This window comes from Thalassorhabdus alkalitolerans, assembly GCF_042656525.1.
Lineage (GTDB): Bacteria > Bacillota > Bacilli > Bacillales > Marinococcaceae > Thalassorhabdus > Thalassorhabdus alkalitolerans.
Genome location: NZ_JBHSOZ010000003.1, coordinates 1,325,273 through 1,382,421, shown reverse-complemented (window position 1 = coordinate 1,382,421; position 57,149 = coordinate 1,325,273). Strand labels below are relative to the sequence as shown.

The 57,149-nt window shown below is 41.9% G+C and carries 56 protein-coding genes, 1 tRNA gene and 1 pseudogene (1 of these 58 cut by a window edge); 48 read left to right on the top strand and 10 right to left on the bottom strand.

The window, feature by feature from the left end; genetic code table 11:
- From ACFPU1_RS09530 to ACFPU1_RS09515, 4 genes and pseudogenes are all read left to right on the top strand, one after another.
- Positions 1 to 129, top strand: a pseudogene (locus tag ACFPU1_RS09530) (group II intron maturase-specific domain-containing protein); the annotation flags it as partial.
- Between the two features lie 266 nt (positions 130 to 395).
- Entirely contained in the window at positions 396 to 539 is a 144-nt protein-coding gene (locus ACFPU1_RS09525; protein ID WP_198153471.1) for a YuiA family protein, read from the top strand.
- 147 nt (positions 540 to 686) lie between these two features.
- A complete protein-coding gene (locus tag ACFPU1_RS09520) occupies positions 687 to 1,010 on the top strand; it encodes a YuiB family protein (RefSeq protein ID WP_269758109.1) in 324 nt (107 codons plus the stop codon).
- 309 nt (positions 1,011 to 1,319) lie between these two features.
- A complete protein-coding gene (locus ACFPU1_RS09515; protein ID WP_417851949.1) occupies positions 1,320 to 1,970 on the top strand; it encodes a 3D domain-containing protein in 651 nt (216 codons plus the stop codon).
- A gap of 23 nt (positions 1,971 to 1,993) precedes the next feature.
- On the opposite strand, the gene ACFPU1_RS09510 is transcribed toward ACFPU1_RS09515, so the two are convergent.
- Both ACFPU1_RS09510 and ACFPU1_RS09505 read right to left on the bottom strand, forming a co-directional pair.
- The gene (locus tag ACFPU1_RS09510) at positions 1,994 to 2,815 is read right to left on the bottom strand and encodes a cobalamin-binding protein (protein WP_385940425.1); all 822 of its coding nucleotides are present in this window, start codon (positions 2,813 to 2,815) and stop codon (positions 1,994 to 1,996) included.
- 24 nt (positions 2,816 to 2,839) lie between these two features.
- On the bottom strand, positions 2,840 to 3,322 hold the full coding sequence (locus tag ACFPU1_RS09505) for a divergent PAP2 family protein (RefSeq protein WP_054636184.1): 483 nt from the start codon (positions 3,320 to 3,322) through the stop codon (positions 2,840 to 2,842).
- 829 nt (positions 3,323 to 4,151) lie between these two features.
- On the opposite strand from ACFPU1_RS09505, the gene ACFPU1_RS09500 reads away from it, so the two are divergent.
- The 3 genes from ACFPU1_RS09500 to ACFPU1_RS09490 are packed head-to-tail and all read left to right on the top strand — an operon-like array spanning position 4,152 to position 7,132.
- Positions 4,152 to 4,697 (top strand): TRAP transporter small permease, encoded by a 546-nt coding sequence (locus tag ACFPU1_RS09500; protein ID WP_054636185.1) that lies wholly within the window; start codon positions 4,152 to 4,154, stop codon positions 4,695 to 4,697.
- Positions 4,698 to 4,721: 24 nt separating this feature from the next.
- Positions 4,722 to 5,993: a TRAP transporter large permease gene (locus tag ACFPU1_RS09495; protein WP_054636186.1), complete on the top strand. Its 1,272-nt coding sequence runs from the start codon at positions 4,722 to 4,724 to the stop codon at positions 5,991 to 5,993.
- Positions 5,994 to 6,043: 50 nt separating this feature from the next.
- Positions 6,044 to 7,132, top strand: a complete 1,089-nt coding sequence (locus ACFPU1_RS09490) for a DctP family TRAP transporter solute-binding subunit (protein WP_054636187.1) — start codon at positions 6,044 to 6,046, stop codon at positions 7,130 to 7,132.
- A gap of 254 nt (positions 7,133 to 7,386) precedes the next feature.
- Here the strand turns inward: ACFPU1_RS09490 and ACFPU1_RS09485 are convergent, their stop codons facing one another.
- Complete coding sequence (locus ACFPU1_RS09485) at positions 7,387 to 7,947, bottom strand: biotin transporter BioY (protein ID WP_054636228.1); 561 nt, start codon at positions 7,945 to 7,947, stop codon at positions 7,387 to 7,389.
- 273 nt (positions 7,948 to 8,220) lie between these two features.
- On the opposite strand from ACFPU1_RS09485, the gene ACFPU1_RS09480 reads away from it, so the two are divergent.
- A complete protein-coding gene (locus ACFPU1_RS09480; protein WP_198153477.1) occupies positions 8,221 to 8,613 on the top strand; it encodes a hypothetical protein in 393 nt (130 codons plus the stop codon).
- 52 nt (positions 8,614 to 8,665) lie between these two features.
- Here ACFPU1_RS09480 and ACFPU1_RS09475 read toward each other — a convergent pair whose 3' ends face one another.
- Entirely contained in the window at positions 8,666 to 9,868 is a 1,203-nt protein-coding gene (locus tag ACFPU1_RS09475) for an MFS transporter (RefSeq protein ID WP_385940421.1), read from the bottom strand.
- A 183-nt stretch (positions 9,869 to 10,051) separates the two neighbouring features.
- On the opposite strand from ACFPU1_RS09475, the gene ACFPU1_RS09470 reads away from it, so the two are divergent.
- The 4 genes from ACFPU1_RS09470 (at position 10,052) to ACFPU1_RS09455 (ending at position 12,189) form a co-directional block, all read left to right on the top strand.
- Positions 10,052 to 10,474, top strand: a complete 423-nt coding sequence (locus ACFPU1_RS09470) for a hypothetical protein (protein WP_269758110.1) — start codon at positions 10,052 to 10,054, stop codon at positions 10,472 to 10,474.
- A gap of 49 nt (positions 10,475 to 10,523) precedes the next feature.
- Entirely contained in the window at positions 10,524 to 10,784 is a 261-nt protein-coding gene (locus ACFPU1_RS09465; protein WP_385940419.1) for a late competence development ComFB family protein, read from the top strand.
- Positions 10,785 to 10,863: 79 nt separating this feature from the next.
- Positions 10,864 to 11,625, top strand: coding sequence for a glycerophosphodiester phosphodiesterase (locus tag ACFPU1_RS09460; protein ID WP_385940417.1), 762 nt, complete (start codon positions 10,864 to 10,866; stop codon positions 11,623 to 11,625).
- A gap of 93 nt (positions 11,626 to 11,718) precedes the next feature.
- Positions 11,719 to 12,189 carry an S-ribosylhomocysteine lyase gene (locus ACFPU1_RS09455; RefSeq protein WP_054636192.1) on the top strand — a complete coding sequence of 157 codons (471 nt, stop codon included), beginning with the start codon at positions 11,719 to 11,721 and terminating at the stop codon, positions 12,187 to 12,189.
- A gap of 92 nt (positions 12,190 to 12,281) precedes the next feature.
- On the opposite strand, the gene ACFPU1_RS09450 is transcribed toward ACFPU1_RS09455, so the two are convergent.
- Positions 12,282 to 12,938, bottom strand: a complete 657-nt coding sequence (locus tag ACFPU1_RS09450; protein ID WP_385940415.1) for a cysteine hydrolase family protein — start codon at positions 12,936 to 12,938, stop codon at positions 12,282 to 12,284.
- 281 nt (positions 12,939 to 13,219) lie between these two features.
- Between ACFPU1_RS09450 and ACFPU1_RS09445 the strand changes: the two genes are divergently transcribed.
- Positions 13,220 to 13,714 (top strand): Lrp/AsnC family transcriptional regulator, encoded by a 495-nt coding sequence (locus tag ACFPU1_RS09445; RefSeq protein WP_054636193.1) that lies wholly within the window; start codon positions 13,220 to 13,222, stop codon positions 13,712 to 13,714.
- Positions 13,711 to 14,898 (top strand): aminotransferase, encoded by a 1,188-nt coding sequence (locus ACFPU1_RS09440; RefSeq protein ID WP_385940412.1) that lies wholly within the window; start codon positions 13,711 to 13,713, stop codon positions 14,896 to 14,898. The genes ACFPU1_RS09445 and ACFPU1_RS09440 overlap by 4 nt, the downstream gene beginning before the upstream one ends.
- 417 nt (positions 14,899 to 15,315) lie before the next feature.
- Here the strand turns inward: ACFPU1_RS09440 and ACFPU1_RS09435 are convergent, their stop codons facing one another.
- On the bottom strand, positions 15,316 to 16,662 hold the full coding sequence (locus tag ACFPU1_RS09435; RefSeq protein ID WP_385940411.1) for a sodium-dependent transporter: 1,347 nt from the start codon (positions 16,660 to 16,662) through the stop codon (positions 15,316 to 15,318).
- A gap of 217 nt (positions 16,663 to 16,879) precedes the next feature.
- On the opposite strand from ACFPU1_RS09435, the gene yugI reads away from it, so the two are divergent.
- Positions 16,880 to 17,308 carry a S1 domain-containing post-transcriptional regulator GSP13 gene (gene yugI, locus ACFPU1_RS09430; protein ID WP_054636195.1) on the top strand — a complete coding sequence of 143 codons (429 nt, stop codon included), beginning with the start codon at positions 16,880 to 16,882 and terminating at the stop codon, positions 17,306 to 17,308.
- A gap of 222 nt (positions 17,309 to 17,530) precedes the next feature.
- Here yugI and ACFPU1_RS09425 read toward each other — a convergent pair whose 3' ends face one another.
- On the bottom strand, positions 17,531 to 17,758 hold the full coding sequence (locus ACFPU1_RS09425; protein WP_054636196.1) for a DUF378 domain-containing protein: 228 nt from the start codon (positions 17,756 to 17,758) through the stop codon (positions 17,531 to 17,533).
- A gap of 256 nt (positions 17,759 to 18,014) precedes the next feature.
- Between ACFPU1_RS09425 and ACFPU1_RS09420 the strand changes: the two genes are divergently transcribed.
- From ACFPU1_RS09420 to ACFPU1_RS09410, 3 genes are all read left to right on the top strand, one after another.
- Entirely contained in the window at positions 18,015 to 19,184 is a 1,170-nt protein-coding gene (locus tag ACFPU1_RS09420; protein ID WP_385940408.1) for an iron-containing alcohol dehydrogenase, read from the top strand.
- 114 nt (positions 19,185 to 19,298) lie between these two features.
- On the top strand, positions 19,299 to 20,654 hold the full coding sequence (locus tag ACFPU1_RS09415; RefSeq protein ID WP_385940407.1) for a glucose-6-phosphate isomerase: 1,356 nt from the start codon (positions 19,299 to 19,301) through the stop codon (positions 20,652 to 20,654).
- Positions 20,655 to 20,775: 121 nt separating this feature from the next.
- A complete protein-coding gene (locus tag ACFPU1_RS09410; RefSeq protein WP_054636197.1) occupies positions 20,776 to 21,174 on the top strand; it encodes a YugN-like family protein in 399 nt (132 codons plus the stop codon).
- On the opposite strand, the gene ACFPU1_RS09405 is transcribed toward ACFPU1_RS09410, so the two are convergent.
- Complete coding sequence (locus ACFPU1_RS09405; RefSeq protein ID WP_385940405.1) at positions 21,171 to 22,178, bottom strand: potassium channel family protein; 1,008 nt, start codon at positions 22,176 to 22,178, stop codon at positions 21,171 to 21,173. The two genes, ACFPU1_RS09410 and ACFPU1_RS09405, sit on opposite strands and share 4 nt — an antisense overlap.
- 110 nt (positions 22,179 to 22,288) lie before the next feature.
- Here ACFPU1_RS09405 and ACFPU1_RS09400 point away from each other — a divergent pair, with 110 nt between their 5' ends.
- The 3 genes from ACFPU1_RS09400 to ACFPU1_RS09390 all read left to right on the top strand — a co-directional run bounded on the left by ACFPU1_RS09400 (position 22,289) and on the right by ACFPU1_RS09390 (position 23,956).
- The gene (locus tag ACFPU1_RS09400) at positions 22,289 to 22,447 is read left to right on the top strand and encodes a hypothetical protein (RefSeq protein WP_198153474.1); all 159 of its coding nucleotides are present in this window, start codon (positions 22,289 to 22,291) and stop codon (positions 22,445 to 22,447) included.
- Between the two features lie 55 nt (positions 22,448 to 22,502).
- Positions 22,503 to 22,578 (top strand) — tRNA-Ala (locus tag ACFPU1_RS09395).
- A 280-nt stretch (positions 22,579 to 22,858) separates the two neighbouring features.
- Positions 22,859 to 23,956: an AI-2E family transporter gene (locus ACFPU1_RS09390; protein WP_054636200.1), complete on the top strand. Its 1,098-nt coding sequence runs from the start codon at positions 22,859 to 22,861 to the stop codon at positions 23,954 to 23,956.
- A gap of 369 nt (positions 23,957 to 24,325) precedes the next feature.
- Here the strand turns inward: ACFPU1_RS09390 and ACFPU1_RS09385 are convergent, their stop codons facing one another.
- Positions 24,326 to 24,616 (bottom strand): YrhK family protein, encoded by a 291-nt coding sequence (locus ACFPU1_RS09385; protein WP_385940402.1) that lies wholly within the window; start codon positions 24,614 to 24,616, stop codon positions 24,326 to 24,328.
- A gap of 163 nt (positions 24,617 to 24,779) precedes the next feature.
- Positions 24,780 to 25,649 carry a DMT family transporter gene (locus ACFPU1_RS09380; RefSeq protein ID WP_385940400.1) on the bottom strand — a complete coding sequence of 290 codons (870 nt, stop codon included), beginning with the start codon at positions 25,647 to 25,649 and terminating at the stop codon, positions 24,780 to 24,782.
- 611 nt (positions 25,650 to 26,260) lie between these two features.
- On the opposite strand from ACFPU1_RS09380, the gene ACFPU1_RS09375 reads away from it, so the two are divergent.
- The 27 genes from ACFPU1_RS09375 to hcp form a co-directional block, all read left to right on the top strand.
- Positions 26,261 to 26,764 (top strand): GNAT family N-acetyltransferase, encoded by a 504-nt coding sequence (locus ACFPU1_RS09375; RefSeq protein WP_385940398.1) that lies wholly within the window; start codon positions 26,261 to 26,263, stop codon positions 26,762 to 26,764.
- Positions 26,765 to 26,934: 170 nt separating this feature from the next.
- The gene (locus ACFPU1_RS09370; protein ID WP_054636203.1) at positions 26,935 to 27,438 is read left to right on the top strand and encodes an Lrp/AsnC family transcriptional regulator; all 504 of its coding nucleotides are present in this window, start codon (positions 26,935 to 26,937) and stop codon (positions 27,436 to 27,438) included.
- Positions 27,439 to 27,549: 111 nt separating this feature from the next.
- A complete protein-coding gene (locus tag ACFPU1_RS09365) occupies positions 27,550 to 27,876 on the top strand; it encodes a DUF3870 domain-containing protein (protein ID WP_054636204.1) in 327 nt (108 codons plus the stop codon).
- Between the two features lie 249 nt (positions 27,877 to 28,125).
- Positions 28,126 to 29,340, top strand: coding sequence for an L-2-hydroxyglutarate oxidase (gene lhgO / locus ACFPU1_RS09360; RefSeq protein WP_385940395.1), 1,215 nt, complete (start codon positions 28,126 to 28,128; stop codon positions 29,338 to 29,340).
- Positions 29,341 to 29,604: 264 nt separating this feature from the next.
- Positions 29,605 to 30,540, top strand: coding sequence for a glutarate dioxygenase GlaH (gene glaH / locus ACFPU1_RS09355; protein ID WP_385940393.1), 936 nt, complete (start codon positions 29,605 to 29,607; stop codon positions 30,538 to 30,540).
- Between the two features lie 81 nt (positions 30,541 to 30,621).
- A complete protein-coding gene (locus ACFPU1_RS09350; protein ID WP_269758112.1) occupies positions 30,622 to 30,756 on the top strand; it encodes a hypothetical protein in 135 nt (44 codons plus the stop codon).
- Between the two features lie 68 nt (positions 30,757 to 30,824).
- Positions 30,825 to 31,736, top strand: coding sequence for a ketopantoate reductase family protein (locus ACFPU1_RS09345; protein ID WP_385940391.1), 912 nt, complete (start codon positions 30,825 to 30,827; stop codon positions 31,734 to 31,736).
- A gap of 8 nt (positions 31,737 to 31,744) precedes the next feature.
- Complete coding sequence (locus tag ACFPU1_RS09340; protein WP_385940389.1) at positions 31,745 to 33,430, top strand: sigma-54 interaction domain-containing protein; 1,686 nt, start codon at positions 31,745 to 31,747, stop codon at positions 33,428 to 33,430.
- Positions 33,431 to 33,615: 185 nt separating this feature from the next.
- Positions 33,616 to 34,767 (top strand): acyl-CoA dehydrogenase family protein, encoded by a 1,152-nt coding sequence (locus tag ACFPU1_RS09335; protein ID WP_385940387.1) that lies wholly within the window; start codon positions 33,616 to 33,618, stop codon positions 34,765 to 34,767.
- Positions 34,768 to 34,779: 12 nt separating this feature from the next.
- Positions 34,780 to 36,411: a long-chain-fatty-acid--CoA ligase gene (locus ACFPU1_RS09330; RefSeq protein WP_385940385.1), complete on the top strand. Its 1,632-nt coding sequence runs from the start codon at positions 34,780 to 34,782 to the stop codon at positions 36,409 to 36,411.
- A gap of 31 nt (positions 36,412 to 36,442) precedes the next feature.
- Positions 36,443 to 37,309, top strand: coding sequence for a 3-hydroxyacyl-CoA dehydrogenase family protein (locus ACFPU1_RS09325; RefSeq protein ID WP_385940383.1), 867 nt, complete (start codon positions 36,443 to 36,445; stop codon positions 37,307 to 37,309).
- A 38-nt stretch (positions 37,310 to 37,347) separates the two neighbouring features.
- Positions 37,348 to 38,127 carry an enoyl-CoA hydratase/isomerase family protein gene (locus ACFPU1_RS09320; RefSeq protein WP_385940381.1) on the top strand — a complete coding sequence of 260 codons (780 nt, stop codon included), beginning with the start codon at positions 37,348 to 37,350 and terminating at the stop codon, positions 38,125 to 38,127.
- A gap of 12 nt (positions 38,128 to 38,139) precedes the next feature.
- Positions 38,140 to 38,544 (top strand): PaaI family thioesterase, encoded by a 405-nt coding sequence (locus ACFPU1_RS09315; protein WP_385940379.1) that lies wholly within the window; start codon positions 38,140 to 38,142, stop codon positions 38,542 to 38,544.
- 13 nt (positions 38,545 to 38,557) lie between these two features.
- A complete protein-coding gene (locus ACFPU1_RS09310; RefSeq protein WP_385940377.1) occupies positions 38,558 to 39,331 on the top strand; it encodes an electron transfer flavoprotein subunit beta/FixA family protein in 774 nt (257 codons plus the stop codon).
- A gap of 14 nt (positions 39,332 to 39,345) precedes the next feature.
- Entirely contained in the window at positions 39,346 to 40,323 is a 978-nt protein-coding gene (locus tag ACFPU1_RS09305; RefSeq protein WP_385940375.1) for an electron transfer flavoprotein subunit alpha/FixB family protein, read from the top strand.
- 14 nt (positions 40,324 to 40,337) lie between these two features.
- Positions 40,338 to 41,183: a 3-hydroxyacyl-CoA dehydrogenase family protein gene (locus tag ACFPU1_RS09300; RefSeq protein ID WP_054636211.1), complete on the top strand. Its 846-nt coding sequence runs from the start codon at positions 40,338 to 40,340 to the stop codon at positions 41,181 to 41,183.
- Positions 41,184 to 41,196: 13 nt separating this feature from the next.
- The gene (locus tag ACFPU1_RS09295) at positions 41,197 to 42,348 is read left to right on the top strand and encodes an acyl-CoA dehydrogenase family protein (RefSeq protein WP_385940373.1); all 1,152 of its coding nucleotides are present in this window, start codon (positions 41,197 to 41,199) and stop codon (positions 42,346 to 42,348) included.
- Positions 42,349 to 42,394: 46 nt separating this feature from the next.
- Entirely contained in the window at positions 42,395 to 43,579 is a 1,185-nt protein-coding gene (locus tag ACFPU1_RS09290) for a thiolase family protein (protein ID WP_385940371.1), read from the top strand.
- 121 nt (positions 43,580 to 43,700) lie between these two features.
- Entirely contained in the window at positions 43,701 to 45,704 is a 2,004-nt protein-coding gene (locus ACFPU1_RS09285) for a TRAP transporter permease (RefSeq protein WP_385940369.1), read from the top strand.
- Positions 45,670 to 46,425, top strand: a complete 756-nt coding sequence (locus ACFPU1_RS09280; protein ID WP_385940367.1) for an SDR family oxidoreductase — start codon at positions 45,670 to 45,672, stop codon at positions 46,423 to 46,425. The genes ACFPU1_RS09285 and ACFPU1_RS09280 overlap by 35 nt, the downstream gene beginning before the upstream one ends.
- Positions 46,426 to 46,455: 30 nt before the next feature.
- Positions 46,456 to 47,910, top strand: a complete 1,455-nt coding sequence (locus ACFPU1_RS09275; protein ID WP_385940365.1) for an MFS transporter — start codon at positions 46,456 to 46,458, stop codon at positions 47,908 to 47,910.
- Between the two features lie 28 nt (positions 47,911 to 47,938).
- Positions 47,939 to 49,552 carry a long-chain-fatty-acid--CoA ligase gene (locus tag ACFPU1_RS09270; RefSeq protein WP_385940363.1) on the top strand — a complete coding sequence of 538 codons (1,614 nt, stop codon included), beginning with the start codon at positions 47,939 to 47,941 and terminating at the stop codon, positions 49,550 to 49,552.
- Positions 49,553 to 49,620: 68 nt separating this feature from the next.
- Positions 49,621 to 50,628 (top strand): TAXI family TRAP transporter solute-binding subunit, encoded by a 1,008-nt coding sequence (locus tag ACFPU1_RS09265; RefSeq protein WP_385940361.1) that lies wholly within the window; start codon positions 49,621 to 49,623, stop codon positions 50,626 to 50,628.
- Between the two features lie 208 nt (positions 50,629 to 50,836).
- A complete protein-coding gene (locus tag ACFPU1_RS09260) occupies positions 50,837 to 52,936 on the top strand; it encodes a heterodisulfide reductase-related iron-sulfur binding cluster (RefSeq protein WP_385940359.1) in 2,100 nt (699 codons plus the stop codon).
- 911 nt (positions 52,937 to 53,847) lie between these two features.
- Positions 53,848 to 54,243, top strand: coding sequence for an acyl-CoA thioesterase (locus ACFPU1_RS09255; RefSeq protein ID WP_385940511.1), 396 nt, complete (start codon positions 53,848 to 53,850; stop codon positions 54,241 to 54,243).
- 220 nt (positions 54,244 to 54,463) lie between these two features.
- Positions 54,464 to 56,047: a BCCT family transporter gene (locus ACFPU1_RS09250; protein ID WP_385940357.1), complete on the top strand. Its 1,584-nt coding sequence runs from the start codon at positions 54,464 to 54,466 to the stop codon at positions 56,045 to 56,047.
- Between the two features lie 439 nt (positions 56,048 to 56,486).
- Positions 56,487 to 57,149 carry the 5' portion of a hydroxylamine reductase gene (hcp, locus tag ACFPU1_RS09245; RefSeq protein WP_385940355.1) on the top strand. Its footprint extends 630 nt past the window's final position, so 663 of the gene's 1,293 nt are visible here — the first part of the coding sequence; it begins with the start codon at positions 56,487 to 56,489; its stop codon lies beyond the right edge, outside the window.

Here is a 57,149-nt window from a genome sequence, read left to right as displayed (position 1 = left end):
ACAAAGGCGAAAGCCTTGGAATGGGGAAACACAAGAAAAGGCTACTGGCGTATAGCCAGCAGCCCTATTCCCCATCGCACACTCAATGACCATTATTGGCAGCGTATGGGTTTGAAATCATTGAATTAACGTTAGAATTTTATGAAACCGCCGTATACGGAACCGTACGTACGGTGGTGTGAGAGGACGGAGGTTAGTCACCTCCTCCTACTCGATTAATGTTGTGAAGTTTCTCGTAAAAGACCAGGAACCTTTTTGCAGCTATATCTGGAGAGGATCTGCCAAAGAGAGCCTCAAAAGTATGACAGAACTTTTACAATTTCTCTAATGCTCTTTTTAAGAATATAAGATTATGATATATTATCAGAAAATTCTAATTAAGAGGAGAGAAGAGTATGAGCGTAAGCCAGAAAGCAGAAAAGTATAGTGAAAAGTGTGTATATTGTGAAGGAAGAGGGTACTTTCAGTTAATTCTCGGTGGTTCTGAAACGTGTGATAATTGTGGTGGAAATGGCCTAACATCAAATGTAAAAAGGTAGTTGGAGTCCGAGAAAGAAAAGGGAGAGGAAAGTCTTTGATAAAAGGTTGAATTTCTGTAACAAAATTGGAGAAAAGTCTAGCCTGATAGATATTGACGCTTCTCGCGTCCTTCTGTAAACTAACAGTGACGCGGAGGTGAAAGAGTAGTGATTAGCAGTTTACCCCAGTTGATCATTTCTATGATTTTATTTTTGATTTTGTTTTTTGGGATAGGTTTTTTGCTCAATATGATTTTACGTTCCACCTGGATTATGGCAATTATATATCCGATCATCGTGATTATGATCGTCGATAATATAAGTTTCTATGATTATATTCTTGCTCCTGTTTCTTCATTTGCTGCATTGGGACAGGACCTGGCTGCACTTCACATGGCAGATGTACTTATTTTATCATGTGGGATGGCTGGTGCTATTATTGCAGGAATTATTATTAGAATGCTTAGAGTCAGAGGGTACCAAATGTTTTAAATGAAAGCTTCTCTATGGGATAGAGAGGCTTTTTTTGTTGTCTCTAAAACAAGGAAGTCTGCATTCTTTTTAACTAAGCTGAAACAGCTTCAGATTAGTCGAAGCGAATACAGTGAACTGAATCGTTCTCTGCAGCTTGGAAGACAACATGAAAGGTGTAAGAGGGTGATTTTGTACCTTTAGATTACTTCATCTGCTTTTGGGAAAGTCTCTTTTTTCCTGGGTAAAAAACGAGCTCCTCTTTAAAGAATAAATGTCCGTCAATCTGGGCAGGATGTTTTGATAAGAGGAGTGATTACAATGGAACCCATGAAAACCGTGGGAAGACGAGTAACGATGAGTGTACTGGTACTTGCAGCCTTTATGTTTACTGTCGATCAGATATCAGGTGTACAGCCCGCTGATATATCAAACTGGCTCGAGGAACAACCTTTGCCTTGGAAGGCTCCTCAGGTTGATCATATAAAAGAAGCAGGCTATAAAAGCAGCAGGCTTAACTATAAAGGAAGTTTTCAAGACCAAACGGGTCTTTCATCTGAAAAAGAGACAATGACCTTAAGTCAACAGCCGCTGAAAAATTATCCTGCCAAACATGTAGTGGCTACCGGCTATACAGCAGGCCCTGAATCTACAGGGAAAAGTCCCGGTCATCCTGCCTATGGCATTACATACTCAGGAGTGGAGGCACGCAGGGATGTTGTATCGACAATCGCAGCTGACCCGGAACATTTCCCCATTGGGACTGTGCTGTATATTCCTGAATATGGTTACGGAGTAGTGGCTGATACAGGTTCTGCTATAAAGGGTATGAAAATTGACTTGTTCTACGAAACAACTGATGAGGTATTCGAAGAATGGGGAAAGCGTGAGCTTGAAGTCTATGTAATAAGAGAAGGAAAGGGACGCCTTGATGAGCAGGATTATATACAGATTAACAGTCAAATAAAAGCATCACTCTAAAAAACTCGCCCAACGGGCGAGTTTTATCTTTTATAAAAGGAAGTATATAAAGGATCTTTGTGATCTGATGGGGGGAAATGCTCAGGATGCAAAAGAGAAGCAAGTTTTTTAAGGCCGAGTAACAGGCGGGGAGATGGTCTGCAGTACAAGGGTTCTTCAAGAATATGAATTCGTCCGTTTTGCACAGCGGTCATGTCTTGCCAGTTTGGACGTTTACGTACTATTTTTGGATTAATTTTGGAAGTCTGAACTCCTACCCAGGCCAGGCATATATGGTCAGGGTTCTGCTCTCTTATCTCTTCCCAGGTTATTTGGAGGCTTGGTTCCTTTTTGTGTTCAAATATATTAACCCCTCCGGCAAGCCTGCTGATCGTGGAAAGCCAGTTGCCTCCTCCTGGAGTGAAGACTGGTTTGGGCCACCACTCCCAGTATAGCCTGACCGGCTCAAGCTTTGCGGAACGACTTTTGTAAAAATGAATAACTTCGTCGAAACGTTCATTTATTCTTTTTGCTTCCTGTTCTTTTGATACTGCCTCCCCAAGCAGAAGCATGTCTGTTTTAATGTCATTTAAAGAATTAGGTTCAAGTACTATATAGGGAATATCCATTTGTTTAAGAGCTTCAACATTTTTTTCCATCCCTGGAACACTGAGGGAGGCAAGAACTAGATCGGGCTTGAGCTTACTGACTTTTTCCATATTAATAGAAAGGTCTGGACCAAGTCGTGGAAGGGATTGGATAGATTCCGGCCAGTCGGAAAAGTCATCTACTCCCACCAAGTAATCAGTCAGGCCAAGGTATGCTGCTAATTCTGTATTACTGGGACAAAGAGAAACAAGGCGCATAATAGCCGCTTCCTTTCTAACGTATTAATAAGGGATTAGTATGGCATTAGCTACTAAAGCAATAATGATTCCAAGAAGGGCTCCAAAGAAAACTTCAATTGGCTGATGTCCCAAAAGCTCTTTTAGCTCTTCTCGCTTCTCTGTTTCCTCTTTTTTCTGCCACGTTTTTGCTTCATTAACAAACTTGTGGAAATCATCAACTAGCTGGTTTAATACGGTTGCATGATAGCCGGCATGTCTTCGGACCCCAGTAGCATCAAACATTACAATTACCCCGAAAATGGTAGTAATTGCAAATAATGAAGAACCAAAACCATGATCTAATCCGACAGCAGTGGCTAACGCTGTAACGGCAGCTGAATGGGAACTGGGCATTCCGCCAGTACTGGTCACAAGGGTCATATCCCATCTTCTTGTGGCAGCAAAAGCAAGGGGAACCTTGACTGCTTGAGCAAAGATTATAGAAAATAATGCGACCCATAGAGGAAAATTTGAAAGTATTTCCATGAAAGAAGAACGTCCTTTCTTGAAGAAAAATTTAGTGTGAGTGTACATCCCGCTCAAAACGAGAGAAAAAACAGAAAGTGAGGCGGCGTTTCTAGATGTACTTAATGTTTTTTGTTCTCCTCTATAGATACCAAATTATAATAAAGTTAAAACTTTATCATTAAAGGGAGTGCTGGTATACTACTAGAAAGAAAAAATATTCCTATTTGTTAGAATATTTATTTATTCTGAGGAAGGCTTTATTTTTACACCTTTTTATAAATGGCTCTGTTAAAGGCGAATTTAATTTTGATAAGTCATTTGATGGTAGAAAGTCATAAAAAATAAACAAAGCCTTTATAAAAATAGGGTTTCTACTCAGTATAACATATGCTCGGCGGGCTCATCCATGAGGTGATTAAGTAAAGATATGAGGAGTACAAAGCTTTTAAGAGCATATGCGATAAAAATAGAAAAAATGTGATAAATTTACAAGGGATTTGGCGATTAATGAAGAAGATATCTAGTACTTAAAACATGAATCAATAATTCGGTGTTTTGAAAAAAGGAATTAAGGAAATGCCTTATTTCATGTTTTAAACGGAAAAGGGGAGTCAGGGTATTTAGTAGTAGATCTGTTTCACTCATTCGTTAAAACAGCATGACAGAGTTCTTGTGTGCATAGACGCGTATCACAAGAGCTATCTTACACACAGAGATGGTGATAACACTTATACAAAGGATAAAGAGGATATACCGCATTGAGAAAATTCAGGGCATTTAGTATGATTTTTAGATAGTGCAGGCTACTCCCTGTGCTTTCATGAAGTTAGGAGGCAGAAGACTCTGGATGAATACGTTTAATAGGGTAATCAGCATTCTCGATCGGTCTTTGATGAAAATAGAGGAGCTTATCTTAAGCTTTGCAATTATTGTCATTTCTGTAATGGTTATTGGTAACGTACTTAGCAGAACATTTACGGGAGCAAGCTGGGCGTTCAATGAAGAAATCAGTCGCTTTGCTCTTTTTTTAGCTACTTTTATTGGTATTAGTTACGTAGCAAGAAAAGGGAGACATATTAGTATGTCAGCTTTTTTTGACCTTGCTCCGCATAAGATCAGGAAAGCTTTGGCAATCATTATCCCTTTAGTCACAGCAATTGTATTGTTTGTTCTTGCTTATTATGCTTACGGCTATATGGCTTCTGTCAGGGACTCAGGACGAGTTACCGCCGCTCTGCGTTTCCCTTATTATTGGATGCTGATTGCAGTTCCCCTTGGGTTTGTTCTCGGAGGTATTCAATTTTTACGAAACGCATGGATCAATATCAAAGAGAAAGATGTTTACTTAGCTACTGATAAGAAAGATTATGATCGAACAGATGGAGCAATTTAAAATTTAAAGAGAGAGGAAAGTCTTATGGTTACTACACTCTTAGCCATCATGGTAATCTTTTTATTTCTGGGATTTCCAATGATGATTCCACTGATTCTTGCTCCTCTTGTTGTTGTACTATTCTTTTTTCCAAATGTAGACCCCATATTTATGGTGCAGCAAATGATGGAGGGGATATCATCATACGTGCTGCTCGCTGTTCCACTTTTTATTTTTGCTGCTGACATTATGTCCACAGGGAAAACCTCGAAAAGGCTCCTTGATTTTGTTGGCGCATTTGTGGGGCATTTGCGGGGCGGGTATGCGATAACTACGGCTGCTGCCTGTACCCTGTTTGGCTCTATTTCCGGATCGACGCAGGCTACGGTTGTTGCGATTGGTAAGCCAATGAGGGAGAGGCTGCTTAAGGTAGGATATAAGGATTCCAGTGCGATTGCTTTAATTATTAATGCAAGTGATATTGCACTTCTTATCCCGCCAAGTATTGGAATGATCATTTACGCCCTCATTTCGGGCACATCGGTTGGGGAATTGTTTATCGCCGGTATTGGCCCCGGGTTACTGATCTTTTTATTCTTTGCGATATATGCATACATACATGCGAAGATTTTTAATATTCCATTGGCCGAAAAAACAACATGGAATGCACGATTCAAGCTTACAGGCAAGGCCCTGTTTCCACTAGGCTTCCCAGTTATTATTGTTGGGGGGATCTATACAGGGATTTTCACGCCTACAGAGGCAGCAGGGATATCAGTACTGTATGCAATAATATTAGAAGTTTTAATCTTCCGATCCATCAAAATTACACAAATTCCAAGTATAGCGTTATCAACTGGTCTTGTTACATCCGCTGTGTTTGTTTTAGTTGCCGGAGGACAAGCTTTTGCCTGGGTAATCCAGTTTGCACGAATTCCTCAGTTAATTACTGATGCTTTTCTCGGTGGTGACCCTTCGGCTGTATACGTTCTAGTCATTGTGGCCATTTTCTTCTTTATAGGATGTATGTTTGTTGATCCGATAGTAGTAATCTTAATACTTACACCAATATTTTATCCTGCAGCAATGCAGGCAGGAGTTGATCCTGTTCATTTAGGGGTGGTTATTACGTTCCAGGCTGCGCTAGGCTCAGCAACACCACCGTTTGGGGTGGACATATTTACCGCAAGTGCGGTGTTTAATAAGTCTTATCTAGACGTTATCCGAGGAACACCGCCTTACATTGTAATGCTGCTGATTGTGTCAATTTTAGTTATTATGTTTGAAGAGATTTCTCTTTTCTATCGCTTCTTATAAGCGGCAGATGTTGAGTTATAGATTAAAGAAAAACATAGGGGGTAATTTAGATGGATTTTAGAAAGAAACCTTGGTTAATGGCAGGCTCAGCTTTTCTCCTTACTGCTGCAATTGCTGGATGCGGAAACGGCGGGGATGACGCTGCCGAAGATAATGGAGATGCCGGCGGCGACGGAGAAACATATGAATGGCGCTTTGTAACTGAAGAGAACCAAGGACAGGTTCAATATGAGTATGCTGAGGAATTTGCTGAAAGACTAAATGAAAAATCCGATGGCCAAATTAACATTGATGTCTATGAGTTTGGCGGCCTTGGAAGTGAAGTTGACCAAGTGGAGCAACTTCAAAGCGGCGTTGTTGAATTTGCAATTGTGTCACCAGGCTTTACTGGAACAATGGTAGAAGAGGGTCAATTGTTTGCCCTGCAGTTCTTGTTCCCGGATGACGTAGCTGAGACTCAAGAAGTGCTTGAAACAAGTGAGGCGCTCAATACACACCTTGCTGAAAAATACGAAGAACATAATATTAAGCCATTATCCTTCTGGACAGAGGGTGCTATGCAATGGACTGGAAGCACACAGCTGCGCACACCAGATGATTTCCAGGGGTTTGCAATGAGAACACAAGAATCTCCGTTAATTATGGAGTCTTATCGTCAATACGGTGCTGATCCTACAGCGATGAGTTGGAGTGAGCTATATACAGGTCTTCAGCAAGGAACTGTTGACGGCCAGGAAAACCCAATTTTCTTTATTGAGGATGCAGGCTTCCATGAAGTTCAAGACCATATGACTATTTCCAACCATAATAACTATGTAGCTATGACTACAGTGAATCCTGGTTTCTACAATGACCTTCCTGAAGATATTCAAGCAATGATTGATGAAACTGTGGAAGAAATGAAGGAAGTAGGGTTTGAACTTCAGGACCAAATGAATGAAGAACTTCTTGATGCGATTATTGAAAATGAAGACTATCCAACTGACGTATATGAGCTTAATGAAGATGAGCGTGAGCAGTTCAGAGAGCTGGCTGAACCGATGCGCGACTACTTCAGAGAGAATGGCGGCGAAGATGCGGCTGAAATTCTAGACATGTTAGAAGAAGAAATCGAAGAAGTTACTGGTGAAGAAGCTTAAGTTAATAAATTGGAGGGTGTCTCATAAGGTCACATTGCAGTGGCCTGGATGAGGCACCTTCTTTTTTGGAAGAACTATTACACTAGCCGGGACAAAACCAGTAAAAGAGTCGCTCTCCTGATCAAAGTGCCAGTTGGCTGCGTTAGCGAGTGTAACTTTGAACAACTAACTACTGAAAACAAAAAAGGGACCTCTCAACGGATTGAGAGTCCCTTCTTATTTAGCTGGATTTTGTCCCAGCTTTTTTTAATGGATTATGAAACTGATTGTTGTCTTGGTGATTGAAAGTGGGTGTGACGTTTTCTTATTAGATAATATATTTTATAGCCGGCTCCTGCAGAAAGGACAGTGAAAATAATATCTTTTACTAATGGAGCGGCCATCCAGGCCCAAACCATTGAATAGCTGAAGCCCTCTGGTGCTTCTGCAATAAATAAATAAGCATAATACATGTAATTCGTTCCCAATAGATAATTAATTGTAAGACCGACAAAGGCTGCTATGAAAAATGTTGGTAAACCAGGATTTTGTTTGGACTCAATTAATTTTCCGACAACGTAAGCTACGAGAATGAATGATAGAATAAATCCGAATGTAGGGCTGACGAAGGTTCGCAATCCCCCGGAAAATTGAGCGAAGACAGGCATGCCTACAAGACCGATCAACGTATAAATAATCATGGATAAGGATCCAAGGCGGCTGCCAAGAACAATACCGGCAAGTATAGCAATTATAGGCTGGAGGGTTATAGGGACACCCCCAACAACGAGAAAAGCCGTGATGTTTGCTCCTACCCCCATGAGAGCAGCAAACATTGCTACTAAAATAATGTCTAGCGGTTTAAATTTCAAGGGACCACCTTCCTTAGTACATAGTCGTATTTTTATCCTACTTAAATATCGCCATTTCGTCAACTTATTTTTTACATTGGTTAACAATGCAGTCTTTCTATTTGTCTGGAAGAAAAGCGGTGAAGATTCATGGGGACGTCACAATACGAAGGGCAAGTGATCTTGCCGCGGAATCACTCTTATGGAATAATACAAGCTGAAAGCCATTTAGAGACTATAAACATGGGGGAAATAGATTTGAATCGAACTAAATTTTTATTGCAGACTTCAGCTATTTTTGCAGTCATTGGTACAATTATGGGATCACATATGGCAGGCGCGGGTTCAATGGCATTACGGCCAATTCATGCTCATATTTTGGTGGTGGGCTGGCTGTCATTATTTGCATTTGCTGCGTATTATCGGATGTTTCCTGTTCCTAAATCCTCAAAGCTTGCAACGGTCCATGTATGGACAGCATTTTTTGGATCAATTGGTCTGAGCGGAGGCATGTGGGCATATTATTTTATACCAGGCTCAATGGTCACTCTCATGGCGTTTATCATCGGGGGAACAATTCTGGCAGTGAGTTTCATTTTGTTTGCAGTCATGACATTTGTTCACGGTAAGTACATTACAGATGCACAATAAAAAAGGGCTGAGCTCAAAAGTGAATGTTTGAGCTCAGCCCTTTTATAATACCCTAAGATCTGACTTTGCCTGCTTCTGCTGAAGGGAGAGAAGAGTGTTGATTGGTACGAGAAAGGGTGAGCCATAAGACGAAAGCGCTTATGATAAAGAGCCCCCCTGATACGATAAAAACAAATGGGATATGGAAAAAAGAGGCGACCGTTCCCCCCATTACAGGCCCAACAACATTCCCCAGAAACCGGAAGCTTTGATTATATCCCATTACCTCCCCTTGCACAGTTACAGGGCAAGCTTGTCGAATATAGGCTGTCATGCACGGAATTAACCCGCCTACCTGCACACCAAACAAAAAACGCAGGAGTACAAGCTGCCATATCTCTGTAACAAAGGCCTGGGGAATAAAAAAGACGGCAGCTAAAATAAGCAAAATGAGCAGTACCTTTTCATGACCTATTTTGTCTCCAAGTTGTCCCCATTTTCGAGCGGCGACCAAGCTTCCAAGACCAGTTACGGAGAAAACAAAACCAGCCATAAAAGCAATGTTTTCAGTTGAATTTAACTCATTTACATATAAGGCGAGCAGAGGCTGGACGCTAAAATTAGCTGTTTGCATTACCAGTGAAATAATCATAACGATATGCAGGATAGGATGGGTAAAAACATGGCGGAAAATTTCCTTTTTACTGTAGGCTCTTTCTTCTTCTCCTTCCTCCTTGTAAACCACTTCCTTTACTCCGAAAGCAACGAGTACGGTCGATAATGCAATAACAATAGATGTAATAACAAAGGTCAACGCAAAGCCAGTCGTATCTGCCAATACTCCTCCCATAAGAGGTCCAAGCAGTCCCCCGGCAACCGTGCCAGTCTGCAGGGTGCCGAGCTTCTCACCAGCTGTTTCTTTACTGCTCTGTGCCGAGATCAGGGCAATGGCGGTGGGGATAAAACCTGTAACGATCCCCATGAACAGCCGAAGCAAAAAAAGTCCCATAACGGATTCAACAAAACCCATCAAGAAAATGCTTATGGATATACCGAGTCCCGTGATGACTAGAATCGACTTCCGGCCGTAACGATCCCCAAAACGCCCCCATAAAGGAGCAAAAAAGAATGCCACTAAAAAGGTAACACCAAAGACATATCCGGCCCAGCGTTGTACATAGGCATCAGAAAAGTCGCCGAGTGTTTCTATATATAAAGATATAAAAGGAAGAACCATCGTAGCGCTGGCTGCTACAAAAAAATTGGCAAACCACATAATTTTTAAATTGCGGCTTGCAATACGTTCAGAATTAATAAGTAATCACCCTCAAAAATACATCACACATGACTGTGTTTATTTCGTATCACTAAATATTGTACCCTATATAATATTTTATGAAAAGTCTTATGACCTGCTGAGCGTGATATGCTACCATGATAAGGAAAGGAAGGGATGGCTGTGGAAAAAGTGTATCATGCTACAGAATCCAGACCGCTCTGGTTGTTTTTATTTGTACTGACGGTTTGGTATGCATTTTATTTTGAGTTTCAAATTCCCGTTCTACCATACTTATTGCCACTGATACCTATTTACTTTTTGTTAGTTACATATGAACTTCAAGTAGACGAGGACATCATCCGCATCAAAACCAAATTGTTCAATCTTACAATTAAAGAAAAGACAGCTGAGCCTGAAAATATAAAAGAAATGGTTATTTTATACATGAAATGGGCTCAAAAAGGTGTGCTTATCAGACTGCATAAAGGGATGAGGTGGCGTGTGATCCAATATACCCCGGCAGATTACGATGAAGCTCTCAAGCAATTTGCCCGAAGCCACCAGGTGCCTGTGATGATTCATGGAGACCCTCCGAACCAATAAGAAACCTGTAAAAAAAGGACTTTCCCTGGGGCAGGAGAGGATGGATACAATGAAAAACGCAATGGAAGGAATTGTTGCACATATACTAAAGGAACATGTGCATCATTTGTATTTACCATGTACTTGTGTAGAATGTCAGCAGGACGTTGCAGCACTGGCTCTGAATCAGCTCCCACCCCATTATGTACGCTCCACAGAAGGAGAAGCCTATATTAGGGCAAAGTACATGGAGGATCAGGAAAAGGCTGTTGTCCTGGGGGCACTTGCCAAAGCCGCAATAAAAGTATCAGAAAACACAAGCCATCAGTAATCTCCACCTATAACCAGTGTATTGTAATTAAAATTCGGGGATAGGTAAAGAAAAGGACAAAAAGTGGGGAAGTATCAAAATGATAAAAGAGTTAGCCACGCCAATCATTATTTCTCATCGTGGTGTAACCAATTTAGGTGCACAGGAAAACACAATTGAATCCTTTAACCAGGCGATTGCCGGCGGGGCCGATTATGTTGAAACTGATATTAGACGTACAAAGGATGGTTATCTGGTTTGTTTTCATGATAAGAAATGGAACAAGGTTCCTGTCGGGGCGTTAACCTATAAGGAATGGATCATGCAGACAGGTCTTCTTGGCTGGACTCCTCCTTTATTAGAGGATGTTCTTGACGCATGCAGGGGAAAGATCAGGTTGAATTTGGAAGTGAAAGAACCTGGTCTTGAAGAAGATATCATCAAAACGGCCAGTGGTCGTTTTCCTCTTAAACACCTGTTAATTTCTTCGTTTAATGATGAAATTTTAGTAAGGGTAAAAGAAATTGACTCTCACGTTCCTACGGGACTTTTGCTTGGCAAAAATGTATTTCAGCACAGATTCAGGTTGACGGCTTACCAGCAGGATATCTTTCCAGAAAGAAGATTAATTAAAACAAAAGCTGATATAGTCTGTCCTAACTACCGTGTCCTCAGGCTGAACTTTTTAAAAAGAATGCATGCCTTACAAAAGCCTGTGTATGTATGGACGGTCAATCATCCTAAAAGAATGGTTGATCTTGTGGATAAAGGGGCAGATGGCCTTATTACCGATCAAGTAAAGCTTGCCGGTGAACTGTTTGGCAAAAAGGAAATCGCAGAAGATAAAGGAAAAACATCTTAAATGATTGTATTAAGATAGCAAACCATAGTATCATCATAATCAAACTAGCATATATGAAGAGGATTTCCTCTTTAAAGAATAAGGAGTGATTTCATGCCAAGCGTAGAAAGTTTTGAGCTTGATCACAATATTGTAAAGGCCCCGTATATTCGCCATGCAGGCGTACAGAAAGTTGGGAGTGACGGTCACGTTAACAAGTACGATATTCGTTTTTGTCAGCCTAACAAACAAAACCTTCAGCCTCCTGTCATTCATACGCTGGAGCACTTGCTCGCTTTGAATGTCCGTCGTTTCACGGAAGAGTATGATCACTTTGAAGTGATAGACCTTTCTCCAATGGGGTGTCAGACAGGCTTTTATCTTATTATGAATGGTGAGCCTTCAATTGAAGAACTTATTGATGTCCTGAAAAAAACTATGGAATATTCTATTGAGCTTGAAGAGGTGCCGGCCGCTAACGAAGAACAGTGCGGGCAGGCTAAGCTTCATAACCTTGAAGGTGCCAAAAAATGGATGAAGTACTGGCTTGAACAGGATGCTGAATCATTGAAAGAAGTATTTTAAACAAACGTTTGATTAACGGACGCTTCCTCTCCTAAAGAGGAAGCGTCTTTTATATTGCAAGTATATTACAAACAAGTAAGGTGCCAGGCACCTTACTTTCGTTGCTGTTTAAAGTAATCATTTGCTTTTTGAATAATTTCCACTAGATCCAGTTCGTCGGAGGAAGTGATGTTTGTTTTTAAGAGAGCGTGCATCATCTCCAAGGAATTCAGGTCACTCTCTTCGGTGTTAGAGGCTGTGCAGTCAGAGGGTACAATGGTTTGGTAGTGGCGCATGTAGGCGTCGTTTACCGTAAAGTGAACACACATGTTGCCTGCAAACCCGGCAATAATCAACGTTTTTACTTCTAGATAATCGAGCAGCAGATCAAGAGGAGTAGCAAAAAAAGCTGAGAACTGAGGTTTTAAAACAAAATAGTCATCATCTTCTGGCAGAAGCAATTCTACGATAGGCTTGCCTCGTACGTTATTTTCAAGACAATGGTCAACGAGCTGTCTGAAATCACTTTGCCATCTTCCATAATTGTCATTTACATAAATGACAGGAACGTCGTAAGCCTTTACTCTTCTTTTTAATTTTGCTATTTTTTTAGCGGCTGGAAGAGACTGTTCAAATAATTTCTCTCCATCTTCAAATTCCATATCATTTATTGTGTCTATTAATAAAAGAGCAACAGAGGCTTTTTCAGGTACATGCTCAGGGTTATCTTCACTTTCTTTTGAAGCATCCACTGGTTTATGTTCTGCCATTTTTCAGTCACCTGCCTTGAGAATAGCAATTTTATAGTAAGGAGCTGGGCATATCATTGCGCAGCCGTAACAAGCGTTTTAACACAAATAGAGCGTAGTTTAGTATTCCCCAATAGGTGGAAGAGAAAACGAGAGAAGTGCTCAGAATTTTTAAAAAGGAACCTCAGTTTTTCCTATTAATATGATATGATTAACGATACGAAAACTATTTCCTCTGCGGTTTTAAAAACAGAGAGAAACGGCAGAGGCTGAGAAGCAACGTTGGGAAAGGAGTCAGTGAGATGGAGGAGAAGGAACTAGAAATTTTACATCTTGTTGAAGAAAACGCCAGATTGGATGTACCTACACTGGCCAGGATGGTAGACGTGAGTGAAGAGAAAGTTAATGGAATCCTGGCGAAGCTGCAGGAAGAAAAAATTATCTTAAGCTACAATGCAGTGATCGACTGGAGCAAGGTTGATGATCACCCTGGGGTTACAGCTATGATTGATGTGAAAGTTACACCTCAGCGAGGAGTAGGCTTTGATGAAGTAGCTGAGCGCATCTACAGGTTTTCTGAGGTGAAAGCATTATACCTTGTGTCAGGCGCTTATGACCTTCAAGTAGTCATAGAGGGAAAAACGATGAATGAAATTTCCAACTTTGTCTCAAGTAAGTTATCAACACTTGATTCAGTTATATCCACAACTACACATTTTCAGCTCAAAACATATAAACACGATGGGGTAGTGTTTGATGACGGCGAAGAAGACAAAAGAATCGTGGTTTCGCCATGACTTTCTCATCGGTTAAAAATAAACAGCGTTTATCGGACTCAGTGCAACGAATAAAGCCATCAGGAATCCGGCGTTTTTTTGACCTTGCCTCCACCATGGATAATGTTATTTCTTTAGGTGTTGGGGAGCCTGATTTTGTAACTCCGTGGAATGTTCGTGAGGCAAGCATAAATTCCATGGAGAGAGGGCATACAGCATATACGGCAAATGCCGGCTTACTGGAACTGCGACAGGAAATATCCAAATATATGAAGCAGCGTTTTCAAGTTTCATACCAGCCTGAGGGAGAAGTTCTTGTTACAGTCGGAGCCAGTGAAGGAATAGACCTGGCTGTCAGGGCCATCGTTAATCCAGGTGATGAAGTGATTGTGGTGGAACCCAGCTTTGTCTCCTATGCGCCAATTGTTTCATTGGCCGGTGGTGTGCCAGTACCTATTGGTACAAAAAAAGAGAACGATTTCAAGCTGACACCTTCCCAATTGGAAGAGGCAATTACAGCGAGAACGAAAGCAATCATTCTCTGTTTCCCTAATAATCCAACCGGGGCCACTATGACTGAGAATGAGTTAAAAGAGATTGCTTACCTGGTGGAAAAGCATGACCTTCTCGTTTTATCTGATGAAATTTACGCGGAACTCAGCTATGATGAGCCTCATTATAGTTTCCCGCGCTGTGAGGGAATGTGGGACCGGACGATCTTGATATCTGGGTTTTCCAAAGCCTTCGCTATGACAGGGTGGCGTCTTGGGTTTATCTGTGGACCAGAAGATATCGTTTCAGCTATGCTGAAAATCCATCAGTATACAATGATGTGTGCATCTACACTGGCTCAGCATGGAGCCATTGAGGCTCTTCAAAACGGACAGGAAGATGTAAGTCGCATGGTTACCAGCTATAGACAAAGAAGGAACTATTTAGTGAAAGCTTTCGATGAGATTGGACTTCCTTGTCATTTTCCTGGAGGGGCATTTTATGCTTTTCCGGATATTAGCCCGACAGGAATGAACGCTGAGGAATTTGCTGAGCAGCTTTTAGTAGAAGAACAAGTAGCCGTGGTGCCTGGGGATGTATTTGGAGAAGGCGGTGAAACTCACATCCGCTGCTCTTATGCTACTTCACTGGATTCTTTGCGGACAGCTATCGAACGAATGGGTGCTTTCCTGGAGCGTCACAAAATAAATTAAATAGTGTTAGTAAGAAAGGCCGCACAATAAAGCGGCCTATTTTTTATGAAAAATTGATAAAAAGAAAAAACCGAAGGCTTCACTGCATTTGCATGCAGCAGGCCTTCGGTTTTTTTCCGGTTACTTCTTTAAAGCTGGGGGAAGCTTTTAAAGTGTACTACCGGAGAAAGGGGAGAAAAAGATTACTGGATTCACAGCCTCTTCAACAGAGAAAACAAAGCAGCGGGCTTTGCCTCATGAAAGAGGGGGAATAGCATTAATAGTATTCCCGGAATTCTATAAAATAATCCACTATTTTTAAAAAAAGGTGCCTGGCACCAAAATTGGCTGTAATATAATTTTTTCAGCGGGTGCTGTTCCTCTCACAATCAGGCGATGATGGAGATTACAGCTCCAAATATCTCTGGCACTTTCAGTTTAAAGTATTCCAAGCACATTTAAGAAAGCAATGGCAATTGCAATTGGGGCAATGTAACGAATCGTTATAAACCACACTTGGAAAAAGCCGGACCCTAAATTAGAACTGCGTAAAAGCTCCTCCTGCAAGGCTGACTTACTCATTTTTAACGGAACAAATATTGAAATCAGCAATGCGCCAAGAGGCAGCAGAATATTGGAAACTAGAAAGTCTAATTGATTAAAAAAAGTATCTCCAAAAATAAGCCATTCACCAAGAAGTCCAAATGACAAATTAGATGGAATTCCGATGAGGAAAATAATGAGACCCATGCTCCAAGCCATTTTCTTTCGTTTTGCCGGATCGCTTTTTGATGTTGTAGCTACAACAATTTCTAACAGTGAAAAGGCTGAGGTCAAAGTAGCGAATAATAATAAAGCAAGAAACATGGATAAAAATACAGAGCCAAAAGCCATTTCACTAAACACAGCAGGCAGAACAGTGAAAATGAGACTAGGCCCTTCATCTGGTTCAAGTCCAAATGCAAAAACCCCCGGGAAGATCGCCAATCCGGCAAGAACAGCGATGAATACACTGAGACCTACTATGGATGTAGCAGAACGGACCAGATCGTCTTTTTTAGACAAGTAGGAGCTGTATGTTACCATAATAGACACCCCAAGGCTTAAGGAAAAGAAAGCCTGTCCCAGTGCAAAAAGAATCGTTTCGCTTGTCACTTCGCTCCAATCTGGCTGAAGGAAAAACGTTACTCCTTCCATTGCGCCTTCCAAGGTTAAGGAACGAATCACAAGGATAAGAAACAGGATAAACAACAGCGGCATCATCAGGGTGCTTGCCCGCTCAATTCCTTTTTGGATTCCCCCTTGGACAATTAAGATCGTGATAAGCATAAATCCAAGATGGGCAGCACCAACTTCCCAGTGATTTGAGATAATGCTCCCAAATAACTCACCGAAATCTCCGGTTGCCGGATCAGTCAATCCCCCAGTTAAGCTCCGGATAAAGTAAGTAAGAATCCAGCCGCCGACCACTGAGTAAAAGGAAAGGAGAAGAAAGGAGGTTACCACTCCAAGTATCCCAATTCCGTGCCACAAGCTGTTGGGAGCAATTTCCTTATACGCTTGAATCGCATTCTTGTTGGTACGCCGTCCAATGACAAACTCAGCCAGTAATAACGTAGTCCCCAATAATAAGGTGAAAAGTAGAAAAATAACAAAAAATGCCCCGCCACCGTTGGTTCCAGCTACATAAGGAAGTCGCCAAATAGCTCCAAGCCCTATGGCCGAACCGGCAGCAGCTAAAATAAAACCGATCTTAGAAGACCATTGTTCTCCTCGATTAGCCATAAAATATTCTCTCCTTTTGATTTCTCAACATGGTTCACAATAGCTATGTAGAGACTGTTTGTCAACTTTTATATTTTTCCGGGAAGGCACAGCGCAGGCCTTTTTCAAAAGGTGTTTACACTACTTGTATTGATGGAATAAGTATTATATCCAAATTGCTGTGTTAAGCCACCTGTGATATACTTTATAGGTTAAAAAATAGTTAGGAGATGTTTTCATGTCGGTACAGCAATATGAAGTAGGTAGTATCGTTGAAGGAAAAGTAACTGGGATTAAACCGTTTGGTGCTTTTGTGGCTCTTGATGACCAGAAACAAGGACTTGTACACATTTCAGAAGTGACTCACGGCTTCGTGAAAGATATTAATGATGTGTTATCCGTAGGAGATGAAGTGCAAGTAAAAATCAAATCCATTGATAATGAGTCAGGAAAGATTTCCCTTTCTATTAAAGATACTCAGCCAGCCCCAGAAGGAAAAGGAGCTCCACGTCGCGAAGGCGGCAATAAGCCAAACAACCGAAGTGGCGCCGCAGCCGGAACTCAACAGAAAAGTCAGGGTTTTAATACTCTTGAAGACAAGCTTAAGGACTGGTTGAAGCAATCAAATGAGATTCAAGCAGACCTGAACAAAAGAGTTCGTAAATAAGCAATATAAAAACGTCCGGGGTAAAAGCTCGGACTTTTTTATTTTATAGCCAGTGATACAGGAGGGGGGGCAGGGTTGAAGAAAGGATTGAATTTTATTCAAATCGCCCTGGCACATTTCAGCTCTCAGCTATGCAGACGAGGAAGAAAAAGCATAAAAGCCCGAAGCGATAGCTCCGGGCGGCCTGTACATAATTAAGAAGCCATGAACAATTGACAGGTGTTAGCGTTGTGTTTCTGGGCTTCTTTGAAGCTCGCTATCAGGTTTAAATAAGATAGAGATACAATAGATCCCTGCAATCCCTACAATTGCATAGATTACACGGGAAATGGCTGCTGCTTGACCACCGAAGATTGCTGCGACAAGGTCAAAACCAAAAAAACCAATAAGTCCCCAATTAATTGCTCCGATCATGGCGAGAACCAAAGCTGTACGTTGTATTCCGCTCATTATTCTTCACCTCCCTTTACTTTTTCCACCCTTCATCTTAAAGAAAATAGGACGAAAACTTCCCCCATAAGCAGGGAATAGGGTCTGTAGGTATAGAATGAAATAAAGAGAAGTACTTTATGCATGTAACCTTCATTTTTTTGAGTATCTTATTTTTTTACCCTGTGATTTTATATAAGATAGCATTGTTCAGGGATTGCTTTTTCGATTAAATGAAGACAGGCACAATCAATATGTCTATTTACTGGAGGCTGCAATGAAAGAATTTACTTTTCAAAACACGACGAGACTGCATTTTGGAAAAGGAATGATTGCCAACCTGGGAAAAGAAGCGAAATCGTTTGGTGACAATGTTCTCCTTGTATATGGAGGAGGAAGCATTAAGAAAAATGGGATTTACGATGAAGTGCTGAGCGAATTAAAGGGCCAGAATATAAAGGTGACAGAGCTTTCTGGAGTTGAGCCAAATCCAAGACTTTCTACGGTAAATAAAGGAGTGCAGCTTGCAAAAGAAAATAATATCGACCTTCTTCTGGCAGTAGGCGGCGGAAGTGTAATTGATTGCACCAAGGCTATTGCTGTAGGAGCCGCAAGCGATGTTGACGTATGGGATGTCGTCACGAAAAAAGCAAAGCCGGACAAAGCTTTGCCGCTGGGCACAGTGCTCACCTTGGCAGCAACCGGTTCAGAAATGAATGCTAATTCTGTAATTACAAACTGGGAGAAGAATGAAAAACATGGGTGGGCCCATCCTCTTGTTTATCCTTCTTTTTCCATACTGGATCCTGTTTATACTTATTCTGTGCCTGCTGATCAAACAGCATTTGGAATTATTGATATGATGAGCCACGTTATTGAAACCTATTTCCATGTGGAAACCAACACACCGGTGCAAGACCAATTGGCAGAATCTCTGCTTAGGGTTTGCGTTGAGACAGGTCCTAAATTAATGGCTGAACCAGAAAATTATGAATACCGGGAAACTATTATGTACTGTGGAACCATGGCTTTAAATGGCGTACTTCAAATGGGAGCCCGCGGTGATTGGGGAACACATAACCTGGAGCATGCTGTTTCAGCTGTGCATGATATACCCCACGCCGGAGGACTCGCTGTTTTATTTCCAAACTGGCTTAAGCAGACCGTTGAAAAAGAGGTAGGAATCACGCGTATGTCTCGTTTGGCAGAGCAGGTTTTTAATGTAGATAAGAGCAATAAAAGTGAAAGAGAGGCTGCATTGGAAGGAATCGATAAGCTCCAGGAGTTCTGGGTTAATCTGGGCGCTCCAAGCCGCCTGAAAGATTATAATATTGGAGAAGACAGTTTGGGAACCATAGCAGATAAGGCCTTAGTCAATGGCTCGTATGGTTCGTTTTTAACACAGGACAGAGAGGTTGTCGAAAAAATTCTCAGAGACTCATTATAGAGAAATAAAATATATTTGCAGTTGAAGACGATTACAATTGGAAAACGTCTTGATTTGTCAGTTTGGCTTCTTTACATTGATAGAAGATGTGTTAGAAATAGGAGGGAAAATGCTATGGGCAATCAACTAAACTTGGATTACAGTAATGCTTTGGATTTTGTGAGAGAAGAAGAAATCAGTCAGCTGCAAGGAGCCGTTACCCAGGCTCACGAGGCTCTTCATAATAAAACAGGTGCAGGAAATGACTTTGTGGGATGGGTGGATTTGCCGGCAGATTATGATACAGAGGAATTTTCACGCATCCAGCAAGCCGCCGACAAAATTAGCGGGGACTCTGATGTACTTATAGTGATAGGTATTGGCGGTTCATACTTAGGAGCCAAAGCAGCGTTGGAGAGCTTACACCATACGTTTAGAAATCAGCTTCCAAAAGAACAGCGTAAAGGCCCGGAAATTTACTTTGCCGGACATCATATTAGTCCTTCTTATGTAAACGATTTGCTTCACATCATTGAAGGGAAGGATGTATCACTGAACGTAATATCTAAATCAGGGACTACGACCGAGCCTGCCATTGCTTTTCGCATTTTCCGTGAGTGGATGGAAAACAAGTATGGGAAAGAAGAAGCGGCGTCAAGGATCTATGCGACGACCGACAAAGAAAAAGGAGCTTTAAAAACACTTGCTTCTGAAGAAGGGTTTGAATCATTTGTCGTGCCAGATGATGTAGGCGGTCGTTATTCTGTCTTAACAGCCGTGGGACTTCTGCCGATTGCTGCTTCCGGCCTTGACATCGAAAGTATGATGAAAGGAGCAGCAGACGCACGAGAAGCTCTTTCCACAGACAGCCTGGAAAAAAATGAGGCGTACCAATATGCGGCCTTACGCCATGCTCTTTACCAAAAAGGTAATACGATCGAGCTTCTTGTTAATTATGAGCCAAGGCTTCAGTATGTTTCTGAGTGGTGGAAGCAGCTATTTGGCGAAAGTGAAGGAAAAGATGGAAAAGGATTGTTCCCGGCTTCGGTTAATTTTTCTACAGATCTTCATTCCATGGGACAATACGTGCAGGATGGCCGCCGTCACCTGTTCGAGACTGTCCTGCAAATTGAAGAGCCGGGTAATGACATTACCTTGAAAGAAAATAAAAGCGATTTAGACGGCTTAAACTATCTTTCTGGCGAAACAATGAACTTTGTAAATAAAAAAGCGTTTGAAGGTACTCTTTTAGCTCACACTGATGGAAAGGTACCTAATTTGATTGTTACGATTCCAGAAATGAATGAGTACCATTTTGGTTACCTGGTTTACTTCTTTGAAAAAGCTTGCGCGATCAGCGGCTATCTTTTAGGTGTTAACCCGTTTGACCAGCCAGGAGTAGAGGATTATAAGAAAAACATGTTTGCTTTGCTTGGAAAACCTGGATTTGAAGAGCAGAAGCAAGAGCTTGAAAACCGCTTGAAAAAATAACAGCCAGCCCGGTTCTGATTGATAAGGACCGGGCTTTTTACTGTTGATACGTCCCGTTCTTCTTGATGTATGAAAAAGGATAGAAATGTCGAAGCTAACCAGGTAAAGGGGGTAATCGACAATGATCCAACTGCAGTCAAGAATTGAAGAACATAAATTCAAAATGGAAACATTAAAGGAGAAATTGCAGCCTTTAGGGTATGGAATTGGAGGGAATTGGGATTATGATCATGGTTACTTTGACTATAAAATAGACGATGACCATGGATACCATTTCCTGAGGCTGCCATTTCGGACTATTGATGGAGAGGTTGAAACAAAAGGTGTAACCGTGGAGCTTGGACGCCCGTTTTTATTAACTCATCAATATGAGGAAGGGATTGATGATGTCGTCTACAACTATAATGCCTTATTCAACCAGTTCCAAAAGCCAGTTGTAAACGATGCGGCCGTTCCTAACAAGTACTTAGAAACAGGCCGTTTGTTAATAGAAGAGCTGGAAGCCACATTGTTAACCTAATGGTCTACAAAGAGAATGGAGTCTTCATGGGACACAAAAAAAGGAGCATTAGGATTTAACAGCATTTTCCCCTGTCTTTTTACACCGAGAGGCAGCTTGCCTTCTTTTCTGAATTCGTGTAAAAGCTCTTCAAAGGAAAGCCCCACCCATTCATCTTTTATTTCAGTCATCTTGAGGTTATACTGGTCCTCATGCTCAAGTAAATCGGTTATGATACTTGCTACTCCAGGATAAATCGTACTTCCGCTCATCAAAAGGCTGGTCACATAAGTCGATTCTATGACTTCATCTGCACCGGCTCTTTTTGCGTTGGCGAGAAGTTCAGGAGTTAATATTTCAACAGTTACCATTGCCTTATCGTTATTGCTTTTCACTGCCAGAAGAGTTAAGATCGTCCGTGCATCGCTGTCTTGTTCATTCATTGATCTTCCTGCGGTTATGAGTACACTTGCAGCTTTGGAGATATTCGCCTTCTGCAGGGTTTCATCTATGTTAGGGTTCCCTTGAATAAAGTGAACACTTGAGTGACGGGGAAAGGGAGGCTGCTGAAGAGTTTCGTCAATGAGGACAATTTCTCTTTGGGAATGTTGCCTCTGCAGCTCTTTAATCACCTGCCTGCTTTTTTCATTCCAGCCAATGACAATGCAGTGGTTCTCATAACGGCAGGAAAGTTTGCCCTGGCGCCATTGTGTTTCCTCTGTAACGGTAGTGGCAGCCAAGGATGTAACAAAAAAGGTGACAAATCCAATCCCAAATAAAATAAGGATAATAGCAATAACGCGCCCAATCGTGCTATCAGGTACAAGATCGCCGTACCCCACTGTAGAAGCACTGACTATGGCCCACCAGACGGCATCAAAGTAAGTGGGAAAGGTATGTGGTTCCAGCCGGTGCATCAGCCAGCTTATACTAATAATAATAATCCCAATTACTAAAAATAGTCTCGTTAGCAAGTGAGACTTAGCAAATTGCTGAGTAAGCTTATGAAAAGGAAGCATTTTCATACATCCTCCAGACAAAAAAGAGTAGTAGCTTCAGTATAGCCAACCTCTTGTTCATTCAACCTTCATCTGCTATAGTTAGGAACGGACAGAGAGGAAGCGGGTGATAGAGAATGATTCAAGCACTGATTTTTGGGATTGCTGTATTTTTAGGGTGGATCCTTCTCGATTGGGTGAAGGAAAAGAAGCTGAGAAAAGAAAAAGTAAGAGAAGCGGCGGTTACGGCTGTATTTGGGGCTATTGGCTGGCTGATTCTTGACTTTATTTTATAAATTGACAACTGCCAGGAAACATTATATAATTAAACATGTCTGAATAATAGGAAATGGGGCATTAGCTCAGCTGGGAGAGCGCTACACTGGCAGTGTAGAGGTCAGCGGTTCGAGCCCGCTATGCTCCACCATACATATCACAACGTAACCGTCGAGGTTACGTTTTTTTGTTCTTTTTACTCATTCTATCCTTTTTCGTTCCATCCTTGACATCTATATTCGTTACATTAAGGGGTATGTTAATAAATAGATTCCTTTGCAGAACGTGGTTTCATTGATTTCCTGATCCGATTTGTCATATATTTAGTAAAAGATGCACAAGACTTATCTAAAATGAGTCCTGACTTTAAGGATATCCTGCTTTTTTAGTTTCTTTGAATACTGTCCTATTTATTTTGCAGGAGTGGTTACATGTATAATAAGTTTTTAAAAACTGGGTCGGCAATTATTATTATTTTTTTAATTATCTATTTAGGGACGCTCATTGACTGGATTTTTATCCCTCTGCTTGTATTTTTTCAAACAGTCTTTTTTCCCATTGTAATAGCAGGAATACTATTTTACATATTTAGACCTATTGTTCACAGGCTGAGTAAAAAAATGCCAAGAACACTTGCGATTTTACTATTGTTTTTCGGTTTTGCCGCTTTAATTGTAGCTCTCCTTTCACTTATTGTTCCCGAGATTGAAAATCAAATGAATAGTCTAGTCAACAGCATGCCAGTAATTATTTCTGAAATGCAGCAGCTGCTTATACAGATTCAACAGCATGAACTGGTACAACGATTTGATTTAACGGAACTATTTCAAGTTGAAGAGCAGATAGAGCAAGCTGGGTCTGTTATTAACAACATTATGTCGAATATTGTACCTAACACTTTAAGCTTTGTCGGTGCCGTGTTTAATGTATTAATCGCCCTGTTTGTTATTCCTTTTATTCTTTTTTACTTATTAAAAGAAGGGGAAAAGTTTCCAAATAGTATTCTCCATTTTATTCAGGAGAAAGATAATAAAAAAGAAGCGAGCCGTATTCTTAGTGGTATGGATAAGATGTTAAGTAATTATATTCAAGGAATTCTTATCGTTTGTTCCTTTATAGGAATTCTTTGTTACATTGCATTTACGCTTATTGGGTTGGACTATGCATTAATTCTTGCGCTCTTTGCCATGATGACCAATGTAATTCCATACGTTGGTCCTTGGCTTGGTGCGGTGCCTGCCGTTATAGTCGGGATCTTGCAATCTCCATTTATGGCTCTGCTTGTGATCATTATCATTGTGATTATTCAACAAATTGAAAGCATTCTGCTTCAACCACAGGTAATGGGCAAAAAGCTTTCAATGCACCCGGTGACTGTATTGATTTTAGTGCTTGTAGCGGGACAATTTTTGGGTATCGTTGGAATGCTGCTTGCCGTTCCGACGTACGCCGTCAGCAAGGTATTTGTTACCCATCTCCATAGACTATGGCAAGTGAAACAACAGGAGAATAAGCTGAAAGATACCTAACGATCGTTGTGGGGGAAATGAACGGTTGATGAGAGAGTATTCTTAAAAAGATAATTATACAGAACAAAGAAGAGCGGCTGCATTTTCTATGTCACCGCTCTTCTTTTTGTAATTTTATCCCTCAATACGCAGTGCAAGTGTCTTTAATATGTAGGCGAGGTTTACTCTCCTTCACCATAATTTGATACGCCTCGTTTCCGGCGAAACAACCTTTATGGTAACCATCATGTGTAGAGAACCCTGTGATAAGTAAGAGTTCAACTCACTGTCCTATAAAAGATGATAAAGAAGAAAGAAGAGATTCAGAAGGAGGAAGCTGAGAGGGGGAAGGGCAGATAAAACCTAAAAGCAGGATCCTTCAAAACGAAACTAACCGTCTGTGGTATACGTGTCTTTGTCGGTTATATCTCTTCTTAAAGAAGTATTGCGAATCAGTCTAAGAAGAGGGCGGATAAACAAGAAAATACTTCCTAGTAAATAAGCCACCATGCCAAATATTTCTGTTTGAGAAGAAAAGTTCAGCAAACTTCCAGTAACAAATAAGATGCCAATGAGCAGGTCGTTAATGACAGTAATGACCTTATATCTTCTATAAAAATACAGCCGAAAGCGTCCTGCTTTTACATCTAAATACTCTTTTCCTTCTTGAATTTGCGGCATAAAATCCTCCTTTCTCAAACTAGACAAGAAGAATATTACCCGTTCAAGAAGGAAAGTAAACTATTTACATGTCTTGAGAAGACAAAGACAGGCGCAGAAGAACGACCATTATATTAATGAAACTACAGAGAACCTGCGTTAATGTAAATTACTCGTAAATTACTCAGTTGGACTGCTTCACACTAAGCACGGTGATTGTAAGGAGGATGATTACCATTCCAAAAATTTGAATGGTTGTCAAATGATCTCCAAGAAGCAAAATGCCAAATAATGAAGCTGTTACCGGCTCTACCATAGCGACCATCGAAGCAGTTGTCGGGGTAGTCCGCCGAATTCCAATTACATAAAATATAAATGAAAGTCCAGCCCCCAGGATCCCTAAGAGAAGGAACCATCCTATGTCGCTTGACGTCACCACACTAGCGGCTTCTGCATTGTCCGCAAAAAGAAAAAGGATGATACAAAAGGAAAAAAATGCAATGGTTAACGTGATTTGCGGATTTCCGGTAGAAGAGGCATTTTTAAACCCGAATATAAACAATGCATAGAAAATCCCCGCAGCAAGCCCCGCTGCCGCCCCTAGAACACTCACTGATATCGAATCGGTACTGTAGGCACCTGTAAGCAGGATAATCCCCACAAGCACACCGGTAATGCACCCCCATTTAAACCAGGTCGAACGCTCCAGTCGAAATAAAAAGGAAATTAAAAGGACGAACACAGGTGCGGTGTACATTAAAGTAGCAGCAACAGCGACGCTGGATGCCTGGATACTGAGAAAATAAAATGTGAAATTTCCGGCAACACCAAGCCCTGCCAACAGGGACCATATGTATAAACGAGTAGAGAAGATCCAATTTTTTCTAAAGCGAAAGAGAAACCAAGCTAAAAAACATATAAAAGCAACAGCCCCTCGGTAAAAGGAAATGACGATAGGGTCCCAGCCCTTGTTCATTAAAATATCTCCAATTCCCCCACTAATGCCCCAGCAAATAGCGGCCAGGATAACTAAGCCTACACCTGCAAATCTCATCGTGTGCCTCCTGAAGGTAAGTAATCAAACGTATTTTTGAGTGAGCTATTAAAAAACGAACGTGAGCGTATCAACGTAAATGTAAGGGTGAGGAAATACTCTTTACCCTCTTAATCAAACATAGGTTTGTTACAAGGTATTAACGGTAATTCCTTTAAGTTCTCATGCCTAAACCTAACTCGCTTGACTTGCAATATGAAGGGACGATACCTTTAAAAAATTAAGAGAAACAACATATCTTTTTGTTATAATAATTCTTTAAGCCCGTTCTACGGCTCCATCTTCTTAACTGATAAAATAAAATTTCGATATAAAAGCAAAATTATTTATGAATTAGCTGATGATCATGCTATTGTTTCAATGGTAGAAAAAAACAGGAGTTAGTATCGTACCTGAAAGTGTCCTGCCGGCACATGCCCATATCTGTTTCTTCATATAGGAAGAGAGCTGCAGGGTAATAGATATTGCTGCTTACAAAAAGGCCATCCCTAGGCAACCAAGAAATCCACCAGGTACGTGGAACAATGCCAATGGTTAGTCAGCTGTAATTTTTACTTTACTGAATAAAGGTTACTTTGCTTGAATTTTAGTACATAGCACAGGAGGAACTCATGATTGAAATACGAGAGGTGAAACCAGAGGAAATTGACAATGTAGCCGCATTTTTGCTCCCCACCATGGCAGAAGTTTATCCTTTTCCTTTAAGCGATAATGCTAAAAAAGATATTACCGAGATGGAAAAGCTGTTTATTACTAGGGATAAAGCCATTTTTTTAGCCGCTTTTTCCGAAGGGAATGTTTTGGGAACAATTGCTGTCCGGCCATATGACGACAGAATTACCGCTTTACAAGGTCGGTATTGCTTACCGGACACCTGTGAACTGATTAAATGTTACGTAAAAAGTGATAGCCGCAAGCAAGGCATTGGTTCAAGATTATATGAGAGAGCTGTTCAGTTTTGTAGCGAAACCGGCTATCAAACAATGTATCTTCATACACATGAGTTTTTGCCGGGGGGACTAACTTTCTGGAAGAAGAAAGGTTTTTTAATTGTGAAAGAAGAGAATGACAGGCTGGAGACTGTTCACATGGAAAAAAAGGTACCTTTCTGCTGAATTCATGTCTGCTTTTTTAGTCAGTCTGTTGCTAAGAGAGTTCGACATTTTTCAATAGTGTATGGTATGTAATAAAAGCGTCAAAGAGTGTGCTGGATAATACCTTGTAAGACATAAAATGATTACCTATAATTGTAAATATTACATCCTTGAGATGAGGAGTGGGGAAAATGCAACAGCTGGATAAAGTGGATTTTTCTATCCTGGGATTTTTACAGGAAAATGGGAAACGCCCTTACAGTAATATTGCTGATTTACTAGGGGTTAGTGAAGGGACAGTCCGTTCTCGCGTTAAAAAAATGCTCGACAATGGGGTCTTTGAATTTGTGGTTCATACGAATCCTGACAAGGTGGGCCTGCATGTTCAGGCAATTATCGGTTTCTCAACACAGCTGGGGAAGCAAGAGGATATTGCCAAAAAGCTTAAGAGCTTTCAGGAAGTTCGTTTTGTCGGAGCTTTTTCCGGCATGCATGATTTAATTATACAGGCTTATTTTAGAAACAATGAATCCCTCGTTCATTTTGTGAATCATCAATTATCACAATTAGAGGGGATCCAATCAATAGATGTCAGCGTAGAACTAAAGGAATATAAAGATTCTTTTTCATATGTTCTTCCAGAAGGCAAGGATAAGGAGAGCGGCATGGAAGTAGATTCAAAGAAAGCTATCTAACAGCAAAAAGAGCAACTCTCTATTAAACGATTCATAGCAGGCAGAGTAGAGTTGGTTCTCTCCTCTATTTGTAATAATATAGAATAAAAGTGCGGAGAGGAGTAAAAGTACATGGAAAATGGCAACATTGCATTTATTGCCGGCCATGCAAGACTTCCTGAAGGCATGGCGGCGCAAAGTGTGTTTAATACGTTGACAGTCACAGCAGAAGTAGACAGAAAGTATGGAGTGATACTTCAAGCCTCCTGTACTCTGGCGACAGAACATGGAAGGGAATATATTCATCATTTGTTAAGAGGATACAGTCTCAAGGACAGTGTAGAAATTATACTAAAAGCGGTGGAAACCCACTATCATGGAAAAGCAAAGAACGCAATTTTAGCAGCCATTAAAGATTTACATATTCAGTTTCATACACACTTTCTAAGAAATAAGTGAACAAGTCTGAACATTGACATAATTTAAAAAGGAGTATACAGTATTAGGTGGATACTCCTTCTCTTCTAGTCAGGCAGCCCCTGACAGGGCCAGAGAAGGGAAAGGCAAAATTTTTTGAATCATACTGAGTAGCCTATGATTCTTCAGAAGCGTGAAGAGCATTTACAAATAGGTTATAGCCAGTCACCCCGCCTGAAAAGGGAGAAGACTGGCTTTTTTGCATTTTAATCAGGGAATAGGAGGAAGCTAATGTACGATTATGCGATTATAGGTGGTGGAATTGTTGGCCTTTCTGTAGGGCACTCCCTAACAAAAAGGTTCCCTGGGGCCTCCATTTTAATGATTGAAAAAGAAGAAAGCTGGGCCTCTCACCAAACTGGACATAATAGTGGTGTTATTCACTCTGGAATTTATTACAAACCGGGAAGCTACAAAGCAAGGTTCGCAAAGGCGGGCAATCAATCGATGGTAGAGTTTTGCCAAGAGCATAACATTGACCATGATGTCTGCGGAAAGGTTATTGTTGCCACTAATGACCAGGAGCTGCCACGTTTAGATAACCTCTACAAACGTGGGTTGGAGAACGGCTTAAACATTAGAAAAATAAGCAGGGAAGAGCTGAAGGAAAAGGAACCTAACGTGAACGGCCTTGCGGCGATTCATGTTCCTTCAGCAGGAATTGTTAATTTCAAGCAGGTCAGTGAGACTTTTGCTTCGCTGATTGAAAAGGGCGGAGGGACAATGCTTCTTAATACTGAGGTTCAAAATATTACAGAAGAGGAGTCCCAGGTAACCATAGAGACACAGCACAGCACCTATCAAGCCAAAACGTTAATTAATTGTGCCGGCCTTCACAGTGATCGAATTGCAAGAAAAACGGGCTATCATACAGACATGAAAGTGATCCCGTTTCGAGGAGAGTATTATACTCTTAAAGAGGAAAAAAGGGGACTTGTTAAAAATCTTGTCTATCCTGTGCCTAACCCGGACTTCCCATTTCTAGGAGTCCACTTTACCAGAATGATAGATGGAGAAGTAGAAGCGGGACCCAATGCAGTTCTTAGCTTTAAACGAGAAGGATACAGAAAGACTGACTTTTTACTTAAAGATTTCATGGAAGTCATGGGGTACAGCGGCTTTTGGAAACTGGCAAGAAATTATGTAAAAGAAGGATCAGAAGAAATGATTCGCTCATTCAGCAAAGCTAAGTTTGTGGAAAGCCTCCAAAAGCTGATTCCTGAAATAACCGGAGATGACTTGGAGCCTGCACCGGCTGGAGTAAGAGCACAAGCTTTAAAGGCAGATGGAAGCCTTGTCGATGATTTTCATATTGTGACTGGGAAAAACAGCTTTCACATTTGTAACGCTCCTTCACCAGCAGCCACAGCTTCCATCCAGATCGGTGAAGAAGTGACAAGGTTGATAGGCATGAAGAAAGAAAATGCTCTCACCAGTCAATCATAATAAGTGATAGAATATTTTGAATATATGTTGACAATAGGCTTAAGCTGTTTTACACTGTAATCAGTTACCCACTCACCTTCTCAGGGTAGAACCTGAAGAATCGTGAATGAAGGAATACGCGAATTCACCTATATAACTCTTAAGCTGTTTAGTTACTATGACTCTATTTCCGTAGAGCATGACCAGTAATCTAAAGCCAGTTGTACTGTGCAACCCCACAGTATAGCTGGCTTTTTATGTTTAATTTCAGAGGAGGAATGAACCATGAGTATGCTTGAACAGGATGTAAAAAGAGATTTTGTAAAGGAAGAGAACACGTTTCGAGTAAGGAAGCATCCGCAAAGCAACCGACTGTATCATATTGAAATCAGTGATGCTGTGATAAGACAATTCTTTTCCGAGCTAAAGGATATGAGCACAGAAAGACTGGAATATGTGCCTTACAACCGATTTATCGCAGCGGCAAAGCTTGAAGAAATTGCAGGGACCTCTTTTTCCCAAACGATTAACAGTATTCTCCATGACCGGGCATCAGGAGGATTTACGATTGGGGTGAAAGAACAAACGAATAACATAGGTGAATATATCCTATTCTCTACTGCTTTAAGTCATTTAATAGGAGAGCCCAACTTCGATGCTATGTCAGGAAAGTACTATGCAAGATTTACAGTGAAGGATACTGATAACAGTGATTCTTATTTAAGGCAGGCTTATAGGCGGTTTACCTTACACACTGACGGGACATTTGTAGATGAGCCAACTGACTGGCTGCTAATGATGAAAATGGCTGAAGAACATGCGGTTGGTGGAGAATCAAGGCTTCTGCACCTGGATGATTGGAAGGAGCTTGATCGTTTTATTAAAGATCCTTTAGCTTCTTATGAATTTACTTACAAAGCTCCTGCAAGTAAAAATGTACAAGAAGAAGTAAAGCGCAAAACCTTTTTCCTGAAAAATAACAACCCATGCATTTGCTTTATCGACCAATTTGCTTATCCTGAATCTATTCAACAGGCGAAGTATTTACGAGATCTTTCTTCTTCTATGGAGGAAGATGAAAATGTCATTGAGTTAAAACTTCCGACAGGGAATCTGGTTATGCTGAATAATTTATTCTGGCTGCATGGCAGAGCTGCTTTTGAGAAAAATGTTCAGCTTCACAGAGAGCTGCTTCGCCAGCGAGGCCGGTTCTTAAAGTAAGTCAATACTGAAGGAAAGCATGCTGGAAGCTTCTGGTATGCTTTTATTTATGGGTCTGTAACAGATAAAGGGATATGTTTTATGGCAGAATCTGCAGGTGCCACACCAGCGTTGTCTCATCTCACCGGGAATGCGAGAGAAAGGCTGGGATGGATTGTCCACTTGAGCCTTTGGGTTCAAAGCAGAGAACGCCAGACGAAGATTTTACAAAGATAGATAAAAGGAAATGGTTTCTCCCATATAGAAGAAAGGTAAATGACATTTTTAGTCGTAAGGAGGATGCTATGAATATTGCAGTAGTTGGGGCAGGAGCTATTGGAAGTTATCTTGGCGGCATGTTGAGCAATGAAAGCATGAACGTTTCATTGATTGCCAGAGGAGAACATCTTAAGCAAATGAAGAAAAATGGTCTGACTTTAAAAACAAACAACCACGAAAAAACCATAAAAGCAACGTTTACTGATTCTATGGATGCCATAAAAGGGGCAGACCTTATTTTGTTTACGGTTAAATCACCGGATACGTTAAAGACAGCCAGGGAAATGATGCCTTTTGTCAAAAAGGAAGCATCAATCCTAACCTTTCAAAATGGAGTGAGCAACGAAGAAGTGTTAGCTGATCTTTATGGAGAGAAGCAGGTGTTATCTGGTGCTGCACATATTTCTGCTCAGGTAGCCGCCCCAGGCGCAGTGAAACAAGAAGGAAACCATTTATTTTTTATTGGAAGCCTATCAGATGATAACTGCCAAAAGGCTGAAGAGGTTGTACAGTTGTTTGAAAACAGCGGGATCAATGCAAGGTCAAGCGACCGCATCCTTGAAAGAAAATGGCGAAAGTCTCTTTGGAATGTCACTTTTAATCCTCTGTCTGCTGTAACTGGAGCTGCTGTAGGCGAGATATTAGATTCTCCTGAATTAAATAAAACAGCAGAGCTTGTATTAAAGGAAATCGTAGAAGTAGCAAAGAAAGCAAATATTAAAGTGACTAAAAAAGCAATAGATCAAGTTTTCTCTGATGCCGCCTTAGTACGACATCACAAAACCTCTATGCTTCAGGATAGAGAAAAGGGCAAGCCCATGGAGGTTGAAGCATTATGCGGATATTTCGTTAAAAAGGCAAGAAGGTTAGAAGTGGATACGCCTGTTTTGGAAACGCTTTACTCTTTATTGACGTTTATAGATGTAAGGAAAGGCTGATGGCTCCCATGAGTATGAGTATATTACATTTCCCGTTTGCTTCATTCACTACTGATCATGAAACTACCATACAGTCCTTAAACGATGCTGCATTTGAACTTTTCCAGGGGAAAGTCGCAGCAGGTGACAAAGCTGATTCTGTCTTTTCTGATTTTCGCACGGACCAAGAAACATTTTTAGGGAAACTGCAAGACCGATGTTTTCTATTTTTTATGCGAAATACAAACGATCCTCCTAGTCATGGCATTTTCAACTATATAGCAGTGCAAGGGGAAGAATACGCTGGAATGAAGGAGAAGATTAAGGAACTTAATAAGTCAAACCGTGAGCTCGATGCCATCATTGAAAGCTCCTATGATGGTATATACATCACAGATCATGAAGGAAATACATTAAAAACAAATTCAGCCATAGAAAGAATATCAGGCATCCCCAAGCATTACTACATAGGAAAAAACGTCCATGATCTTATGAAAAGAGGGATATTAAAAGAATCTGTCACAACAAAAGTATTGAAAGCAAAAAAAACGGTGAATGTCGTTCAAAAGAATTTTAATCAGAAAAAAACGGTAATGACGGGCAGCCCTATTTTTAATGAAAATGGGGAAATTGAGAAAATTGTAACCAACATTCGAGACTTGTCAGAACTAAATGAGCTGCATGAACAACTAAACGAAGTACAGCAATTAAATAAAAAATACGAACAGCAGCTTGAAAGACTTAAAGCCTATACAAAGGAAGATCCTGAGGTGGTAATTAAAAGCGAAAAGATGCTGGACCTTTTTAACACCGCAGAAAGATTAGCTCAGGTAGATACGACGGTGCTGATTTTAGGAGAAACAGGTGTAGGGAAAGATGTATTAGCCAGGCACTTGTATCGCGTGAGCAATCGCTATGACAGTGGAAACTTTATTAAAATTAATTGCGGTGCTCTTCCTAAAGATCTATTAGAATCTGAATTATTTGGATATGAGGCCGGGGCCTTTTCAGGAGCCAGCCGCTCAGGAAAACCAGGGTTGTTTGAAATGGCAGATAGAGGTTTTTTATTTATGGATGAAGTAGGAGAAATGCCCGAACCGCTGCAGGTGAAGTTTCTCAGGGTACTTCAAGAAAAGGAGATTCAGCGAATCGGTGGAACAAAAACAAAAAAAGTAGATGTCAGAGTAATCGCAGCCACAAATAAGGATTTAAAAAAGATGGTAAAGGAAGGGACGTTCCGAGAAGATCTGTATTACCGTCTGCACGTAGTGCCGGTTTTTGTGCCGCCACTCAGGGAGCGAAAAGAAGATATTCTGCCTTTGGTGCAGTCCTTAGTTAATAAGTACAATAAAAAATATGAAATGAATAAAACAGCAGACCGTACATTAACAGAATTTTTCCTAAGGTATCACTGGCCTGGGAACGTCAGAGAATTATCTAATCTGGTTGAACGTATGATGATAACCTGCCCCGCAAAGAGTTTATCCTTTGGCGACCTTCCAGACGAATATAAAGAAGGATATGAATACGTCCCCGAGAGTACATTACTCCCTTTAAAGAAAAGTGTGGAAGAAGCAGAAAAAAAGGTATTATCTACAGCGGTAAAAAAATGGTCTACAACTTATGAAATTGCAGAACACCTGGAAACCAGCCAGGCAACAGTTGTAAGAAAACTAAAAAAATATGGCCTTTCTATTGATACGGAAACTCTGTAATTCATTTTTGGTTCATAATACAAAAATGAATTACAGAAAATAGAGTGAATTCAGAAAATAATTCAAAAATGAATCTTTGTATTTTACCTGAAATATGAAAGCGCTGTTATATAGCGCTTTTTTATTTGGCACGAATCTTGCTTATATATAAGGTGTATGAAAAAGAAGATAAGGAGCGTGTCAAAATGGTAGCTACAGCTAGCGAAGTGTCTCAAATGAAAACGATGATTCGAAACTTTGTAGAAAATGAAGTAGAACCTTATGCTCAGCAAATAGAAGAAGAAGATAAAATACCTCAGCATCTTGTAGAGAAAGCGAAAGAATTAGGGCTTTTTGGCCTCAGCATTCCAGAAGAGTACGGGGGAATCGGCCTTGATACATGCGGGAAGGCCGTAGTGCTAGAGCAGTTAGGCAGAACACATAATGGATATGTTTCGTTAATTAGCGCACATACAGGAATCGGCAGCACGGGTTTAGTAAGGCTGGGATCAGACCACCTTAAACAAAAATATCTTCCGGATATGGCATCAGGTAATTTAATAGGAGCGTTTGCCTTGTCAGAACCGGGAGCCGGATCTGATGCAACAAACTTATCCACCAGGGCAGAAAAGGCAGGGGATAAATGGATACTAAATGGAATGAAACATTTTATAACCAATGGTCCCATTGCAGATGTTATCACAGTGTTTGCTGTAACTGATAAGGAAAAAGGAGCCAAAGGCGGTATTACCGCATTTTTAGTTGAAAAAGATTTCCCGGGGTTTAGCGTGGGAGCGGAAGATAAAAAAATGGGTCTTAGAGGTTCTTACACTTCACAGATCATATTTGAAGACTGTGTGGTGCCAGAGGAGAATGTGATTGGTGAAGTAGGAATGGGATATGTATCCGCGTTAACAATCCTGGGCGAAGGCAGGGTAGGCCTGGCTGCACGAGCTGTAGGCTCTTCAGAGAAGCTGATTGAAATGTCAGCTGAATATGCCTTAGAACGAGTACAGTTTGGAAAGCCTATAGCAGATAACCAAGGAATTCAATGGATGCTTGCAGATATGGCTACAGAAACAGAAGCTGCCAAGCAATTAACAATGAATGCGGCAAGGTTGATTGATGAAGGTAAAAAAGCAATCAAAGAAGCATCAATGGCAAAAATGTACGCTTCAGAGGTATTTAACAAAGTAGCAGATAAAGCAGTTCAAATTCATGGCGGTATGGGTTACATCGCTGAGTATCCAGTGGAAAGATTTTACCGGGATGCCCGAATTACAAAGATTTATGAAGGAACAAATGAGATTCAGAGAATAATAGTCGCCAAGCACATTCTAAATGAAGCAAAAAAATAAGGAGGAAGAAGATTGAAAAAACGTTGGCATGCTTTTTATCCAGAGGATATACCTGAAGAAATTGAAATACCTTCTATCAGCCTCTATGAACTCTTAGACAGGTCAGCGAAGGATTACCCGGAACAAGCGGCGATAATTGATGACAATCAAACAATTTCCTATCAGGAGTTTAAGGAAAAGGTAGATTGTCTTGCTGCTTCGTTATCTCAGCTTGGGTTTAAAAAAGGAGACCGGGCTGCACTGATGTTTCCTAACTCAGCTGAATATTGTGTTTGTTATTATGCAGTCCTTCGATTAGGAGGTATTGTGGTTCAGGTTAACCCGATGTATCAAATAGGGGAGCTGGAGTATTTATTAGAAAATTCACGGTCTTCCTGGTTTTTTAGTAACTACGTTCAGCGAGGGAAAATGTCAGAGATAAAAATCTCACAGATTACTAAAAATATTTATACCGTAAACGATGAAAAAGACACTTTAGGTGAAGATGAATACAGCCTGTATGACTTGATAGAAAGGGGCCATTCTAAGGAGGTTCCTGAAGTATCTATTGCACCGAAAAAAGATTTAGCTGTCCTTCAATATACTGGAGGAACGACTGGAAAAAGCAAGGGTGTGATGCTCACTCACTTCAATTTAGTAGCGAACGTGTATCAAAGCTTCATTTTTACTACAAACGGTTTAAAGCGTCCCGGGGAGAGAGTGTTGGCGGTGTCACCATTTTTTCACGTGTACGGTATGACTAGTTGTTTAAATCTTGGAGTGATGAGGGCCGCTGCAATTATTTGTATGAAACGGTTTGATATCGATCATTTTATTGACATTATGAAAGAGCATAAACCCACCCTGTTTTCCGGTGTTCCTACCATGTATATTGCGATCATCAATCATCCTGAGGCATCACCGGAAATCTTACGTTCATTAAAGAGATGTATTTCAGGGTCTGCCCCAATGCCTGTTGAGTTAATGAGAGAGTTTGAGGAAAAAACCAATTCACCAATCATAGAAGGATACGGGTTATCAGAATGTTCACCAGTGTCTCATCGGAATCCAGTAGGGGACCATCGAAAGCCAGGAAGCATTGGAATCCCGCTGCCTAACACTGAAGCGAAGGTTGTGGAGCAGCATAATGGAGAGGAAGAAGTACCTGTTGGAGAAGTAGGAGAACTCGTGATAAAGGGACCCCAAGTCATGAAAGGCTACTGGAATAATGATGAAGAAACGTCTCTTGCCCTTCGTAATGGCTGGTTGTATACGGGTGATTTGGCCACCATGGATTCAGAGGGATACTTCTATATTGTTGGAAGGAAAAAAGATTTAATTATCGCGAGCGGCTACAATATTTATCCAGCAGAAGTTGAGGAAGTTTTATATGAACACCCTGCGATCAAGGAAGTATGTGTGTTTGGCGTACCGAGCTCTTACAGAGGGGAAACCGTAAAAGCTGTGATTGTACCGAGGGATAACATGAGCCCTGGTGAAGAGGAGATTATCGAATGGTGTTCAACGAGATTGGCACGCTACAAAATTCCAAAGGAAATTGCTTTTCGCAGCGAACTTCCTAAAACTACGGTCGGGAAAGTGTTAAGAAGAAAACTAGTAGATGAAGAGATTACAAAGAGCAAGGAACAGATGAATAACCCTTAAGAAGAACTAAAAAAAATGGAGGGCTGCAACGATGAGTGTTGACCAAATAAAAGAAATCAGTGTCATAGGTTCCGGAGCGATGGGTTCTCAAATTGCAATGGTAGCTGCACTATCTGGATTCGACGTTAAGCTGCAGGACATTAATGAAGAGAGCCTGGGGAAAGCCGAAAAAGAGCTGCGGTTCCGGTTAAATAAAAGGGCAGAAAAAGGCAAGGTTTCTAAGCAGGAAGTAGAGGAGGCTTTTTCCCGTTTAACCTTTTTATCTTCCCTGGAGGATGCTGTAAATAACAGTGATTTTGTTATTGAAGCAATTATTGAAAACGTTGAAGTGAAAAAAGAACTTTTTGAAAAGCTGGACAAGCTTGCTCCTCCACATGCCATTTTATCGACAAACAGCTCTACGATTGTCAGTTCTAAAGTTGCCCACCATACTAATCGGCCAGAAAAAGTTTGCAACTTTCACTTTTTTAATCCGGCATTGGTCATGGAAATGGTCGAAGTGGTTCAAGGTCCTCATACGTCAGAAGAAACAGCTCAAACCGCTTTTGAATTAGCGAAGAAATTAAATAAAACACCTATTCTTTTGAAAAAAGAAATATCAGGGTTTGTGGCGAACCGTATCCTTGGAAAGGTAATGAATGAAGCCATTTATCTGTATGAAAATGAAATCGCGACAGCAGAAGAGATCGACCTTGCCTGTACAAAGGCATTAAACCATCCGATTGGTCCCTTTGCATTAATTGATTTAACGGGATTAGATGTTCATTATAGCGTGAGAGAGCAACGATATAAGGAATCTGGCAATGAAGAGGATAAACCCTCACAGACTATTATAGATAAAGTTAACAAAGGAGAGCTAGGGAGGAAGACTGGCAAAGGATTCTATTCTTATAGCTGAAATATTCAAAACTTTCAAAATGAAAGCAGGAGGTACAAATGACTTTTCAACACATTTTAGTCGAAAAAGAAGAGCAGCTTGCGTTAATCACGATTAACAGGCCGGAAGTTAGAAATGCGATTAATAAAGAAACGTTAGATGAAATTGTTACTTCACTGGAAAGCATAAAAAACGATGATCAAATCAGATGCGTTATTTTTACCGGGCAGGGAGAAAAATCATTCGCTGCAGGCGCAGATATATCCCAGCTAACAAAGAAAACAGCTTCAGATGCCTTAACAAACAATGGCATGCAGCAGGTTTATGATTACATTGAAAGCTATGAAAAACCAACGATCGCCATGGTAAATGGGTATGCTCTTGGAGGCGGATGTGAGCTTGCAATGGCATGTGATATTCGGGTGGCTTCTACTGCAGCTAAATTTGGATTACCTGAGCTTAACCTTTCAATTATCCCCGGAGCAGGAGGTACACAAAGGCTGTCAAGACTTGTTGGAAAAGGGAAGGCAATGGAATGGATTCTTACTGGGAAAATCATTTCCAGCGAGGAAGCCATGCAATTTGGATTAGTAAGTGACACCGCATCTCCTCAGGAACTGTTTGAGAAGACAAAGTCCATTGCTGACCAGATCCTCGCAAAGGGGCCATTGGCAGTGAAGCTGGCCAAGCTATCCGTTCACTCAGGTTATGAAACGGACATGAAAACGGGATTGATGATTGAAAAGCTCTCACAGGCAATCTTGTTTAACTCGGATGACAAGAATGAAGGGACCACAGCGTTTTTAGAAAAAAGAAAACCAGAATTTAAAGGTGTATAAGGAGGAGATCCTATGTCCGGTTCGTCGCAGACCCTAAGACAACGCTTTGAAACGAGTCCTTTCTTTTCTCACTTAGGTTTTGAAATATTGGACGCTGGAAAAGACGTCATTTTATTAAAACTGCCAATAAAAAAATATTTGTTAAACACGAACCAGACTGTGCATGGCGGTGTCTACGCTACGATGCTTGATAACATTATGAGTCTGGCAGTGCGGAAGGCTGTGGAGAAAGATATTGTGACCGTTAACATGAATATTAATTTTTTAGCCCCGGTCAAAGAAGGTGATATCGTGGCATCTGCAAAGATTCTTCATCAGGGGTACCGGATTGTAACGTGTGAGAGTGAGATGTACAGCCATGAAGATGTACTGCTGGCAAAAGGCACAGGGACATTTAAAGTGAAAAAATCTACATAAGGAGGTAAACAAGATGAATGTATTTGTAATCATGAAAAGAACCTTTGACACTGAGGAAAAAATAGTAATTAAAAATGGGATGATCGATGATGACGGAGTTGAATTTATTATAAACCCTTATGATGAATATGCGATCGAGGAGGCTATACAGCTTCGAGACAAGCATGGTGGAGAGGTAACAGTAATCACAGCGGGCGATGAAGATGCTGAAAAGGAACTTAGAACGGCTCTCGCCATGGGAGCGGACAAGGCGGTTTTACTAGATACAGAGGATGTAGATGAGGAAATCGACCACTTCACCATTTCTGAAATCTTAACAGCCTATCTAAAAGACAAGGACGCAGATATTATTTTAAGCGGGAATGTGGCGGTAGATGATGGGGCAGGACAGGTTGGTCCCCGTATTGCTGAAAGACTGGGCATCAACCAATTAACTACGATCACAAAGCTTGACGTTGAGGGACAAGCAGTGACAGCAGAAAGGGATGTTGAAGGGGATATTGAAATTGTTGAAACCTCTCTCCCGTTGCTTGTTACTTGTCAGCAAGGGTTAAATGAACCAAGGTATCCTTCCTTGCCAGGGATTATGAAAGCGAAGAAAAAACCATTAGAAACATTGGATCTGGATGATTTAGATCTTGAGGAAGAGGATGTAGAAGCTAAGACTTCCACGACAGGAAGGTTTTTACCCCCGGAAAAAGGAGAGGGCAAAATCCTGGAGGGAGAAATTGAAAATCAAGTTCAAGAGCTTGTAAAGCACTTGAGAGAAGAAGCAAAAGTTATTTAATGGAGGGATTAACTATGAAAAAAATACTAGTATTGGGTGAGATCCGTGATGGAGAGCTTCGTAATGTTTCCCTTGAGGCAGTCGCAGCAGCACGTAAGGCCGTGAACGATGGCGAGGTCGTTGGTATTCTTTTTGGGAACAAGGCGAGCGAGTTTGCCAGTGAAATGATCAAGCACGGAGTGGATCGTATGATTGTTTCCGAGCAGGAGGAACTTGAACAATATACCACAGATGCTTACAAACAAGCGTGTCTTCAATTACTTGAAGATGAAAAGCCAGATGGAATGCTATTATGCCATACTTCCTCAGGAAAAGACCTGGCTCCTCGAATAGCCGCCGCCTTAAAAACAGGTCTGGTTTCCGATGTGACTGATATTGAAGGTGAAGGGGAGGATCTCGTCTTTACCCGTCCTATCTATTCAGGAAAAGCGTTTGAACAGAAGAGCATGAATAGCGAATTGATGCTGGCCACCATTCGTCCTAACAACATTCCAGCTTTGAAGAAAGACGAGTCCAGAGAGGGAGATGTCTCTTCTGTTACTTTCGACATCAAAGATTTGCGGACAGTTATCAAAGATGTTGTAAAGAAAACAAGCGGCGGCATCGATCTATCGGAAGCGAAGGTAATTGTTGCTGGCGGCAGGGGAGTAAAGAGTGAAGAGGGATTTAAGCCTTTAGAAGAGCTTGCTGAGGTATTAGGCGGTGCGGTAGGTGCTTCAAGAGGAGCATGTGATGCTGAATACTGCGATTATTCTTTACAAATCGGCCAGACAGGCAAGGTTGTAACACCTGATTTATATATCGCAGCAGGGTTATCGGGCGCAATACAGCATCTGGCAGGGATGTCCAGCTCTAAAATTATTGTAGCAATTAACAAGGATCCGGAAGCCCCTATTTTTGAAGTAGCTGATTATGGAATCGTAGGAGATTTATTTGAAGTGATTCCGCTGCTCACAGAGCAATTCAAGAAGGAATTAATGGCACAAGCTTAATTGGAGGTAGGCTAATGAAACAAATTGGAGTGGTGGGAGCAGGGACGATGGGAAGAGGAATATGCTATGAAGCTGCTCTCGCCGGCTTTCATACAGTTCTTCATGATGTAGACTCATCTTCCCTGGAAAACGCTCGAACCTACATTGAGGAGCTTTTCGAGAAAAATATAAAGAAAAACTATATATCTGCTAACCAGGCTGCTGAGTCCCTTGAGAGGATTTCTTATACCACTTCACTAGATGAAGCCGGCTCTGAGGCAGACATGGTCATAGAAGCTGTCCTTGAAATTATGGAGCTTAAAACAGAAATTTTTCAGCAGCTTGATGAGATTACACCCAGCCATACAGTATTAGCAACCAACACTTCAACCATGAGCCCTACAGAGATTGGAGCACAAACCAGGCGGCCTGATCGCTGCGTAGCCATGCATTTTTTTAACCCGGTGCATAGAATGAAGCTTATTGAAGTGGTCCGCGGCCTGGAAACGTCGCAGGAGACAGTAGACAAGGTATTTGAAGCAGGGAGACATATGAAGAAAGAATGCGTTACTATAAACGAGTTTCCTGGCTTTGCTGTCAGCAGGATGAACTGCTTAATTGGAAATGAAGCAATGAATATGGTCATGGAGGGGGTGGCCACTCCAGAAGATATAGATAAATCTATGAAGCTAGGATTAAACCACCCTATGGGCCCGTTAGAGCTGGCAGATTTAGTAGGATTAGATACACGCCTGCGCAATATGGAGTATTTATACAAAACACTGGGAGAGAAATATCGCCCTTGCCCCCTATTAGTAAAATATGTTAAAGCAGGAAGGCTTGGAAGAAAGACGGGAAGAGGGTTTTATCAATATTCCTGAGGAGTGGTCACACATGAACTTTCAGCTGGATGAAGATCTTATATTGCTTAAAAAAAACATTAGAGATTTTGTTGCAAATGAAGTTGACCCTTTATCTATGCAAATAGAAGAGGATGACCAAATTCCGGAAATAATCGTGGAAAAGTCTAAAGACATAGGATTGTTTGGACTAAGTATTCCAGAAGAATACGGCGGATTAGGAATCGGAATGATAGGCAAGTGCGCTTTATATGAAGAGATCGGGAAAACTCACAACGGCTATACTACGTTAATCGGTGCCCACTCAGGGATTGGATCGGTTGGAATCGTAGAGATGGGAAATGAAGAACAAAAACAGAAATATTTGCCTGACATGGCATCCGGGGAAAAAATCGGCGCTTTTGCATTAACGGAGCCCTCTGCCGGCTCCCACGCTACCAACTTAAAAACTACGGCTGTCAAAAAGGGAGATAAATATATTTTAAATGGCACAAAGCATTATATAACAAATGCCCCCATTGCAGATGTTTTCACTGTCATGGCAGTCACGGATGCATCTAAAGGACCTAAAGGGATAACATCCTTTATTGTAGAAAAAGATTTCCCTGGCTTTAAGGTTGGCGCAATTGAGAAAAAGATGGGACTAAAAGGCTCTCAGTCTGCTGAAATATTTTTTGAAGACTGCGAGGTGCCGGAGGAAAACGTTCTTGGAGAAGAAGGACAGGGGTATGTAAACGCATTAAAGATTCTAGCTAATGGACGGGCCGGTCTGGCGGCACGCAACCTTGGTTCTTGTCAAAAGCTGTTGGATATGTGCATGGCATTTTCAGAAGAAAGAGAACAGTTTAAGGTCCCTATCATTGAGCACCAGGCAGTGGCTCATATGATAGCGGAAATGGCAATGGATATCGAGGCACTACGGTCGTTTACGTATCGCATTGCCTGGATGGTAGAAGAAGGACAAAAAGTAATTAAAGAAGCTGCCATGCTCAAGCTTTTTGGCTCCGAGGTATATCACAGGGTGGCAGATAAAGCTGTTCAGGTGCATGGGGGCATTGGATACATTCAAGAATACCCCATTGAAAGGTTCTACAGGGATGCCAGGATAACAAGAATCTATGAAGGAACCTCCGAAATTCAAAAAAATATTATTTCAGGTCAATTGAGAAAGGAATATCAGCGGTGACTCGGAAAAAGGACGAAAAACTGACAAAGGAAGAGGAGGGGTACGAATGAGAGAAGAAGAAATTGTAATAGTCAGTGCAGTGAGGACGGCAATCGGCAGGTACGGAGGTACTCTAAAAGATAGTAATTCTGGTTATTTAGCTTCTGCGGTGATTCAAGAAGCGATTAGCCGAGCGGAGCTCTCTCCTGAACAAGTGGATGAAGTCATTTTGGGAGAAGTTCGGCAAACAACTAAATCTTCCAACGTAGCTAGAGTAGCGGCTTTAAGAGCCGGTCTTCCTGCGGAAACGCCTGGTTATACAATTAATAGATTGTGTGCCTCCTCATTGCAGGCAGTGGCTTCCGGGGCTCAGCAAATTATGACAGGGCAGGGAGATATTATTGTTGCCGGGGGAACTGAAAATATGAGCGATGCTCCTCATTACTTAAGAAATGCCCGATTTGGCGGAACACCCAAACTAGTTGATTCCAATACTGAAAATGGCCAGCAGCCAATGGAAATATACGGTGAAGAACTAGGGATGGGAAAAACCGCTGAAAATGTCGCAGAAAGATACAACATTTTACGAGAAGATCAGGATGCTTTTGCATTGCAAAGTCAGGAAAAGGCTAAAAATGCTCAAAAAGCAGGTATTTTTGACGAAGAAATTGTACCGGTCAGTGTCCGCGAAAAAAAAGAAACAAAGCTCTTCACTGTAGATGAACATCCGCGGCCCTTTACGACGATTGACAAATTGAAAAACCTAAAGCCTGCTTTTAAAAAAGGTGGAACTGTCACTGCCGGCAATGCTTGCGGAAGGAATGACGGTGCAGCAGCCCTTCTGCTAATGAGCCGTTCTAAAGCCCAAGAGCTTGGCATAAAGCCGATGGCTAAAATAACCGGCTGGAGTGTGGCCGGGGTAGATCCTGAGGTAATGGGCGTCGGACCGATTCCAGCGGTACAAAAACTTCTGAAACAGACCGGGGAAAGTCTGAATAACATTGGGAGGATTGAACTTAATGAAGCATTTGCCTCTCAAGCATTAGCTGTCATTCGAGAGCTGTCTCTGCCTGCTGAAAAGGTTAATGTAAATGGTGGAGCAATTGCCCTTGGTCATCCGTTAGGAGCGACAGGAGCGAGAATTCTGACTACCTTGCTATATGAATTAAAGCGGAGTGATGAGAAAAAGGGAATAGCTACTTTATGTGTTGGCGGTGGTCAGGGCATGGCAATGATGGTTGAGACAATTTGACCACATTTATGACAGCGTTTTCAAATGGTTAATGCTATTTTAGTTGAATGAAGAAGGGTATTCAGGCTGCCAGTCTCGTGGAGGGGATTTCATTAGTCCCCAATCAAAGGGGGGATTTTTCATGAAGACTAATGAAACTGAAAAGATTGATTTAAGAGTTGATGAGGAGGAACGAAGTAACCTGGAGGAGGTACTTGACCAGGAAAACGGCTGGTCACGTGCCTATCGTACCTGGCGGCTTTTCCTTTCTGCTATTTGTATAGGACTGGCTTTTTACATTCTGTATTCTGCTGCTTTTGGCGGTATGCCTGCGTGGCAGCATAGAGCGGTATTTACTTCCCTTGCCCTTTTCCTCTGTTTTAGTTTTGTTCCTTATAAAAAGGGACGAAATAGATTACATCCTGTGTTTGACCTCGTTCCATTATTATTGTCTGCAGCTTTGGTCGCATTTACGTTCCTTGCTTACCCGGAGGTGTCAATGCGCGGAGGGAACGTCTTACCAATGGACATCGCTGCAGGAACTCTAATGATGGCTTTGATTATCGAAGGTGTTAGAAGAACTGTAGGAATTGCTATGGCCTCGCTCACTTTGTTTTTCATTATCTATGTGTTTGCAGGTCCTTATTTTCCCGGTCTGGCTGGTCATCCGGGGTATAGCTTTAACCGACTAATTGACACGATGTTTATTTCTACAAACGGAATTTTTTCAGACCCTATATACATTGCTTCTACTGTCTTAATTTTGTTCCTGCTTTTTGCATCCATTTTATTGAGGACGGGAGCTGGGCAATTCTTTATTGATTTTGCTTTCTCTCTCACCGGAAGGTTGCGTGGCGGCCCTGCTCTTGCTTCAGTTCTTTCAAGTGGAATGATGGGGACAATTACAGGAAACGGGGTAGCAAATGCCACCATGACGGGACCATTTACGATCCCTCTTATGCGGAAAGTAGGATATTCAAGAAACTTCTCAGGCGGTGTTGAGGCAGTAGCATCGCAGGGCGGGCAGATTATGCCGCCAATAATGGGCGCGGCTGCTTTTATTATGGCAGAGTACACCGGAATTCCTTTTATACAAATTGCGGCTTATGCTCTGATTCCTGCTCTCCTGTACTTCTTCATGGCGAGCTTAATGATTTATTTACAAGCACGAAAGCAGGGGCTTGAAGGTTTGCCGAAGACACAGCTTCCAAACTTTTGGGAAGTCATCTTTAAAAGAGGATATTTAATGCTCCCTCTTATCCTCATTGTGGTTATGATGATCCAAGGTTACAGTCCTATGAGGGCAGGAATGTGGGCAATCGTGTCCTTGTGTTTAATAAGCTTACTCAGAAAAGAGACACGGTTATCATTTGTCAAATTTCTTGGTGCCATTGAACAAGGTATAAAAAACTCCATTTCAACGATTATGGCCTGTGCAGGAGCTGGTATTATCACCGGTGCGGTCATTATGACAGGGTTAGGAACAAGGTTTTCCCGACTCGCAGTTGATCTATCAGGAGGAGAATTGCTGCCACTGCTTCTGTTAATCATGGTGGCGTCTATTATTCTAGGTATGGGAATGCCCACCGTTTCTGCCTATGTTATTTTGGCAACAGTAGCTGTCGGTGGCTTAACACAAGTTGGTGTACCGGTAATTGCAGCTCACCTGTTTGTATTCTATTTTGGAATATTCTCAGGAATTACTCCTCCTGTGGCAATCACATCCTATATTACGGCGGGGATTGCAAGGGGAGAGCCGATGCGGACATCCTTTCAGTCAATGAGAATAGGGATTGCAGGATTTCTGCTTCCTTATATGTTTATTTATAACCCTACCCTTCTTTTGGAAGGAAGCACACCTACTATTATTTTAGGAGTAGGAACGGCAACGATAGGACTTGTTTCCTTTGCGTGTTTCATACAGGGTTATGCGGTTTCAGCAACTAATCTTTTGCAAAGAATCACATTCCTGGCAGCAGCCCTCCTGCTTGTAGCCTTTGAACCGGTTACAGATGGACTTGGTATCCTTCTCTTTCTTGGAGTCTTTATGTACCAATGGATAAAAAATAAAATGAGCTTCGCTCGAAGTTCACAAGAAGGGAGCGGAAGAAATGGAAGATCTGAAAGGGAAAGTAGCACTGGTTAGCGGTGGTGCAAGGGGCCTTGGATTCGAAATTGCTCTTACTCTGGCAGAAGCAGGCTGTACGGTATGCGTATGCTCCAGGCGCATTGAGGTTGAAGGCCGTGCTGTACAAGTCTTAAAAGAAACAGGTCAGGAAGTCTATGCCGAACCCTGTGACGTCACCCAAAAGGACCAGATTGAACATTTCGTTCAGAATATTTTAAATAAATACAAGCGGATAGATATCTTAGTGAACAACAGCGGAGCAACGTGGGGAGCCTCCGTTGAAGATATGCCGGAGGAGGCATGGGATAAAGTAATGAACGTAAATGTAAAAGGACCTTTTCTTCTTTCCCAGCGAGTAGGAAAGGTGATGAAAGAACAAGGTTACGGAAAAATTATTAACGTTGCCTCCGTAGCTGGATTAAAAGCAGAGCCTCCTGAAGTACTGGATGCCATAGGGTACAGTACAAGCAAAGCAGCTGTCATTCACTTTACCAAGGACCTTGCAAGAAAGTGGGCTTCTCATAATATTTACGTGAATGCCATTGCACCCGGATTCTTTAAGAGTGACATGACAAAAGGAATTCTTGAAGAAAAAGAAGATCAAATAAAAAAAGGCATACCGCTGCGTCGCATCGGTGAGCCTCCTTTATTACGCGGACCCATTTTATTTTTAGCATCTTCAGCGAGTGATTTTGTAACAGGCCATACTCTCCCAGTCGATGGGGGTGCTCATCTATAAAATAGGCAGTAAAGAAAAGAGGATATTGTTTTGCCAAGTCTCAAAGAACGAGAGATAAATCGAGAGAAGCTTTTATCATTTACGCTATTTATCAATGTTCTCATCATGGTAATGAATACATCTATGTTTACCATCGCCGTACCTGAAATTCAATCAGATTTTCAACTCACAGCTTCATTGGCAGCCTGGATGGTCACCAGCTATTCTGTTTGTTTCGCGGTAGGCACACTTCTATATGGCCGCCTTACTGCTTTTTTTTCCATCCCTTCCTTACTCACTATTGGTCTTGGGCTATTAGGTATTGGCTCTGTAGCAGGAATGCTTGGAGACAGCTATCCGGTCCTTGTGGCAGCACGCGTCATTCAGGCAGGAGGAACTTCGGCTATTTCAGCGCTTGGCATTGTAGTCGTGTCCCGTTATTTTCCGATAGGGGACAGAAACAAGGCAATTGCTATGATAGCCTCTGCCTCTGCTTTGGGATTTGGCCTGGGGCCTTTATTAGGCGGGGTGATTAGTGATTATCTGGGCTGGCGATATTTGTTTACTGTAAGCTTACTTGGAGTTTTAACGATCCCTATTTATCGGCGCTATATTCCCTCTCGTGTAGAAAGGAATGGAAGCTTTGACATTACAGGTTTTCTATTATTCAGTATCTCTATTATTTCACTTTTGTTGGTTGTTTCTTCTGGCGTGCTTTGGTATTTGCTCGGGGCGTTATGCTTTCCTCTGTTCTTATTTCACATTAAAAGAAAACAGGATCCCTTTTTACCGCTGTCAATGCTTCAGGATCGTATTTATCAAAAGGCCCTGTTTTTAGCTTTTACCATTTTCTTTATTCACTTTTCTATTTTATTTGTGACTCCTTTGTTACTCGTTCACATACATGGTAAAAGTATTGCCGTTGTAGGCTGGATCGTATTTCTGGGGGCGCTGGCATCTACTATTGTTATGAAATTTTTGGGTGAACACGTGGAGAGAATCGGCTTGCCTAGGATTATTGGCTTAAGCACAGTGTGTATGCTGGCTGGGACGTTTCTCTTTTCAGGCTTTGGAGACCGTTACCCTTTACTGGTCACCCTCTTCTTTTTTGTTTCAAGCACAGGATTTTCCTGCGTCACCATGGGGATGTCCAATTTCATGACAAGATACTTGCATCCGGAACAGATGACATCGGGGTACGGAACGATACAGTTAATTCAGTTTTCTGGAGGAGCTTTTGGAGTGGCATTGACAGGGAAGATTCTGGAAATGCCTTTTGCTTCTGATGCTTTGTGGAACGCCTTCTGGCAAGACGGCAGCCAGGCATACAGTAACGCTTATTCCCTGCTCTTCATTGCCGCATTTGCCGCGTTTGCTGTGTTTCTTCCTTTTTATATGCAAACTCATCAAATGAAATTAAATCATAAAAATACAGCTTCATTCTCTAGAGAAAATCATGCCTATATGAACAAAAATAAGGTCTCTCGTTCACAGGCTCAGGATTGATTGATCACTTATAAAGAGGAGGGAAAGAATGATTGATCGGCCATGGTATAAACATTATCCACCAGGGGTTGAAAAAGAGGTTTCTATCCCAACGGCGTCTTTGTCTTCTTTATTAAAAAAAGCTTTTAAAGAAAGGCCCACAAACACGGCTGTTATTGATGGGCCAGTGCGGTGGAGTTATCAGAAGTTGTACGAAAAAGTTCTTTCATTCTCTCATTCCCTGTCTGTAAAAGGGTTTAAGCCGGGTGACCGGGCTTTGATAAAACTTTTTAATAGTAAAGAGTACATCGTCGCTTATTTTGCTGTCATAAGACTTGGAGGGACTGTGGTACAAGCGAATCCTCTTTATACGAGTGAGGAGTTAAGAGAGTTAATTAATGATTCAAAGGCCAGCTGGGCAATCAGCCATGCCGAACATGCTGACAAAATTCAGCGAGCGGATCGCAGGAATAGGCTTGGAGTAGTTCTTGTCTCTGCCGCTCAATCCAGCGGTGATACAGAGTCTTTCGAAGCCATGATCAAAAATGGAAATCCTGCTCTGGCTCCTGAGCATGATATCAACCCTTACGAAAATGTGGCTGTGCTGCAATACACGGGAGGCACGACCGGCAAAAGCAAAGGAGTCATGCTCACCCATCAGAACATTTTCTCCAATGTCTATCAAAACTATCATTTTACTGTGAAAGATATTAGTGAAGAGGGAGAGAAACTGCTGGGTGTATCACCTTTTTACCACGTTTATGGAATGAGTGCTGTCATGCTCCTGGCTGTATTCAGGGGTTCCACCATAATTTGTATTTCCCGCTTTGACCCAAAGAAGTTCCTTGAAATTATTCGAAAAGAGAGACCTACCTTGTTTTCCGGTGTTCCGACTGTTTATGGGGCTCTTTTAAAACAGCCTGAGGCTACAGAAGAAACGATGAAATCTCTGAAATTATGCATGGCTGGTTCTGCCCCTCTTCCGTTGGAAGTAATTAGAGCTTTTGAAGAAAAAACTGGAGCCGTCATTTTAGAAGGATACGGGCTCTCAGAAACCTCTCCGACTACTCATCGGAACCCTGCACAGGGAGTCAGAAAAGCAGGAAGTATCGGCATCCCGGTTCCTAACACGGATTGTAAGATTGTCGATCAGTTTACTGGCGAAAAAGAAATGCCAGTTGGGGAAGTGGGTGAATTAGTTATAAAAGGTCCTCAGGTAATGAAAGGATACTGGCAAAGAGAAGAAGATACAAAGAGGACTCTGGTGGACGGCTGGCTGTATACAGGGGACTTGGCCAGAATGGACCAAGACGGCTATTTTTATATCGTAGGACGAAAAAAAGAGTTAATTATTGCCAGTGGATACAATGTTTATCCTAGAGAAATAGAAAATGTGCTTTATGAACATCCTTCTATTCAAGAAGCAGCGGTGTACGGGATACCAGATGAATACAGGGGGGAAACCGTGCAGGCAGCGGTTGTATTAAAAGATCAAGGTTTCATAGATAAAGAGGAGCTTAGAATGTGGTTAAAAGAAAGACTCGCAGTGTACAAGGTGCCAACAAAGATAGACATTTTACCCTCACTGCCGAAAACAAGCGTAGGAAAAATATTAAAACGAACACTCCAAAATCAAGCGAAAGAAAACCAGCTTTTAAAGTAAGGCTGCGAGACGAGGTTTTCAAGCACTTACAGGGAGCACCCTGAATAACAAAAGAAAGAGGGATAAGTATGAAACGTTATGGATTAATCGCAGGGGCAGCGGGCATGTTGATGATCACTGGATGCGGAGGGGAAAGCGCAGGAGGTAATTCTGATAGTGATTTGATGCATTCACATATTTCAGGGCCTACAGCTTCTGGCTGGTATCCTCTTTCCACGTTGATGACTGATATATGGATGGATGATATAGAAGGGGCAAATATAACTGTTGTGGAGGGAGGAGCGATAGGAAACATTCGTGATGTGAACCAGGGAACAGAAATGCTGACAGGGATGGCCTTTGCTTCTGATTTTGCCGATGCTATTGAAGGGCGGGGATCGTTTGAAGGAGACCCTCAAGAAAACATAAAAGGACTAGCTGTGCTGTATCCTACGTTATGGAATTTTGCTGTATTGGATTCCAGTCCTTATGAAACGATTGAAGATGCGCTGGAAAACGGAGCAGACATCATTCCGGGAGAAGCTAATGATGCCAGTTCTCAAACAGCTGAACGTGTGTTTGAGGCAATGGGTTATACGACTGAAGATATTGAAGCAAACGGCGGAAGTGTAACATATAACGGCTACGGAGATGCCAACAACCAAATGAGAGATGGCGGGATTGATATGGTCGTACAAGGAGGGTCACCCTATGTAACAGGCTTAAGTGAGCTGGACACGACCAACCCTGTCCGTCCTCTTCCAATACCCGAAGATGCCTTGCAAGAGCTGGATGAAGCAGGATACGGATATAATGTTGAAATGTCAATTCCCGCTGGCTCTTATTCTAATTTAGAAGAGGATGTGCCAACTGTCTCAACCATGGCTATGGTAGTCGTAAATGAAGATATGGATGAAGAGACTGTTTACGAGCTCACAAAATCCCTTTGGGAGAACCTTGAACGTTTTCAGGACGAACAGCCAAACAGAGGGGACTATTTTGATCCAGAGCTAGGTTATCACGGCCTGGTAGACCCGGATGAAAACATGCATCCTGGAGCAAAACGATACTACGAAGAGATTGGAGTTGTAGAGTAAGGAAAACAATCCTGACTGTACAAGGATAAATGGGCTGGAGGAGGAGGGGGATTGTTTTTCCCCTCCGATTTTCAGGAAAACACAGATGTTTGTGACTGGCATTTAGGTGAAACAGCCTGCTGGCGGGGTGTTTTCGTTAATAGAAATTTTCCCTTCATTATAGAAACCAACTTGGAATGGATAATAGCAGAAAGTGAGGGAGCAAGGAATGACGACGATTAATTTAATTGGTTTTCTTTTAGTAACTCTATATGCTCTGTATTTATTTTACACTCTAGTAAAAACACGTTATGAATACATTAAACTTGGAAAGAAGGCTGAGTTTGAACATACGGCAAAAGAGCGTTGGAACGCCATTGTTGAAAACGTTTTCGGGCAGAAAAAACTGCTCAAGGACAAGAAAAGCGGCATCATTCATGTCATGTTCTTTTACGGCTTTTTGCTTGTTCAGTTTAGTGCCATTGATGTGATTTGGAAAGGGCTGAATCCGGGGTCCCACCTCCCGTTGGGTCCGGTGTACCCTGTTTTCACGTTGTTTCAGGAAGCCGTCGTTGTCATGATTCTGGTGGCGGTCGTCTGGGCCTTTCACCGCCGCTATATTGAAAAGCTTGTCCGCCTGAAACGAAATTGGAAAGCAGGACTGGTCCTGATTTTTATCGGCGGCCTGATGGTGTCAAAGCTGGTCGCCAAAGGAGCCGAAATGGTGTGGCTGGGGAAATCCCTGACCGGATTTGAGCCGATCGCTTCGGTGATTGGAGCTGCCCTTTCCCCGTTATCGGCCACGGCGGCCGGAGCCATTTTCTACGTGGCCTGGTGGGTTCACCTGCTCATTTTGCTGACCTTCCTGGTGTATGTGCCTCAGTCCAAGCACGCCCACTTACTCGCAGGACCGGCAAACGTCTGGTTCGGGCGCACCAATAAGGTGGGACAGCTGTCAAAGATTGATTTTGAAGACGAGTCCCAGGAAGAGTTCGGGGTCGGGCGCATTGAAAACTTTAACCAGAAACAGCTTCTTGACTTATACGCCTGTGTGGAGTGCGGGCGCTGCACGAATATGTGCCCGGCGACGGGCACCGGGAAGATCTTATCCCCGATGGATCTTCTTCTGAAAATGCGGGATCATCTCACCGAGAAAGGCGCGGCCGTCACCTCCAAGTCCCCGTGGCTTCCAGCCTACGCGTTCAGCCATACGAAAGGAAACCAGCTTGCCTCCCAGGGAGCCGAAGAAGCGGCTGCTTCCTTTGAACAGGTGAACCTGATTGGCGATGTCATTACGGAGGAAGAGCTTTGGGCCTGTACAACGTGCCGAAACTGTGAGGACCAGTGCCCGGTGATGAATGAGCACGTCGATAAGATCATCGACATGCGCCGTTATCTTGTTTTAACTGAAGGAAGAATGGATGCCGAGGCACAGCGTGCGATGATGAACATTGAGCGCCAGGGGAACCCGTGGGGCATTAACCGCAAGGAGCGTGAGAACTGGCGGGAAAGCCGGGACGATGTCGACGCACCGACGGTCAAAGAAATGAAAAAACGCGGGGAAGAGTTTGAGTACCTGTTCTTTGTGGGATCCATGGGCTCCTATGACAAGAGAAGTCAAAAAATAGCCCAGTCCTTTGCGAAACTGATGAATGAAGCGGGTGTGAAGTTTGCGATTCTTGGAAACAAGGAAAAGAACTCCGGCGACACGCCAAGACGGATTGGAAACGAGTTTCTGTTTCAGGAGCTTGCGACGGCAAACATTGACACGTTCCAGAAAAATGACGTAAAAAAGATCGTCACGATTGATCCTCACGCCTACAACACGTTTAAAAATGAATATCCTGACTTCGGACTGGAAGAAGATGTGGAAGTCTATCATCATACCGAGCTTCTCGCTGAGCTGGTCCGGGAAGGCAAGCTGAAGCCGACCCATGAAATCAAGGAAACGATCACGTACCACGATTCCTGTTACCTGGGCCGCTACAATGACGTGTATGATCCTCCGAGAGAAATTTTAAAAGCCATTCCAGGGCTTACGGTCGTGGAAATGGAGCGAAACCGTGAGGACGGCATGTGCTGCGGAGCCGGCGGCGGCATGATGTGGATGGAAGAAGAAGCGGGGCAGCGGGTGAACGTCGCCCGGACAGAGCAGGCGATGGAAGTGAGCCCGTCCATGATTGGGAGCGGGTGCCCGTACTGCCTGACGATGCTGAGTGACGGGACCAAAGCCAAGGAAGTGGAAGATGATATTTCCACCCTGGATATTGCTGAAATTCTTGAAAAAGCAGTAATAAATACAAAAGAAAGAGATATTGTCGCTACTTGATGAAAGAGTTTGCTTTTATTGTGAATGGATAGGGAAGGGTCCCTATATATAGATTCAGCCTGACACACACGCTTAAATAGAAGAATGAGAAGAGTCATGAATGGCATGGCTCTTCTTTTTGGGGTAATTGTTGGGGGCACGATCCTCTTAGGTCGGAGAAAACCCATAATAGAATAAAATGTTTCGATTTCATCACTCCCGTTTTCCATGTGCATAGGATATAGCAAAATGTAAACGGAGAGATGAAAGATGGGACAGAGAAAATCAAAAAAGTCAAAAACAGCTGTCAAAGTTTCCCCTGCTGAAAAGCATGCCCATACTATGAAGGCAGTTACCTCTGAAACTTGTTTTTCCTGTAAAAAGCAGTGTGCAAGAGGGATTGCATACATGGAAAAAATGAGTAAACCTGGAGCAATTGGAAAAGGAGTTCCTTGTATATTGACGAAAGGAAGGGCTCTTGGAAAAAGGTAATGACTCTAAAAAAATGGAGATCTAAACTAAAGTTCTCTGTTTTTTTATGGTGTTTTTTTTGAATCTGATAAAGGTTGATATAGATTTTTAATAAGTTATTGATTAAAAATCATAGTGGGTGATGCCAACGAGAATCGCATGTTTTTTGAGAAAACCTGCAGCCATGCCCGAGAATAGAAGACACCATGAAGGCGAACAAGTTGAAGCATGAAGGAATGGCGCAACTTCTGTACTCTTAGGTGCAAGCGAGCAGCTATTAATGAAAATCAACAACAAAATGTAACAAAGCCATTTTTTGAAAAGAGGCTATGTAGAGGGGGGGATTTCATTTTAAACGGAGCCTTTCATCAGAAGAAAGGAAATGTCGAAACAGATATTGAATCTAACTAAAGAAGAAATATTTTATGAAGAAGGCAACCTTTCTTAGCGGGGTGATGAAAATGTTTACGAAAGTCATTGAACCCAGGGTTTCAGAAACCGATGGAGCCGGCCATATCAATAACACCACGTTACCAGTGTGGCTGGAATCTGGCAGAGACGAGATCTTTAAGCTTTTCACTCCGGATTTATCTTTTGATAACTGGAGGTGCGTGATACTCAAAATGGAGGTGGAATATGTAAGACAGATTTATTATGGCTACCCAGTCGAAGTGAAAACGTGGGTTTCTGACGTTGGGAATTCAAGTTTCAAACTCTACGAGGAGATTCATCAAAACAATGAGCTGTGTGCTATAGGAAAAGCAGTCTACGTGAATTTTGATTTCTCTGCCCAGCAAAGTCAGCCGATTTCAAAGGAGATTAGAATAGAGCTGGAAAAACATAAAATCACTCATTAAAACGTGTACCGAAAAAACATTTGGCTGCTGGCCAAGTGTTTTTTCAGGTTTTTCTTGGAAATACGAGCGGAGGAGACATAGATATACCAGGTATTTCAGTTTTTTTTATTTATTCTTTTGTATTCCCATTATTACCTGCGATAAATAGGTTATGAGAATGGTATTAGAGGGAATTCAATAAGGAATAAAGATAGCAAGCAATTTAGTAAGGGGGAGCAGTATGGCTGACAAACCGGATAAGTGGAAGTTTTTAAACCGGACTTTTTGGATCTCATTTTCTATCATTTTCATTTTTGCGATTTGGGGGGCGATAGCTCCAGAAGCACTGGCAGCCAATGCTACGGCAGCCTATGACTTTATCGCTGATACCTTTGGCTGGTTTTATTTAGCTTTTGTGTTTTGTTTAATTATTTTCAACTTGTACTTAGCTTTTAGTAAATACGGAAGAATAAGACTGGGAGGAGATGACACCAGGCCTAAGTATCCGTTTTTTACGTGGATTGCCATGTTGTTCAGCTGTGGCTTTGGTGTAAGTATTGTATTTTGGGGTGTAGCAGAACCGATGACTCACTTCGGGAGCCCACCGCCTTTTGAAGGAGGTATTGAAGCTGGAACGAATGAAGCTGCGAGAGAAGCCATGTGGAATGCATTTTTTAACAATGGCATACACCAATGGGCTTCGTTTACTTTCGTTGGACTGGCTATTTCTTATTTTATATACAGACAAGAAGAGCGGAGTCTGATTAGTGACACGATGAATCCTGTGATTGGTGACACTGGCAAAAAGCCTCTTCGAAGTACGATTGATATTATCGCCGTGATTGCTACGGTGATGGGAGTGGCAACAACCTTGGGATTAAGTGTCCTCCAGATAAACGGAGGTTTGTCAGCTGTATTCGATGCTCCGGCAGGAATCGCTACACAGGTCATTATCGTTTTAGTCATGTTTGTTTTCTTTTTAATCTCAACCATATCGGGCCTGGATCGAGGAATTAAATACTTAAGTAACACGAATTTAGCGTTGGCATTAATTCTTATGGTTACCGTGCTTATCTTAGGGCCAACAGGCTATATCCTCAACACCATCACCACTGGAATCGGCGATTACATGCAGAATTTCTTTCAAGCAAGCTTGCGTCTTGATCATTATACTGAAGGAACCTGGGTTCAGGACTGGCCTATCTATTACTGGGCCTGGACTATTGCCTGGTCACCATTTGTCGGTATGTTTGTTGCGCGTATTTCTCGTGGAAGAACGGTAAGAGAGTTCGTCCTTGGCGTCATGGTAGTCCCTCCATTTCTAGGTATTATATGGATTGGAATTTTTGGAGGAACGGCTATAAATATGGACCTTTTTCAGGGGACGGATATAGCAGGGGCTGTTGCTGCGGATGAAACAACTGCTTTATTTTCAATGCTTGAAAACCTCCCTCTGGGAGCCATTCTATCGGTTCTGTCAATCTGCTTATTATTTACCTTTTTAGTAACATCGGCAGACTCAGCGACCTTCGTTCTTGGCATGATGACTTCAAAAGGGGATACAAATCCAACGGTTACCGTAAAAGTAATTTGGGGAACACTTATTGCTTTCCTTGCGGTTGTTTTGATTATAAGTGCCGGCTTAGAAGGACTTCAAACAGCTTCACTGATTGGTGCCTTGCCATTTTCTATCGTATTATTCATTGTTGCTGTTTCTCTGTTTATTTCCATTCAGCAGGACTACCGGGAAACCCGACAAAGGAAGGATATAGAAAAACACCGGAAAATTGCTGAGCATCTTGAAGATGAAGAGGAAACTTATTAAATAAAAACAAGGATCAGGGCTGCCATGAGTCGTTCATACCGGCTTTAAGGCAGCCCTATTTTTTCGATTCAATTTCATTCGGTTTTTACTCTATAAATTTGACAGAGCACTATACAGTAAAAGCAGGTACCCAAGAAGGAATCAATCAAGGATCAGTGAACTTTATGAAGAAGGAAATGGTTAAACTTGCCAGGAAGGGGAGTTGAAAATTGTGGAAGAAAAAGTTGGGGAGTGCACAGCTTGTGGTCGTTCCATCTATTGTGAAAACGGCTTTTTAAACGGGGTGAACAGTGAGGAGAGGAAGCTTTATTGTTTTGCTTGCTATGAAGGTTGGCAAGAGGGACAAAGACAATCTGATAAACTATGATCTTTGTCACAGAACAGCCTGTGAGAATTCTTTATCCTTAACGCAGAGGTTAATTAAAGGAGGGGTTCATAGGTGTTTTGTTATCAATGTGAGCAAACATTAAAAGGTGGCTGCCAGGTGATCGGTGTCTGCGGGAAAAATGAAGATATTGCAAGCATGCAGGATACAATGGTTTTTGCACTGAAAGGAATTGCAGCATATGCCACTCATGCCAGACAGCTCGGGTATAGTGATCCGGAAGTAGATGCTGTCACTCACGAAGCATTATATATGACGTTAACGAACTCAAATTTCAACATGCAGGAACATATAGATATGGCAATGAAAGTGGGAAGGGCTGCGGTCAAGGTTATGGAGCTTCTCGATCAAGCACACACTGCAAAGCTCGGGACACCAGAGCCTGTTACGGTTTCTCAAAATAAAGTAGAAGGCAAAGCAATTATTGTTACGGGTCATAACCTGTTTGCGCTGGAAGAATTGTTAAAGCAATCAGAGGGAAAAGGAATCAATGTTTACACTCATTCTGAGATGCTGCCGGCTCATGGATATCCGGCTTTGAAAAAATATCCCCATTTAAAAGGAAACATCGGAAAGGCATGGTTTGACCAGCGACGCCTTTTCAAAAAATTTAAGGGCGCTATTTTAGCCACTACAAACTGCGTGATGCCTATAAAAGGCAGTTACTCTGATCGTTTCTATTCCTACGATATTGCGGGCTTAGAGGGAGTCCATAAA

What these genes read in the sequence shown, in the direction of transcription:
- ACFPU1_RS09415 (WP_385940407.1), top strand. Translation starts at nt 19,299, where the DNA reads ATGGGCAATCAACTAAACTTGGATTACAGTAATGCTTTGGATTTTGTG.
- ACFPU1_RS09265 (WP_385940361.1), top strand. Translation starts at nt 49,621, where the DNA reads ATGAAACGTTATGGATTAATCGCAGGGGCAGCGGGCATGTTGATGATC.
- ACFPU1_RS09365 (WP_054636204.1), top strand. Translation starts at nt 27,550, where the DNA reads ATGGAAAATGGCAACATTGCATTTATTGCCGGCCATGCAAGACTTCCT.
- ACFPU1_RS09280 (WP_385940367.1), top strand. Translation starts at nt 45,670, where the DNA reads ATGGAAGATCTGAAAGGGAAAGTAGCACTGGTTAGCGGTGGTGCAAGG.
- ACFPU1_RS09445 (WP_054636193.1), top strand. Translation starts at nt 13,220, where the DNA reads ATGGAGGAGAAGGAACTAGAAATTTTACATCTTGTTGAAGAAAACGCC.
- ACFPU1_RS09305 (WP_385940375.1), top strand. Translation starts at nt 39,346, where the DNA reads ATGAAAAAAATACTAGTATTGGGTGAGATCCGTGATGGAGAGCTTCGT.
- glaH (WP_385940393.1), top strand. Translation starts at nt 29,605, where the DNA reads ATGAGTATGCTTGAACAGGATGTAAAAAGAGATTTTGTAAAGGAAGAG.
- ACFPU1_RS09425 (WP_054636196.1), bottom strand. Translation starts at nt 17,758, where the DNA reads ATGAGCGGAATACAACGTACAGCTTTGGTTCTCGCCATGATCGGAGCA.
- ACFPU1_RS09310 (WP_385940377.1), top strand. Translation starts at nt 38,558, where the DNA reads ATGAATGTATTTGTAATCATGAAAAGAACCTTTGACACTGAGGAAAAA.
- ACFPU1_RS09525 (WP_198153471.1), top strand. Translation starts at nt 396, where the DNA reads ATGAGCGTAAGCCAGAAAGCAGAAAAGTATAGTGAAAAGTGTGTATAT.
- ACFPU1_RS09390 (WP_054636200.1), top strand. Translation starts at nt 22,859, where the DNA reads ATGTATAATAAGTTTTTAAAAACTGGGTCGGCAATTATTATTATTTTT.
- ACFPU1_RS09405 (WP_385940405.1), bottom strand. Translation starts at nt 22,178, where the DNA reads ATGAAAATGCTTCCTTTTCATAAGCTTACTCAGCAATTTGCTAAGTCT.
- ACFPU1_RS09260 (WP_385940359.1), top strand. Translation starts at nt 50,837, where the DNA reads ATGACGACGATTAATTTAATTGGTTTTCTTTTAGTAACTCTATATGCT.
- ACFPU1_RS09420 (WP_385940408.1), top strand. Translation starts at nt 18,015, where the DNA reads ATGAAAGAATTTACTTTTCAAAACACGACGAGACTGCATTTTGGAAAA.
- ACFPU1_RS09325 (WP_385940383.1), top strand. Translation starts at nt 36,443, where the DNA reads ATGAGTGTTGACCAAATAAAAGAAATCAGTGTCATAGGTTCCGGAGCG.
- ACFPU1_RS09350 (WP_269758112.1), top strand. Translation starts at nt 30,622, where the DNA reads ATGGCAGAATCTGCAGGTGCCACACCAGCGTTGTCTCATCTCACCGGG.
- ACFPU1_RS09490 (WP_054636187.1), top strand. Translation starts at nt 6,044, where the DNA reads ATGGATTTTAGAAAGAAACCTTGGTTAATGGCAGGCTCAGCTTTTCTC.
- ACFPU1_RS09285 (WP_385940369.1), top strand. Translation starts at nt 43,701, where the DNA reads ATGAAGACTAATGAAACTGAAAAGATTGATTTAAGAGTTGATGAGGAG.
- lhgO (WP_385940395.1), top strand. Translation starts at nt 28,126, where the DNA reads ATGTACGATTATGCGATTATAGGTGGTGGAATTGTTGGCCTTTCTGTA.
- ACFPU1_RS09475 (WP_385940421.1), bottom strand. Translation starts at nt 9,868, where the DNA reads ATGTGGTTTGCCAATTTTTTTGTAGCAGCCAGCGCTACGATGGTTCTT.
- yugI (WP_054636195.1), top strand. Translation starts at nt 16,880, where the DNA reads ATGTCGGTACAGCAATATGAAGTAGGTAGTATCGTTGAAGGAAAAGTA.
- ACFPU1_RS09410 (WP_054636197.1), top strand. Translation starts at nt 20,776, where the DNA reads ATGATCCAACTGCAGTCAAGAATTGAAGAACATAAATTCAAAATGGAA.
- ACFPU1_RS09485 (WP_054636228.1), bottom strand. Translation starts at nt 7,947, where the DNA reads ATGTTTGCTGCTCTCATGGGGGTAGGAGCAAACATCACGGCTTTTCTC.
- ACFPU1_RS09300 (WP_054636211.1), top strand. Translation starts at nt 40,338, where the DNA reads ATGAAACAAATTGGAGTGGTGGGAGCAGGGACGATGGGAAGAGGAATA.
- ACFPU1_RS09370 (WP_054636203.1), top strand. Translation starts at nt 26,935, where the DNA reads ATGCAACAGCTGGATAAAGTGGATTTTTCTATCCTGGGATTTTTACAG.
- ACFPU1_RS09295 (WP_385940373.1), top strand. Translation starts at nt 41,197, where the DNA reads ATGAACTTTCAGCTGGATGAAGATCTTATATTGCTTAAAAAAAACATT.
- ACFPU1_RS09345 (WP_385940391.1), top strand. Translation starts at nt 30,825, where the DNA reads ATGAATATTGCAGTAGTTGGGGCAGGAGCTATTGGAAGTTATCTTGGC.
- ACFPU1_RS09495 (WP_054636186.1), top strand. Translation starts at nt 4,722, where the DNA reads ATGGTTACTACACTCTTAGCCATCATGGTAATCTTTTTATTTCTGGGA.
- ACFPU1_RS09290 (WP_385940371.1), top strand. Translation starts at nt 42,395, where the DNA reads ATGAGAGAAGAAGAAATTGTAATAGTCAGTGCAGTGAGGACGGCAATC.
- ACFPU1_RS09440 (WP_385940412.1), top strand. Translation starts at nt 13,711, where the DNA reads ATGACTTTCTCATCGGTTAAAAATAAACAGCGTTTATCGGACTCAGTG.
- ACFPU1_RS09320 (WP_385940381.1), top strand. Translation starts at nt 37,348, where the DNA reads ATGACTTTTCAACACATTTTAGTCGAAAAAGAAGAGCAGCTTGCGTTA.
- ACFPU1_RS09435 (WP_385940411.1), bottom strand. Translation starts at nt 16,662, where the DNA reads ATGGCTAATCGAGGAGAACAATGGTCTTCTAAGATCGGTTTTATTTTA.
- ACFPU1_RS09505 (WP_054636184.1), bottom strand. Translation starts at nt 3,322, where the DNA reads ATGGAAATACTTTCAAATTTTCCTCTATGGGTCGCATTATTTTCTATA.
- ACFPU1_RS09510 (WP_385940425.1), bottom strand. Translation starts at nt 2,815, where the DNA reads ATGCGCCTTGTTTCTCTTTGTCCCAGTAATACAGAATTAGCAGCATAC.
- ACFPU1_RS09255 (WP_385940511.1), top strand. Translation starts at nt 53,848, where the DNA reads ATGTTTACGAAAGTCATTGAACCCAGGGTTTCAGAAACCGATGGAGCC.
- ACFPU1_RS09270 (WP_385940363.1), top strand. Translation starts at nt 47,939, where the DNA reads ATGATTGATCGGCCATGGTATAAACATTATCCACCAGGGGTTGAAAAA.
- ACFPU1_RS09455 (WP_054636192.1), top strand. Translation starts at nt 11,719, where the DNA reads ATGCCAAGCGTAGAAAGTTTTGAGCTTGATCACAATATTGTAAAGGCC.
- ACFPU1_RS09460 (WP_385940417.1), top strand. Translation starts at nt 10,864, where the DNA reads ATGATAAAAGAGTTAGCCACGCCAATCATTATTTCTCATCGTGGTGTA.
- ACFPU1_RS09385 (WP_385940402.1), bottom strand. Translation starts at nt 24,616, where the DNA reads ATGCCGCAAATTCAAGAAGGAAAAGAGTATTTAGATGTAAAAGCAGGA.
- ACFPU1_RS09250 (WP_385940357.1), top strand. Translation starts at nt 54,464, where the DNA reads ATGGCTGACAAACCGGATAAGTGGAAGTTTTTAAACCGGACTTTTTGG.
- ACFPU1_RS09380 (WP_385940400.1), bottom strand. Translation starts at nt 25,649, where the DNA reads ATGAGATTTGCAGGTGTAGGCTTAGTTATCCTGGCCGCTATTTGCTGG.
- ACFPU1_RS09400 (WP_198153474.1), top strand. Translation starts at nt 22,289, where the DNA reads ATGATTCAAGCACTGATTTTTGGGATTGCTGTATTTTTAGGGTGGATC.
- ACFPU1_RS09315 (WP_385940379.1), top strand. Translation starts at nt 38,140, where the DNA reads ATGTCCGGTTCGTCGCAGACCCTAAGACAACGCTTTGAAACGAGTCCT.
- ACFPU1_RS09515 (WP_417851949.1), top strand. Translation starts at nt 1,320, where the DNA reads ATGAAAACCGTGGGAAGACGAGTAACGATGAGTGTACTGGTACTTGCA.
- ACFPU1_RS09375 (WP_385940398.1), top strand. Translation starts at nt 26,261, where the DNA reads ATGATTGAAATACGAGAGGTGAAACCAGAGGAAATTGACAATGTAGCC.
- ACFPU1_RS09450 (WP_385940415.1), bottom strand. Translation starts at nt 12,938, where the DNA reads ATGGCAGAACATAAACCAGTGGATGCTTCAAAAGAAAGTGAAGATAAC.
- ACFPU1_RS09465 (WP_385940419.1), top strand. Translation starts at nt 10,524, where the DNA reads ATGAAAAACGCAATGGAAGGAATTGTTGCACATATACTAAAGGAACAT.
- ACFPU1_RS09340 (WP_385940389.1), top strand. Translation starts at nt 31,745, where the DNA reads ATGAGTATGAGTATATTACATTTCCCGTTTGCTTCATTCACTACTGAT.
- ACFPU1_RS09335 (WP_385940387.1), top strand. Translation starts at nt 33,616, where the DNA reads ATGGTAGCTACAGCTAGCGAAGTGTCTCAAATGAAAACGATGATTCGA.
- ACFPU1_RS09500 (WP_054636185.1), top strand. Translation starts at nt 4,152, where the DNA reads ATGAATACGTTTAATAGGGTAATCAGCATTCTCGATCGGTCTTTGATG.